At 69.4% G+C, this 55,826-nt stretch carries 47 protein-coding genes, 1 other RNA gene and 1 pseudogene; 25 read left to right on the top strand and 24 right to left on the bottom strand.

What is annotated here, in order from left to right; genetic code table 11:
* The first annotated feature begins 182 nt into the window (after positions 1–182).
* Positions 183–713 (top strand): sensor histidine kinase, encoded by a 531-nt coding sequence (locus tag EV671_RS21300; protein ID WP_132575547.1) that lies wholly within the window; start codon positions 183–185, stop codon positions 711–713.
* 477 nt (positions 714–1,190) lie between these two features.
* Positions 1,191–2,030, top strand: a pseudogene (locus EV671_RS21295) (PA0069 family radical SAM protein); the annotation flags it as partial.
* Positions 2,031–2,087: 57 nt separating this feature from the next.
* Here the strand turns inward: EV671_RS21295 and EV671_RS21290 are convergent.
* From EV671_RS21290 to argA, 13 genes are all read right to left on the bottom strand, one after another.
* Positions 2,088–3,728: a response regulator gene (locus tag EV671_RS21290; protein WP_132575543.1), complete on the bottom strand. Its 1,641-nt coding sequence runs from the start codon at positions 3,726–3,728 to the stop codon at positions 2,088–2,090.
* A gap of 253 nt (positions 3,729–3,981) precedes the next feature.
* A complete protein-coding gene (gene dnaJ, locus EV671_RS21285; protein WP_132575541.1) occupies positions 3,982–5,133 on the bottom strand; it encodes a molecular chaperone DnaJ in 1,152 nt (383 codons plus the stop codon).
* Between the two features lie 65 nt (positions 5,134–5,198).
* A complete protein-coding gene (gene dnaK, locus EV671_RS21280; RefSeq protein WP_277592466.1) occupies positions 5,199–7,172 on the bottom strand; it encodes a molecular chaperone DnaK in 1,974 nt (657 codons plus the stop codon).
* A 113-nt stretch (positions 7,173–7,285) separates the two neighbouring features.
* Entirely contained in the window at positions 7,286–7,801 is a 516-nt protein-coding gene (gene grpE, locus EV671_RS21275) for a nucleotide exchange factor GrpE (protein ID WP_132575537.1), read from the bottom strand.
* Positions 7,802–7,872: 71 nt separating this feature from the next.
* Positions 7,873–8,298, bottom strand: coding sequence for an RNA-binding S4 domain-containing protein (locus tag EV671_RS21270; protein ID WP_132575535.1), 426 nt, complete (start codon positions 8,296–8,298; stop codon positions 7,873–7,875).
* Entirely contained in the window at positions 8,295–9,401 is a 1,107-nt protein-coding gene (gene hemH, locus EV671_RS21265) for a ferrochelatase (protein WP_132575533.1), read from the bottom strand. The genes EV671_RS21270 and hemH overlap by 4 nt, the downstream gene beginning before the upstream one ends.
* Positions 9,402–9,419: 18 nt before the next feature.
* Entirely contained in the window at positions 9,420–10,385 is a 966-nt protein-coding gene (locus EV671_RS21260) for an adenylate/guanylate cyclase domain-containing protein (protein WP_132575531.1), read from the bottom strand.
* A 154-nt stretch (positions 10,386–10,539) separates the two neighbouring features.
* Positions 10,540–12,783, bottom strand: a complete 2,244-nt coding sequence (rpoD, locus tag EV671_RS21255) for an RNA polymerase sigma factor RpoD (RefSeq protein WP_132575529.1) — start codon at positions 12,781–12,783, stop codon at positions 10,540–10,542.
* Between the two features lie 334 nt (positions 12,784–13,117).
* The gene (locus EV671_RS21250; RefSeq protein WP_132575527.1) at positions 13,118–15,091 is read right to left on the bottom strand and encodes a DNA primase; all 1,974 of its coding nucleotides are present in this window, start codon (positions 15,089–15,091) and stop codon (positions 13,118–13,120) included.
* Between the two features lie 9 nt (positions 15,092–15,100).
* On the bottom strand, positions 15,101–18,271 hold the full coding sequence (locus EV671_RS21245) for a putative bifunctional diguanylate cyclase/phosphodiesterase (protein WP_132575525.1): 3,171 nt from the start codon (positions 18,269–18,271) through the stop codon (positions 15,101–15,103).
* Positions 18,272–18,531: 260 nt separating this feature from the next.
* Positions 18,532–18,828, bottom strand: a complete 297-nt coding sequence (locus EV671_RS21240) for an H-NS histone family protein (RefSeq protein WP_132575523.1) — start codon at positions 18,826–18,828, stop codon at positions 18,532–18,534.
* A gap of 394 nt (positions 18,829–19,222) precedes the next feature.
* Positions 19,223–19,501 (bottom strand): oxidative damage protection protein, encoded by a 279-nt coding sequence (locus EV671_RS21235; RefSeq protein ID WP_132575521.1) that lies wholly within the window; start codon positions 19,499–19,501, stop codon positions 19,223–19,225.
* A 77-nt stretch (positions 19,502–19,578) separates the two neighbouring features.
* Positions 19,579–20,922 (bottom strand): amino-acid N-acetyltransferase, encoded by a 1,344-nt coding sequence (gene argA / locus EV671_RS21230; protein WP_132575519.1) that lies wholly within the window; start codon positions 20,920–20,922, stop codon positions 19,579–19,581.
* A gap of 88 nt (positions 20,923–21,010) precedes the next feature.
* Here argA and EV671_RS21225 point away from each other — a divergent pair, with 88 nt between their 5' ends.
* The 4 genes from EV671_RS21225 to EV671_RS21210 all read left to right on the top strand — a co-directional run bounded on the left by EV671_RS21225 (position 21,011) and on the right by EV671_RS21210 (position 29,713).
* Positions 21,011–21,403: a VOC family protein gene (locus tag EV671_RS21225; RefSeq protein ID WP_132575517.1), complete on the top strand. Its 393-nt coding sequence runs from the start codon at positions 21,011–21,013 to the stop codon at positions 21,401–21,403.
* A gap of 25 nt (positions 21,404–21,428) precedes the next feature.
* Positions 21,429–25,271 (top strand): ATP-dependent RNA helicase HrpA, encoded by a 3,843-nt coding sequence (hrpA, locus tag EV671_RS21220; RefSeq protein ID WP_132575515.1) that lies wholly within the window; start codon positions 21,429–21,431, stop codon positions 25,269–25,271.
* Positions 25,272–25,520: 249 nt separating this feature from the next.
* Positions 25,521–27,305, top strand: a complete 1,785-nt coding sequence (locus EV671_RS21215) for an HDOD domain-containing protein (RefSeq protein WP_132575513.1) — start codon at positions 25,521–25,523, stop codon at positions 27,303–27,305.
* Positions 27,305–29,713 carry a serine/threonine protein kinase gene (locus EV671_RS21210; RefSeq protein ID WP_132575511.1) on the top strand — a complete coding sequence of 803 codons (2,409 nt, stop codon included), beginning with the start codon at positions 27,305–27,307 and terminating at the stop codon, positions 29,711–29,713. The genes EV671_RS21215 and EV671_RS21210 overlap by 1 nt, the downstream gene beginning before the upstream one ends.
* A gap of 150 nt (positions 29,714–29,863) precedes the next feature.
* On the opposite strand, the gene EV671_RS21205 is transcribed toward EV671_RS21210, so the two are convergent.
* The 4 genes from EV671_RS21205 to EV671_RS21190 all read right to left on the bottom strand — a co-directional run bounded on the left by EV671_RS21205 (position 29,864) and on the right by EV671_RS21190 (position 32,508).
* Positions 29,864–30,661, bottom strand: a complete 798-nt coding sequence (locus EV671_RS21205) for a hypothetical protein (RefSeq protein WP_132575509.1) — start codon at positions 30,659–30,661, stop codon at positions 29,864–29,866.
* Positions 30,662–30,890: 229 nt separating this feature from the next.
* An RNA gene (ffs, locus tag EV671_RS21200) (signal recognition particle sRNA small type) lies at positions 30,891–30,987 on the bottom strand.
* A gap of 10 nt (positions 30,988–30,997) precedes the next feature.
* On the bottom strand, positions 30,998–31,384 hold the full coding sequence (locus EV671_RS21195) for a SirB2 family protein (protein WP_132575507.1): 387 nt from the start codon (positions 31,382–31,384) through the stop codon (positions 30,998–31,000).
* Positions 31,385–31,398: 14 nt separating this feature from the next.
* Positions 31,399–32,508, bottom strand: coding sequence for an AIR synthase related protein (locus EV671_RS21190; protein WP_132575505.1), 1,110 nt, complete (start codon positions 32,506–32,508; stop codon positions 31,399–31,401).
* 45 nt (positions 32,509–32,553) lie between these two features.
* Here EV671_RS21190 and dnaX point away from each other — a divergent pair, with 45 nt between their 5' ends.
* Genes dnaX through EV671_RS21170 form a run of 4 tightly spaced genes read left to right on the top strand, consistent with a single transcriptional unit; the run spans position 32,554 to position 35,758 of the window.
* A complete protein-coding gene (gene dnaX / locus EV671_RS21185; RefSeq protein ID WP_132575503.1) occupies positions 32,554–34,425 on the top strand; it encodes a DNA polymerase III subunit gamma/tau in 1,872 nt (623 codons plus the stop codon).
* 13 nt (positions 34,426–34,438) lie between these two features.
* Complete coding sequence (locus EV671_RS21180; RefSeq protein ID WP_132575501.1) at positions 34,439–34,765, top strand: YbaB/EbfC family nucleoid-associated protein; 327 nt, start codon at positions 34,439–34,441, stop codon at positions 34,763–34,765.
* A gap of 7 nt (positions 34,766–34,772) precedes the next feature.
* On the top strand, positions 34,773–35,354 hold the full coding sequence (gene recR / locus EV671_RS21175; RefSeq protein ID WP_132575499.1) for a recombination mediator RecR: 582 nt from the start codon (positions 34,773–34,775) through the stop codon (positions 35,352–35,354).
* A gap of 11 nt (positions 35,355–35,365) precedes the next feature.
* Entirely contained in the window at positions 35,366–35,758 is a 393-nt protein-coding gene (locus tag EV671_RS21170) for an MAPEG family protein (protein ID WP_132575497.1), read from the top strand.
* 1 nt (position 35,759) lies between these two features.
* On the opposite strand, the gene EV671_RS21165 is transcribed toward EV671_RS21170, so the two are convergent.
* Together EV671_RS21165 and gloB are read right to left on the bottom strand one after the other, a co-directional pair.
* Positions 35,760–37,307, bottom strand: a complete 1,548-nt coding sequence (locus EV671_RS21165) for a transglycosylase SLT domain-containing protein (protein WP_132575495.1) — start codon at positions 37,305–37,307, stop codon at positions 35,760–35,762.
* A complete protein-coding gene (gloB, locus tag EV671_RS21160) occupies positions 37,304–38,089 on the bottom strand; it encodes a hydroxyacylglutathione hydrolase (protein ID WP_132575553.1) in 786 nt (261 codons plus the stop codon). Before gloB ends, EV671_RS21165 begins: the two co-directional genes overlap by 4 nt.
* A gap of 307 nt (positions 38,090–38,396) precedes the next feature.
* Here gloB and EV671_RS21155 point away from each other — a divergent pair, with 307 nt between their 5' ends.
* From EV671_RS21155 to dcd, 5 genes are read left to right on the top strand one after another with little or no spacing between them, the layout of a single operon-like run.
* Complete coding sequence (locus EV671_RS21155; protein WP_415840551.1) at positions 38,397–39,113, top strand: class I SAM-dependent methyltransferase; 717 nt, start codon at positions 38,397–38,399, stop codon at positions 39,111–39,113.
* Positions 39,106–39,591, top strand: coding sequence for a ribonuclease HI (rnhA, locus tag EV671_RS21150; RefSeq protein ID WP_132575491.1), 486 nt, complete (start codon positions 39,106–39,108; stop codon positions 39,589–39,591). Before EV671_RS21155 ends, rnhA begins: the two co-directional genes overlap by 8 nt.
* Before the next feature lie 19 nt (positions 39,592–39,610).
* Positions 39,611–41,635 (top strand): amidohydrolase family protein, encoded by a 2,025-nt coding sequence (locus tag EV671_RS21145; RefSeq protein WP_165917667.1) that lies wholly within the window; start codon positions 39,611–39,613, stop codon positions 41,633–41,635.
* Entirely contained in the window at positions 41,632–43,206 is a 1,575-nt protein-coding gene (locus tag EV671_RS21140) for an ABC transporter substrate-binding protein (protein ID WP_132575487.1), read from the top strand. The genes EV671_RS21145 and EV671_RS21140 overlap by 4 nt, the downstream gene beginning before the upstream one ends.
* Positions 43,207–43,220: 14 nt before the next feature.
* Complete coding sequence (gene dcd / locus EV671_RS21135; RefSeq protein ID WP_132575485.1) at positions 43,221–43,787, top strand: dCTP deaminase; 567 nt, start codon at positions 43,221–43,223, stop codon at positions 43,785–43,787.
* A 120-nt stretch (positions 43,788–43,907) separates the two neighbouring features.
* On the opposite strand, the gene EV671_RS21130 is transcribed toward dcd, so the two are convergent.
* The 3 genes from EV671_RS21130 to EV671_RS21120 all read right to left on the bottom strand — a co-directional run bounded on the left by EV671_RS21130 (position 43,908) and on the right by EV671_RS21120 (position 45,152).
* On the bottom strand, positions 43,908–44,183 hold the full coding sequence (locus EV671_RS21130; protein ID WP_132575483.1) for a hypothetical protein: 276 nt from the start codon (positions 44,181–44,183) through the stop codon (positions 43,908–43,910).
* 51 nt (positions 44,184–44,234) lie between these two features.
* Positions 44,235–44,483: an Imm32 family immunity protein gene (locus EV671_RS21125; protein ID WP_132575481.1), complete on the bottom strand. Its 249-nt coding sequence runs from the start codon at positions 44,481–44,483 to the stop codon at positions 44,235–44,237.
* 183 nt (positions 44,484–44,666) lie between these two features.
* Positions 44,667–45,152, bottom strand: a complete 486-nt coding sequence (locus EV671_RS21120; protein ID WP_132575479.1) for an SRPBCC family protein — start codon at positions 45,150–45,152, stop codon at positions 44,667–44,669.
* Positions 45,153–45,236: 84 nt separating this feature from the next.
* On the opposite strand from EV671_RS21120, the gene EV671_RS21115 reads away from it, so the two are divergent.
* From EV671_RS21115 to EV671_RS21095, 5 genes are all read left to right on the top strand, one after another.
* Entirely contained in the window at positions 45,237–45,644 is a 408-nt protein-coding gene (locus EV671_RS21115) for a cupin domain-containing protein (protein WP_132575477.1), read from the top strand.
* A 170-nt stretch (positions 45,645–45,814) separates the two neighbouring features.
* The gene (locus EV671_RS21110; protein ID WP_132575475.1) at positions 45,815–46,522 is read left to right on the top strand and encodes a sigma-70 family RNA polymerase sigma factor; all 708 of its coding nucleotides are present in this window, start codon (positions 45,815–45,817) and stop codon (positions 46,520–46,522) included.
* 49 nt (positions 46,523–46,571) lie between these two features.
* Positions 46,572–47,339 (top strand): cupin domain-containing protein, encoded by a 768-nt coding sequence (locus tag EV671_RS21105; protein ID WP_132575473.1) that lies wholly within the window; start codon positions 46,572–46,574, stop codon positions 47,337–47,339.
* Between the two features lie 107 nt (positions 47,340–47,446).
* Complete coding sequence (locus EV671_RS21100; RefSeq protein WP_132575471.1) at positions 47,447–47,824, top strand: hypothetical protein; 378 nt, start codon at positions 47,447–47,449, stop codon at positions 47,822–47,824.
* 130 nt (positions 47,825–47,954) lie between these two features.
* Entirely contained in the window at positions 47,955–50,135 is a 2,181-nt protein-coding gene (locus EV671_RS21095) for a S46 family peptidase (protein ID WP_207911217.1), read from the top strand.
* A 64-nt stretch (positions 50,136–50,199) separates the two neighbouring features.
* On the opposite strand, the gene EV671_RS21090 is transcribed toward EV671_RS21095, so the two are convergent.
* Complete coding sequence (locus EV671_RS21090; protein ID WP_132575469.1) at positions 50,200–50,598, bottom strand: YXWGXW repeat-containing protein; 399 nt, start codon at positions 50,596–50,598, stop codon at positions 50,200–50,202.
* 337 nt (positions 50,599–50,935) lie between these two features.
* Positions 50,936–51,505: a YceI family protein gene (locus tag EV671_RS21085; RefSeq protein WP_132575467.1), complete on the bottom strand. Its 570-nt coding sequence runs from the start codon at positions 51,503–51,505 to the stop codon at positions 50,936–50,938.
* A gap of 99 nt (positions 51,506–51,604) precedes the next feature.
* Between EV671_RS21085 and EV671_RS21080 the strand changes: the two genes are divergently transcribed.
* From EV671_RS21080 to EV671_RS21060, 5 genes are all read left to right on the top strand, one after another.
* On the top strand, positions 51,605–52,936 hold the full coding sequence (locus EV671_RS21080) for a hypothetical protein (protein WP_132575465.1): 1,332 nt from the start codon (positions 51,605–51,607) through the stop codon (positions 52,934–52,936).
* An 82-nt stretch (positions 52,937–53,018) separates the two neighbouring features.
* Complete coding sequence (locus EV671_RS21075) at positions 53,019–53,663, top strand: DUF1326 domain-containing protein (RefSeq protein WP_132575463.1); 645 nt, start codon at positions 53,019–53,021, stop codon at positions 53,661–53,663.
* Positions 53,660–54,451 carry a DUF2182 domain-containing protein gene (locus EV671_RS21070; RefSeq protein ID WP_132575549.1) on the top strand — a complete coding sequence of 264 codons (792 nt, stop codon included), beginning with the start codon at positions 53,660–53,662 and terminating at the stop codon, positions 54,449–54,451. The genes EV671_RS21075 and EV671_RS21070 overlap by 4 nt, the downstream gene beginning before the upstream one ends.
* 10 nt (positions 54,452–54,461) lie before the next feature.
* Positions 54,462–54,983, top strand: coding sequence for a GNAT family N-acetyltransferase (locus EV671_RS21065; RefSeq protein WP_132575461.1), 522 nt, complete (start codon positions 54,462–54,464; stop codon positions 54,981–54,983).
* Between the two features lie 14 nt (positions 54,984–54,997).
* Positions 54,998–55,558, top strand: a complete 561-nt coding sequence (locus EV671_RS21060) for an Lcl domain-containing protein (protein WP_132575459.1) — start codon at positions 54,998–55,000, stop codon at positions 55,556–55,558.
* Positions 55,559–55,826: the final 268 nt, after the last annotated feature.

The following is a 55,826-nucleotide window of genomic DNA, read 5'->3' as shown; positions in this document are numbered from 1 at the left end:
TGCCCTCAAGCGCCGTGCCGCTGCCCTGGGCTACCAGATCAATCCGATGGAGGCAGTCGCATGAACGACCGTCCTCAGTTCTGTTTCTTGTGAGTAGGCAGGAAAGATTGGCGGCCATAGGCCATGAAATCACGTCGCCACTTGCTACGCTACTTGCTCGAACGAAGGGCGGTGACGAGACGGTGCAGTACAACCTGCGCCGCATGCACAACGCGATCGAGGGCATGCTGGATGCAGCTTCGGTTGAAGACGGAATTCAGAATCAGCAAATAGTCTGCGAGCCCATTGACCTTGCGGACTTCTTGCGTCGCTTGGTGGAGAACTCAAAGGACTTGATGGCTGGCGTTGAGTATGACGGCCCTCCGTCGGGGGTGGTGTGCTCGATCGATGAGTTCTACTTTGAGACCGTGGTTCACCATCTGCTCAACAATGCGGTTCGCTACCGTACTGAGGGTACTTCGATTACCATTCGACTTAGTGTCGATGAAGTAAAGCGGGACGCGCTAGTTGAGGTCTGCAATGACGGTCCGGTGATTCCCGCTGATCGATTGAAGTCAATATTTCAGTACAGGACCAGTGACAGTCAGGACCCACGTAGTCGCGGCCTGGGCCTCTATGCGGCGCGGTCCTATTTAATTGCAATGAGATCGACAATCGCCGCAGAGAATCGAGATAATGGAGTGGCCTTTGTCATGCTGATGCCGCTAGCGTAAATTTGATTGCCTGAGCCCCTATGGAAGTGACGGCGATCGCTAGACTCATACTGGATTTGGATGACTTGCTAGGAGCGCTCGTTCTGCAAGTGCAGCCTGTTGGTGCGGCTGGGCGGGCCTTGAGGTCGAGTATCGATACCGCCTGCGGACAGATGCAGATCCTGAGAATGCTGATCTCTATGGATCATTCGGTTCCAGAACAGCTTGCAGCTGCCCGGGATTTGGCGGCCACCCTCAAGCTGGGTGATGCCGTTGCGAGTCGGTCCAGGATCGCGGGAGAGCAGCGTCAAGCGATTCAACTGGCTGCGGCCGTTGCAGGAAGAATTTCGCGAGGCCTAGCCGACACGGCCTAAGCGGAGGTAGAGGTGGGGACCTGTCCATCTCCATCCGCGTCCGGCAGCCGGGCGCTGGCTTCGCTACTCGAGCGTCCCCCGATGACACACGCTCTTGTGCAGGTGCGTGTCCTAGATAAGGTGGGGCTGCATCTACTGCTTCGCGCGACCCACGCACAGCTATCTGAACCTGTCGCCGGGCCTGGACTTCGAGACCCGCATCATCGCCAAGGTCAATGCGGCCGAGCGGCTGCGCGAGACGCTGGCCAGTTCGCGCTACGAGCCGCGCTCGCTGGTGCTAGGCACGGCCACCGATGCCTACCAGCCCGTCGAGCGCAGGCTCGGCATCACGCGCCGCATCGTCGAGGTGCTGGCCGAGACCGGCCATCCTTTCTCCGTCGTCACCAAGTCGGCCGGCATCGAGCGCGAGCTGGACCTGATCGCGCCGATGGCCGCGCAGGGCCTGGTGTCGGTCTACCTGTCGGTGACGACGCTGGACAACGAGCTGGCCCGCATCCTGGAGCCGCGCGCGGCTGCGCCGGCGCGGCGGCTGCGGGCCATTCGCGCGCTGGCCGAGGCCGGCGTGCCGGTGGGCGTCAGCGTGTCGCCCATCATCCCCTTCATCAACGAGCCCGAACTGGAGCGCATCGTCGAGGCCGCCGTGGCGGCCGGCGCGAGTAGCGCCTTCAGCATCCCGCTGCGCCTGCCCTGGGAGGTGAATCCGCTGTTCCAGGACTGGCTGCAGCGCCACTTCCCAGACCGCGCCGAGCGTGTGATGGCCCGCCTGCGCGACATGCGCGGCGGCCAGGACAACGACGCCCGCTTCGGCACGCGTATGACGGGCGAGGGCGTCTGGGCCGAGCTGCTGCGCGCGCGCCTGCACCGCGTCGCGCGCAAGCACGGGCTTCGCACCGAGAGGCGGCCGGTGGAGCTGGCGCTGTTCCAGCGGCCGAGCAAGCCCTCAGCGCAGGGCAGCTTGTTCTGAGAGCCTGTTCGCGGCCTCCTCATGGCCGCTGCGGGGGGCAACCATGTGGCGGGCGGCTCAGGCGGGGGCGGTCGCGGCTGTGCGCAGCGCGACGCCGCCGGTCGCGCGTCCGGCCTTGGCAGGACTGCCGGCCATGGGCTTCACATAGCGGCTGTGCAGCACCTCGATGCGCTGGCTCAGCTCGGCCGCATCGTCGATCTTGTCGGCGTGGCGCTTCAGCACCAGGCCCGCCATGTCGATGAGCTTGGCGTTGCGCGTGATCTCGCCCTGATGGATCAGCAGTTCGACGGCGGCCTTGGCGCCACCGCGCAGGGAATAGCGCATCGCCGTCTCGGCGACGTTGAAGACCTGCTGGTGGCAGTCGCGGAACTGCTCGGCGGCGCCCTGGTGGTTCTCGGCCATCGCGACGAGGATCTCGGTGCCGGCCTTGGTGGCGCAGTGCCGCATGCCCAGTTCGCGCAGGATGGGCATCATCTCCTCCAGCTCCACCTCCTGGCTGGACAGGCGTATCCACAGCGCCGTCAGCAGCGAGGCGGCCTCGAGGTCGAAGTCGCCGGCGTCGGCATGCTCGGTGAACTCGCGCGCGACGACGAGGGCCTGGCCCACGCGGCGCTCCATCAGGAAGGCCAGGCCGCGGAAGACGAGGTCGAAGCGCCGCAGCCGGGAGGAGCGCGGCGCACGCTCCAGCGCTGCGATCAGCGAGTCGTGGGCGTACTTGAAGCCCTTGAAGTCCTTGGCGTCGAAGCGCATCAGCCCGATCAGCACCAGGCTGAGCACGTCGAAGAGCTTGGAGCGCAGGCCCTGGGACATCGCGCGTTCCAGCAGCTTCAGCGCCTCGGCGCGCTGGCCGGCGTAGAAGCCGAGCGAGCCGCAGCGCTGCAGCCGCAGCAGGCAGCCGGGCGTCAGCGTCACGGCGGTCTGGTAGGTCTTGAGGGCGTTAGGCAGGTCGCCCTGCTCCATCTGCACATGGCCCATCAGGTCGTGGGAGTCGGCGTAGTCGGGCAGCTCGCCGATCAGGTTCTCCAGCGTGCGCCGTGCGGCCTGCAGGTTGCCGCTGGCCACCTCGGTGCGCGCCACGCCCAGCCGCGCCCAGGGCAGGGTCTTGGCGGTGATGATGGCCTCGTAGAGGGTGCGCGCGTCGTCGTAGCGCTTCAGGCGCAGCAGCAGCTCGGCGCCGATGCGCGCCGCGTACAGCCAGTAGCGGCCCTTGGCCTCGAAGCGCACCAGGCAGAGGTTGGCGGCGGTCTCGAAGTCCTGGTTCTCGACGGCCTCGAAGATGTCCTTCAGGATGCGCTTGCGCTGGCGCGCACTGGCCAGTCGCTCGGCCAGGTTGGCGCTGGTGTAGGGTTTGATGAGGTAGGCGTCGAGCGCGGCCTCGGCCGCCTCGGCCACCTTGGCGTAGGTGGCCTCGCTGGTCACCATGACGAAGACGGTGGAGTAGGGCAGCAGGCCTTCGCGGCGCAGTTCGTCGAGCAGATCCTGGCCCGAGGTGTCGCCGGCGTCGAAGTGGTAGTCGCACAGCACGATGTCGAAGGTCTGGTGCTCCAGCATCACGCGCGCGTCCTTCACGCGCGGCGTCTGCCGTACGGTGCCCACGCCGAGGTCGCGCAGCTGGGCCGACATCAGGCTGCGCGAGTTGGCGTTGCTGTCGATGATCAGCGCCGACGCGGCCTGGATGGTGTCGTCCATCAGGAACATGCCGACTCCTTCCGCGGCACGGTGCCGCGGACTCTGCGCACAAGAGTCGGGAAGTCGATCACTTATGAGTCATCGGAGTGACAGTCGATGAACTTTAGGGTTTATGGGCTCCGTCGGGTGAGAAGGTTTACGCGCAGCATCGGTGCGGGGCGTGACTTAAGGCGCAGGCCGGCTTCGCGCGGCGCGCAGGGTGGCCAAGAAAAAAGCCGCGGCGCCTTCGCAGGCACCGCGGCTTCGTCGGGTTCCGGCCGTTCTACTTGAACAGGTCCTTGACCCGATCTGTCCAGCTCTTCGCATTCGGCGAATGGCGCTCGCCACCCTTCTTCAGCGACTCGTCCAGCTCCTTGAGCAGCTTCTTCTGGTGCTCGGTGAGCTTGACCGGCGTCTCCACGGCGATGTGGCAGTAGAGGTCGCCCGGATAGCTGGAGCGCACGCCCTTGATGCCCTTGCCGCGCAGGCGGAAGGTCTTGCCATGCTGGGTGCCCTCGGGCAGTTCGATCTCGGCCTTGCCGCCGAGCGTGGGCACCTCGATGTTGCCGCCCAGCGCCGCGGTGATCATCGAGACGGGCATCGTGCAGTGCAAGTCGTCGCCGTCGCGCTCGAAGATGTCATGCTGCTTGATGCGGATCTCGATGTAGAGGTCGCCGCTCGGGCCGCCGTTGACGCCGGGCTCGCCATTGCCCGCCGAGCGGATGCGCATGCCCTCGTTGATGCCGGCCGGGATCTTGACCTCCAGCGTCTTCTGCTTCTTGACCTTGCCCTGGCCGTTGCAGGCCATGCAGGGGTCGGGAATGATCTTGCCGCTGCCGTGGCAGTGCGGGCAGGTCTGCTGGATGCTGAAGAAGCCCTGGCGCATGTGCACCGTGCCCGAGCCGCCGCAGCTGCCGCAGGTCTTGGCGCTGGTGCCGGGCTTGGCGCCCGTGCCGCCGCAGGTCTCGCAGCCTTCCCAGCTCGGGATGCGGATCTGCGTCTCCTTGCCGCGGGCGGCCTCCTCCAGCGTGATCTCCATCGCATAGCTGAGGTCGCTGCCGCGGTAGACCTGCTGGCCACCACCACGCCGGCCGCCACCCTGGCCGCCGAAGATGTCGCCGAAGATGTCGCCGAAGGCCTCGGCGAAGCCGCCGAAGCCCTCCGCACCCGGGCCGCCGCGGCCCGCACCCATATTGGGGTCGACGCCGGCATGGCCGTACTGGTCGTAGGCCGCGCGCTTTTGCGCATCCGTGAGCATCTCGTAGGCCTCCTTGGCCTCCTTGAACTTCTCCTCGGCGGCCTTGGCCCCGTCACCCTGGTTGCGGTCGGGGTGGAACTTCATGGCCAGCTTGCGGTAGGCCTTCTTGATGTCCTCCTCGGTCGCGTTCTTGGCGACGCCGAGGACTTCGTAGTAATCGCGCTTCGTGGAAGCCATGCTTCTCTTTCAAGGGAAAAAGGCCCGGGGCGCGAGGGCGCTCCCGGGCCGTGAAGTCCGAAGGATTACTTGCCGTCCTTGACTTCCTTGAACTCGGCGTCCACGACGTTGTCGTCGGCCGGGCGCTTGGCTTCGCCTTGCTGCGGCGCGGCCTGGGGCTGCTCCGCACCGGCACCGGCGGCGGCCGCCGCCTGCGCGCCCTGCTGGTCGGCGTAGATCTTCTCGCCCAGCTTCTGGCTGGCGGTCATCAAGGCCTCGGTCTTGGCCTCGATGTCGGCCTTGTCATCGCCCTTGATGGCTTCTTCCAGCTCCTTGGCGGCGGCCTCGATCTTGTCCTTTTCGCCGGCGTCCAGCTTGTCGCCATGCTCGCTCAGCGACTTGCGCACGCTGTGCACCATGCCGTCGGCCTGGTTGCGGGCCTGCACGAGCTCGACCTTCTTCTTGTCCTCGGCCGCATTGGCCTCGGCGTCCTTCACCATCTTCTCGATCTCGGCCTCGCTCAGGCCCGAGTTCGCCTTGATGGTGATCTTGTTTTCCTTGCCGGTGCCCTTGTCCTTGGCACCGACGTGCAGGATGCCGTTGGCGTCGATGTCGAAGCTGACCTCGATCTGCGGCGTGCCGCGCGGTGCCGGCGGGATGCCCTCGAGGTTGAACTCGCCCAGCGACTTGTTGGCCTGGGCCAGCTCGCGCTCACCCTGGTAGACCTTGATGGTCACGGCCGGCTGGTTGTCGTCGGCGGTGGAGAAGGTCTGGCTGAACTTGGTCGGGATGGTCGTGTTCTTCTTGATCATCTTCGTCATCACGCCGCCCAGGGTCTCGATGCCCAGGCTCAGCGGGGTGACGTCCAGCAGCAGCACGTCCTTGCGCTCGCCGCCCAGGACCTGGCCCTGGATGGCGGCGCCGACGGCCACGGCCTCGTCGGGGTTCACGTCACGGCGCGGTTCCTTGCCGAAGAACTCCTTGACCTTGTCCTGCACCTTGGGCATGCGGGTCATGCCGCCGACCAGGATGACGTCGTCGATGTCGGCCAGCGACACGCCGGCATCCTTCACCGCGGTGCGGCAGGGGGCGATGGTGCGCTCGATCAGCTCGTCCACCAGCGACTCCAGCTTGGCGCGGGTCAGCTTGACGTTCAGGTGCTTGGGGCCGGTCGCGTCGGCCGTGATGTAGGGCAGGTTGACGTCGGTCTGCGACGAGTTGGACAGCTCGATCTTGGCCTTCTCGGCGGCTTCCTTCAGGCGCTGCAGGGCCAGCACGTCCTTGGTCAGGTCGACGCCCTGGTCCTTTTTGAACTCGGCAATGATGTAGTCGATGATGCGCTGGTCGAAGTCCTCGCCACCGAGGAAGGTGTCGCCGTTGGTCGACAGCACTTCGAACTGCATCTCGCCGTCCACGTCGGCGATCTCGATGATGGAGATGTCGAAGGTGCCGCCGCCGAGGTCATAGACGGCGATCTTGCGGTCGCCCTTGCCGTGCTTGTCCAGGCCGAAGGCCAGGGCCGCGGCGGTGGGCTCGTTGATGATGCGCTTGACGTCCAGGCCGGCGATGCGGCCGGCGTCCTTGGTGGCCTGGCGCTGGGCGTCGTTGAAGTAGGCCGGCACCGTGATGACGGCCTCGGTCACTTCCTCGCCGAGGTAGTCCTCGGCGGTCTTCTTCATCTTGCGCAGCACCTCGGCGCTGACCTGGGGCGGCGCGTACTTCTTGCCGCGCACTTCCACCCAGGCGTCGCCGTTGTCGGCGGCCGCGATGGTGAAGGGCATCAGGTCGATGTCCTTCTGCACTTCCTTCTCGGAGAACTTGCGGCCGATCAGGCGCTTGACGGCGTAGAGCGTGTTCTTCGGGTTGGTCACCGACTGGCGCTTGGCCGAGGCACCGACGAGGATCTCGCCGTCTTCCTGGTAAGCAATGATGGACGGCGTCGTGCGCGCGCCCTCGGCGTTCTCGATCACGCGGGTCGTGTTGCCCTCCATGACCGCGACGCACGAGTTCGTGGTGCCGAGGTCAATGCCGATGATCTTTCCCATGTTCTTGCTCCTGATGAATGCTTGGATGTTCTGGATTTGTGGATAACTCAGCCGCCTTCAAGGGCAGCAGGCTGTGAATTAGTGAGGACAGAGCATGTCGCTTCGCGCCAAGGTCTGTCCCCAGGCCATTACCTTGGCGCCGCAACCGTCACGAGGGCCGGGCGCAGCACGCGGTCGGCGATCAGGAAGCCCTTCTGCAGCACGGTCACGACGGTGTTGGCCTCCTGGTCGGCCGGCACCATGGAGATGGCCTGGTGCTGGTGCGGGTCGAACTTCGTGCCGGCGGCCGGGTTGATCTCGACGACCTTGTTGCGCTCCAGGGCGCTGGCCAGCTGGCGGCGCGTGGCGTGCACGCCTTCCAGCACCGTCTCGACGGCGGCGCCGGGCGTGGCGATGGCGGCCTCCAGGCTGTCCATCACCGGCAGCATGGCCTCGGCGAAGCTTTCGACGGCGAACTTGCGGGCCTTGGCGACATCCTCGTCGGCACGGCGGCGCACGTTCTCGACCTCGGCCTTGGCGCGCAGATAGGCGTCGCTCATCTCGGCCAGCCGGCCTTCCAGCTCGGCGATCTTGATCTCGGGGTTCAGCTCGGCGGCCGTGGGCTCGCCGGCAGCGTCTTCGGGCAGGGGGGTGTCGGTCGTCATGGCGTCAAAAAAGGCAATCGCGCCTAACTGGGGCGCGATATCCGGATTTCAAGAGGGGGGATTATTGCGGGTCAACCCTGGTCGTCGAGATCGTCCGCCGAGGCCGACCAGCGGTCCCAGTCGGCCAGCCGCCGGCGGTCCTGCTTGGTCGGCCTGCCCTGGACGATGGTGGCCGCGGGCTCCGGCGCCAGGCGGCGGGCCTCGGCGGCGGCCTCGCGGGTGGTGATGCTGGCCTGGGTCTCGGCGTAGAGCAGTTGGGCCTGCGGCGCCGGGCCGCGCTGGTTGGACAGGCCCAGCACCTCGACTTCGCGCGTCACGGTGCCGGTGCGGACGCTGAGCAGGTCGCCCGGCCTCACGTCCCGCGCCGGCTTGACCGGCTGGCCGCCCACGCGCACGCGGCCGAGGTTGATCTCGTCCACGGCCAGGGCCCGGGTCTTGTAGAAGCGCGCGGCCCAGAGCCATTTGTCCAGCCGCATGCTGGCCGGGGCTTCGCTCATTCCCGCGCTCCGGCAGCCAGTGCCCGCTGGCGCTGCAGGGCCAGCGTGTCGGGGTGGGGCGCGGCCGTCGGCCAGCCCTGCAGGTGGCGCTCGGCCAGGCCGGCCAGAGCCCGCATGCCGGCCGGATGGTCGTTCAGGCAGGGGATGTAGCCGAAGCGCTGGCCACCGGCCGCCAGGAAGGCGGCGCGTGCCTCCTGGGCGATCTCCTCCAGCGTCTCCAGGCAGTCGGCGGCGAAGCCGGGGCAGATCACGTCGACGGCCTTCACGCCGCCCTTGGCGAGCTTGACGAGGCTGGGCTCGGTGTAGGGCTGCAGCCACCTGGCCTTGCCGAAGCGGCTCTGGAAGCTCACCAGCCACTCGCCGTCCTTCAGGCCCAGGGCCTCGGCGAGCAGGCGGCCGGTCTTCAGGCATTCGCAGTGGTAGGGGTCGCCCAGGTGCAGGGTGCGCTCGGGCATGCCGTGGAAGCTCATGACCAGCTTCTCGCCGCGGCCCTCGTGCTGCCAGTGCTCGCGCACGCTCTGGGCCAGGGCGGCGATGTGGGCGGGGTCGTCGTGGTAGCGGTTGACGAAGCGCAGCTCGGGCAGGTGGCGGGTGCGCAGCGCCCAGCGTGCGACGTCGTCGATGACGCTGGCCGTCGTCGCGCCCGAGTACTGCGGATAGGCCGGCAGCACGAGCACGCGGCGCACGCCTTCGCGCTTGAGCGCGTCCAGCTGGGCGGCGATGGCGGGGCTGCCGTAGCGCATTGCCGGCGCCACGCGCACGCGCAGGCCGCGCTCGCCGAGCAGGCCCTGCAGCAGCTTGGCCTGCTTGTCGGTCCAGACCTTCAGCGGCGAGCCTTCGGGCGTCCAGACGGTGGCGTACTTGGCGGCCGACCTGGCGGGGCGCACGCGCAGGATGATGCCGTGCAGGATCAGGGCCCAGGCCAGCCTCGGGATCTCGACGACGCGCGGGTCGGCGAGAAACTGGGCCAGGTAGCGGCGCAGCGCGGGCGCGGTCGGTGCATCGGGCGTGCCGAGGTTGCACAGCAGCACGGCGACTTCGGTGCCCAGCGGGCCGGCGGGGGCGAGGCCATGGCGCTGCGGCGGTTCGGGGCGGAATCGCATGTCGGTCGGAAGACAGGCTCAGCGCCTGCGGCTGTGGCCGAAGGCCTGGGGTTCGGTGTCGGCGAAGTGCAGCACCTCGAAGCGCACGACGGGCGACTGTGCGTCGTCCGGCAGCCCACCGAGGCCGATGACGCCATGGCCGTGCAGCGTGCAGCTGCCGCGCTTGAGGCTGAGGATCTCGCCGGAGTCGCCGAAGCGGACGTAGGTGCCGTTGTAGGAGAGGTCGGTCAGCTCGAAGCTGCTGCCCTGCCAGTCGATGCGGGCATGCGAGCGCGAGACCCGCGCGTCGGTGATGCAGTAGGTGGCCTGCACGCTGCGGCCCAGCACCACGGGCATGCTGAGGATGTCGAAGACGCGGTCGAGGTCGCCCCAGACCAGGCGCATGCCGTCGGGCTCGCTGGAGCGCATCGGCTCGCCGAACTGCGTCGCAGCGGCGTCGGCGCCGGGCAACGGTGCGGCATCCATCCGGTAGACGTGCACGGGCTCGATGCGACCGCGCACCGAGATGCGGTCCAGGCTGCGAAACCGCCCCTTGGACGCGTGGTGCAGCCCGGCCAGCACCTCGGCGGTGATGAGGATCTCGCCGTCGCCGGCGTGGTCGATCAGGCGGGCGGCCACGTTGACCGCGTCGCCGAAGCAGTCGCCATTGAGCTCCACGACCTCGCCGCGGGCCAGCGCGACCTGCAGGCGCAGCGCCAGCATGGCCGGGTTGTTGAGGCGGCGTGCGCGCTGCACGGTGCGCTCCAGCATCTCCTGCATGCGCTGGGCCGCGCGCACACCGTCGCGCGGTGCCTCGAAGGCGGCCATCAGGCCGTCGCCCAGCGTCTTGATCAACTGGCCACCGCTTTCCAGCACGGCCTCGCTGATCTGACTGACCGTCTGCGTGACCAGGCCGCTGGCCTCGGCGTTGCCGAGGGACTCATAGAGCCCGGTGCTGCCACGCAGGTCGGCGAAGAGGACGGTGCGCTCGCGGATCGCGGTCATGGAGGAAGTTTAGGGCGCAAAAAAGGCCGGGCGGGCCGGCCTTCGGGATTGAGCGCAGCTTGTGCCCCGCCTTGCTACGCAAGTCGGGGCGCAAACTCCGTGCGGTCTGCTGTACAGCCCGCACCGCCTGCGGCGGCTGCGTCCCCGGCCAAACTTACAGGTTGTCCAGGTACGTACGGAGTTTGTCCGAACGACTGGGATGCTTCAGTTTGCGGATTGCCTTGGCCTCGATCTGGCGGATGCGTTCGCGGGTCACGTCGAACTGCTTGCCGACTTCCTCCAGCGTGTGGTCGCTCTGCATCTCGATGCCGAAGCGCATGCGCAGCACCTTGGCCTCGCGCGGCGTCAGCGAGTCGAGGATGTCCTTCACCACGTCGCGCAGGCCGGCCTGCATCGCGGCCTCGATGGGCGCCGTGTTGTTGGTGTCCTCGATGAAGTCGCCCAGGTGGCTGTCGTCGTCGTCGCCGATCGGCGTCTCCATGGAGATCGGCTCCTTGGCGATCTTCATGATCTTGCGGATCTTGTCCTCGGGGATCTCCATCTTCTCGGCCAGCGTCGGGGCGTCCGGCTCGTAGCCGAACTCCTGCAGGTGCTGGCGCGAGATGCGGTTCATCTTGTTGATCGTCTCGATCATGTGAACCGGGATGCGGATCGTGCGGGCCTGGTCGGCGATGGAGCGCGTGATGGCCTGGCGGATCCACCACGTGGCATAGGTCGAGAACTTGTAGCCGCGGCGGTATTCGAACTTGTCCACCGCCTTCATCAGGCCGATATTGCCTTCCTGGATCAGGTCGAGGAACTGCAGGCCGCGGTTGGTGTACTTCTTCGCGATGGAGATCACGAGGCGCAGGTTGGCCTCGATCATTTCCTTCTTCGCGTCACGAGAGGCCTTCTCGCCCTCGTTCATCTTCTTGTTGATGTCCTTCAGGTCGTCCAGCGGCACGACGGCCTTGGCCTGGATGTCGATCAGCTTCTGCTGCAGCTCCTGCACCGGCGGCAGGTTGCGGCTCAGGATGGTGCTGTAGTTCTTGCCGGCGGCGACTTCCTTCTCGGCCCACTTCAGGTTCAGCGCGTTGGGCGGGAAGGTCTTGATGAAGTGTTCCTGCGGCATGCCGCACTTGTCGACGACGATCTTGCGCAGCTCGCGCTCGTAGCGGCGCACGTCGTCCACCTGGCTGCGCAGGATGTCGCACAGCTTCTCGATCGTCTTGACCGTGAAGCGGATGGTCATCAGCTCGGCGCTGATGGCCTGCTGGGCCTTGTTGTACGAGAGCGACTTGTAGCCTTCCTTTTCGAAGGCCTTGCGCATCTTGTCGAAGGCGGTGGACATCGAATCCAGCTTGACCAGCGCGGCGTTCTTCAGCTCCTCGAGCTTCTTGGTCAGGGCCTTGGAGCCGCCGTTGCCGTCGTCGTCGTCTTCCTCGTCGAACTCGTCGAAGTCTTCCTCGGCCACATAGTCGTCGGCCTCGTCCTCGGCCACGAAGCCGTCGACGACGTCGGAGATCTGCATCTCGCCGGCGCGGATCTTGGTGGCGTATTCGAGGATGTGGGCGATGGTGGTCGGCGAGGCCGAGATGGCCAGCATCATGGCCTGCAGGCCGCCTTCGATGCGCTTGGCGATCTCGATTTCGCCTTCACGGGTCAGCAGTTCGACCGTGCCCATCTCGCGCATATACATGCGCACCGGGTCGGTCGTGCGGCCGAACTCGGAGTCGACGGTGGACAGCGCGGCCTCAGCCGCTTCCTCGGCCTCTTCCTCGGTCGACGTGGCCGTCGTGTTGCCCTGGATCAGCAGCGTGGCCGCGTCGGGCGCCTGCTCGTAGACCGCGATGCCCATGTCGTTGAGCATGGAGATGATGGCCTCGAGGATTTCCTCGCTGACCAGCTTCTCGGGCAGGTGGTCGTTGATTTCCTGGTGGGTCAGGAAGCCGCGCGTCTTGCCCATCTTGATGAGGGTCTTCAGCTCGGTGCGGCGCTTGAGGGCTTCCTCTTCGGTCAGCGCGGTCTCCTCCAGGCCGAACTCGCGCATCAGCGCGCGCTCCTTGGCGCGGCTGACCTTCATGCGCAGCGGCTTGGCCTTGACCGTTTCCTCTTCGACGACGGCCGGCTCTTCCGCCTCGGCCTCTTCGCCTTCGATCTCGGCGTCGATGTCGGAGAAGTCTTCTTCCTCTTCGGCTTCCTTCTTGCCGCCGGCCTTCTTGGACGTGGTTTCCGCCTTGGGCTTGCGGCCGCGCTTGGGCTTGTCCTCGTCACCTGCCTTGGCCGCCTTGGCGGCAGGCTTGGCCGCAGCCGCCTTCTTGGCGGGGGCCTCGGCAGCGGCCGTCTTGGCGGCCGGCTTCTTCTTGAGCTCTTCGGCGGGAGCGGGGCTGGCCTTGGTCGCGGGCTTCTTGGCGGTCATGCAGGTCCTTCGAGGGTTTGCGCGGTCAATTCAGAAATGCAGCAGCCACCGCGGCCAGCCCGGGCTCGGCGTCAAGCCGGCGGGGCATGGGGGCGGTGGCTTTCGTCGCCGGGTATCAACCGGATATCGGTCGAGGGACCCAGGCGTGGCGCGAACAAGCTGGCGTGATCGTTTGGAGTGCAGAGGTGGCGGATGTGGTGGCCTTCAAAACTCGCAGGTGCCTTGTTTCGCAAGGTGGCCGGGCCCGGCATCTCTCTGCCGTCACTCTTGTTGACGCGCGCGGAAAACATTGCATTATCGGCCAATTTCATGGCCGAGTCAAAATCTATTCGGGTTAGCCCGAGGAAATGCCGTGCCGGGCGCGTAATTGCGCCATCAGCTCCAGCGCCCGTCGGCGGTCGTCGTCCGTGACGCCGCTGCTGGCTGGCAGGGCACGCAGCTGCTGGCGCTGCAGGCGCAACGCGTCTACGGCGATGCCGAGGTCGCTGGCGGGGCTTTGTTCTTCCACGCCCAGTTCCTGGGCCGGGCGGGACAGCTTCGCGGCGGCAGCGGCCAGGCCGTCGGCCTGCAACGCAGCCTCGATGACGGCCCAGGGGCTGGCGCCATGGTTCACGAGGTAGCGCTCCAGCCACTGGACCAGTTCACCGTGCACGCCAGGCAGGTCGTGCAGCAGGGCGCGGTCCTCGTCGCCCAGCGTGTCCCACAGCTCGCTGTGCAGCAGCAGCAGGCGGGCGGCGCTGTCGGCATGGGTGGCGGGCGTGGCGCGAGGGCCCGCGGGACGCTGCTCGGCGTCGCGGCGGGATTTCCAGTCGCCCTTGCCCTTCCACTCGCCCTTGGGTTTCCACTCGCCTTTGGGCTGCCAGCGCGGCTTCTCCGGCGGCGGACCACCGGCATCGGGCGGTTGCGTTGCGACGCCTGGACCGGGCGCAGACTCGCCCATCCACAGTGCCTGCAGTTCGGTTTCGGGCAGCTGGCCCTGGCGGGCGAACTCGCCCAGCAGCTGGCGGCGCAGCAGGCCGTCCGGCAACAGGTTCCACAGCGGCCTGGCCTGGGCCAGCATGCGGGCACGGCCTTCAGGCGTGGCGAGGTCGCAGCCCTCCGCGGCCACGGTGACGAGCTGGCGCGACAGCGGCACGGCGCCCTCAACGGCGCGTTCGAAGGCCTCGGCGCCGAGTTCGCGCACATAGGAGTCCGGATCGTGCTCGGTCGGCAGGAACAGGAACTTGACGGTGTGGGTCTCGGACGCGTGGGGCAGGGCGGCCTCCAGCGCGCGCACGGCGGCGCGGCGGCCGGCGGCGTCGCCGTCGAAGCTGAAGACCACCGAGTCGGTGTGGCGGAAGAGCTTGTGCACATGGTCGGCCGTGCAGGCCGTGCCCAGCGTCGCGACGGCGTTGGCGATGCCGTACTGGGCCAGCGCGACGACGTCCATATAGCCCTCGACGACCAGGGCATAGCCACGCTGGCGCATGGCCTGGCGGCCCTCGAACAGGCCGTAGAGCTCGCGGCCCTTGACGAAGACCGGTGTCTCGGGCGAGTTCAGGTATTTGGGTTCGCCCTTGTCCAGCACGCGGCCACCGAAGCCGATGACCTCGCCCTGCACATTGCGGATCGGGAACATCACGCGGTCGCGGAAGCGGTCGTAGCGCCGGGATGAAGCCCCACGCCCGCCGGGTACGTCGGACGATCCCCGGAGGGGATGCGGGCCGGCTTGGGGCGGCCCGCCTGCCCCCTCGTCATCCGCCTGCTTTTCGATCACCAGGCCGGATTCGACGAGCTGCGGGTCGTCGTAGGACGGGAAGCCGCTGGCCAGCGAGCGCCAGCCTTCGGGCGCATAGCCGAGGCCGAAGCGGGCGGCGATCTGGCCGGTCAGGCCGCGACCCTTCAGGTAGGCCACGGCGCGCGGCGCCTTGCGCAGCTGGTCCTTGTAGAAGCCCGCCGCGCGGGCCAGCACCTCGGTCAGGCTGTGCTGGCGGGCCTTCTCGGCCTTGGCGCGCTCGCGCTGCTCGGGGCTGCGCTCGTCCTGCGGCACCACCATGCCGACCTGCTGGGCCAGGTCTTCCACGGCCTCGACGAAGCTGGCGCCGGTGTGTTCCATCAGGAAGCCGATGGCATTGCCGTGCACGCCGCAGCCGAAGCAGTGGTAGGTCTGGCGGACGGAATTGACGTTGAAGCTGGGCGACTTCTCGCCATGGAACGGGCACAGGCCCTTGTGGTTGCTGCCGGCCTTTTTCAGCTCGACATGGCGGCCGACCACCTCGACGATGTCGACGCGGGCCAGCAGGTCCTGGATGAAGCCTTGGGGAATCACCCCGGGAGTTTAAAGAGGCGCCTGCGTCGGGGCTTTCAGTTGCCCGGCCCAGTCACTGTTGGCGAAGGCCTCCATCCAGCCCGGTAGGGCCGAGGCGTGCATGGCCGCGGCGATGCCATTGCCCTGGCCGAGGCGACAGCCCAGGCGCAGCAGCTCGCGCGCATGGGCGCGGCTCTCGACGCCCTTGGCCAGCACCGCGCAGCCGATGTTGCGCCCCAGACCGATGACGCTTTCCACCAGCGACAGGTCCTGGGCGTCGCCCAGCATGCCCTGCACATAGCTGCGGTCGAGTTTCAGCGTATCGACCGTCAGGCGCTTGAGCGACGACAGGCGCGAGTAACCGGCGCCGAAGTCGTCCAGCGCGATGCCCACGCCCAGGCTCAGGCAGCGCTGGATGAGGGCCTGGGTGGCGACCGTCTCGACCAGCGCGTCGGACTCGAGCACGTCCAGGTGCAGCAGATGGGCGACTGCCGGCGGCTGGCGCCGGATCAGCTCCTGCAGGCGCTGCGGGAAGTCGTGCCGGCCGAGCTGGCGGGCGCCGACGTTGACGCTGACCGGCAGGCCGCGGCCGCCGTTGACGCCGGCGTCCAGCCAGGTCGCCGCCTGCGCGAGAGCCTGCTCGATGACCCAGTCGCCGATCTGCACCGACAGGCCGGTGGCCGCGACCAGCGGCAGGAAATGCGCCGGCGCAAGCAGGCCGCGGTCCGGGTGCTGCCAGCGCAGCAGGGCCTCGACGCCCATCACCTGGCCGGTGCGCAGATCGATCTGGGGCTGGTAGTACAGCAGCAACTCGTTGCTGTCGAGCGCGCGCTGCAGGCGGGCCACGGCGATCAGGCCAGCCTCGTCGCGCTCGCTCAGCGTGGGGTCGTGGAATTGCACGCTGCCGCGGCCGAGCTGCTTGGCGCGATAAAGGGCGTGGCCGGCATGGCGCAGCAGGGTCTCGGGGTCGGCCTCGTCCAGCGGGTAGAGGGTGGCGCCCATGCTGGCGCCGACCTCCAGGGCCAGGCCATCGCCGACGCGGCTCTCGCGGATGGAAACCGGCGTGGACAGCAGGCCCAGCAGCCGGTCGATGGCGCGTTGGCCCTCGTCGGCCGTCTGCACCCGCATCAGCACGGCGAACTCGTCGCCATGCAGCCGGGCGAGCTGGTCGGCCGTGTCGGCGGCGGCGCCGCCGCGGGCGCGGCGCAGCGTGGCCTGCAGCCGGCCGCTGAGCTGAAGCAGCACGGCGTCGGCGACGAGCTGGCCCTGCTCCACATTGACGCGGCCGAAGTCGTCCAGGTCGATGACGCAGATCACGAGCTTGAAACCGTCGCGGTTGGCCGCCAGCAGCGCTTGCTGCAGCAGGCTCATGAATTCGTCGCGGTTGGGCAGGCCGGTGGCGATGTCGTAGCGCAGGCTGCGGCGCAGCAGCTCCTGCTGGCGCAGGCTCTCGCCCAGGTCGGTCAGGCTCAGCAGGCGCCAGCGCGGGCTGATGCCGTCGGGCTCGGGCACCGGGCTGAGCCGGGTCGAGAAGACATGGCGGCCGCCGTCGTCCAGCTCGGCCTGGATCTGGCCGCTCCAGGTCTGGCCCGCCTTCAGCCGGGCCTGCACTTCGACCGCCTCATGGCCGCTACGCCGCAGATTGGCCACGCTCAGCGGCGCCGCCAGGCGGCCGACCAGGGCCTCGCGCGACGCATGCAGGATGTCGCAATAGGCGGGGTTGACCTCGACGATGCGCCACTGCGCGTCGACGACGGCCAGGCCCTCGCCGGACTGCTGGAAGATCGTGGCCGACATGCGCTCGCGCTCCTCGGCCGTGTGGCGCCAGCTGACGTCGGCCAGCGTCGCGATCAGGCTGCGCGCCTGGCCCTTGCGGTCGCGTTGCGGCACATGGGCCTGGAGTTCGTGCCAGCGCCAGTCGCCGCCGTCGGCTGCGATGCGCAGCGACAGGCCGAGCTGGTCGCGCCCGGCATGCGCCAGCAACTCGCGCAGGGCCCGCCGCACCGGCTCGCGGTCGCGCGGGTGGGCAACGCGCACCCAGTCCAGCGGCGTGCTGCCGGGTCGGGAGGTCGGGTCGACGGGCGTCGTCAGCGCCAGCCAGCGGGCCGAGGCATGCCGCCGGCCTTCGGGCAGGCGCCATTCGGCGAGGGCCAGGCCCTGGGCGTCGAGGGCGCTGCGCCAGCCGTCGTGTTCGCGCACCCGGTGCTGGCTCAGCGCAAGGACGGCCAGCGGCAGCAGGGCCAGCAGCGCCGCGGCCGCCCAGGCCGGCGGCGTGGCCGGCGTGGTCAGCGCCCACAGCGCGAGCAGGCCCAGGCCGAGGCCGGCGTTGTGGCGCGGTGTGGCCTGCTGCGCATGCAGGCTCAGCAGCAGCTGGGGCACGAGCAGCAGGGCGCCGGCATCGGGCAGCCAGGCCAGGCCCAGTTGGGTGAGGGCGGCGGCGGCGGCCAGCACCCGGGCCGGCCAGCGCCCGCTGCGCCGTGGCTGCTGCGAGCTGGTCTGCAGCGCGGTACCGGCGCTCAGCAGGGCCAGGGCCCAGGCGCCGGCCAGCGTCAGCGCGCCGCGGGCGGCGCCCTCCGGCGTCAACCCGGCGGCCAACAGCGCGGCCAGTGCGAGCAGGCCGGCCAGCAGGGGCGCGGCCAGCCCCGCCAGCAGCCCGAAGCGGGCGATCTCGCGCCGGCTCGCCAGCCGGCCGGTCAGGCCGAGGCGGCGCAGCAGCGTGCGGTTCAGCACCGCGGCAAACAGGGGCAGCGCCAGGGCGCTCAGCAGTGGCGCCGACGCGAGCAGGCCGAGCGGGTCGGCCTGTGGCTCCAGCAGCAGGGGCAGGCCGCAGCCCAGCAGCAGGCCGGCCACGACCAGGGGCAGCACCCAGGTGCCGAGCCGCCACAGCGCGGTCAGGCCCAGTGCGGCCAGCAGCATCGGGATGAAGAGAGCGGTCGCTGGCGCGGCGGCGGCGGGCTGGGGCAGGCGCAGCAGCGGGGGCAGCACCTCGGTGGCCACGGCCCAGGCCACGATGAGCCCGCCGCCCAGGCCGGCCAGTGCAGCGAGGCCGACCCGGCGCAGGCGACGCAGGCCGCGGCGGTCGTGGATGCGGCGCGGGCCGGGCGGCAGCGTGGTCGAGGGCGGCAGGTCGGTGGACAGGCCACTGCTTACGCCGCCGCCGTGGGTTTCGGGCGCTTCGCTGCTGCCGGAATGCCGGGCCATGGCTCAGCCCTCCGCCCGGGCCGGGTGGGGGCGGTGCAGCAGGCAGGGCCTGGAGCGGCGGAACATGGCCGGAATCTCCCCGCCCGTGCACATGGCCATGCCTAGGTGAAACCCTGGGCGGAACCGGCCGGACAGCGTGACGAAAGGCATGCGCCGGAGTTTAGGCCGGCAACCTTGCCGCAAAAGAAAAGGGCCATCCGGATGGGTGGCCCTGTCTTTGCCGCCGCCTGCGGCGAGGGGTAATCCTGCGCGAGGCGCGCTTAAACGGCGAAATCGGTCAGCTTGGCGCCGCCGGAAATGGCGGCCTTCAGCCATTTGGGCTGCAGGCCACGGCCGCTCCAGGTTTCACCGGTGGCCTGGTTGCGATACTTGGCGGCAACCTTGGAGACCTTGGCCGGCTTGGGGGTGCGCATGGCGAGGTCGGCCATCGTCAGGCCATATTCGCTCATCAGGGATTTGACCTTGGCCACCGCCTCGCCGCGCTCACGCTCCTTGGTTTGATTGATCTGCTCATCAAGCGCGGCACGTTGGGCCAGGAGTTCCTTGAGATTGGACATGCTCTATTCCTCTTGCGATTTGACCGGTGAGGCGCTGATGCGGGGCATCCGGGCCTCGGAGAGCGCCGTGGCGGGTGCCGGGCGAGTATCTCCGCGAGCGAATTAAATCGCGGCCGGTGAATTCAGGCAAGGGTTTTCGTTGGCGGCCGGCTACGGGTTTCCATTTGAACCCTTCCATTTGCCTTCAGCGGTTTTTGCCGGCGCCCGGCCCGGCGATCCCGCCAGGCCCGCAGGGGCTCGGTATATGGGGCTTGGCCGCGATCGGGCTAATCAGGCAGTGGGAGGCACATAGCCCGCCACTGTTTCGGCACCCGTGCCGAAGAAAAATGTTGTGAGCGCATCACCTGCGCTGCGCGCAGATGAGCGCTCCCCCAGTTTTTCCACCGAGCTGCGCTCAGTTCGTCGGCGGGACATAGCCCGCCACGGTTTCGGCACCCGTGCCGAAGAAAAACTGATCGGCCTGGCGCATCAGGTATTGGCGGGCGCGCTGGTCGGCGAGGTTGAGGCGGTTTTCATTGACGAGCATGGTCTGGTGCTTCATCCAGGCCGCCCAGGCTTCCTTGCTGACGTTTTCCCACACCTTCTTGCCGAGTTCGGTATGGACGGGGTAGGGCGGGAAGTCCAGCCCTTCGGCTTCCTTCTTCAGATAGGCGCATTGAACGACGCGGGGCATGACGGACTCCTGAAACACGAGAAAGAAAACGGCCGGCACTTTAGCGCGCCGGCCCGGCACTGCGGGCGCCGCGGGGCTTAGTTGAATTTCTTGACCAGTACCAGCGAGCGGCGGTCCCAGTTGTATTTGCGCTTGCGCTCCTCCGGCAGCCATTCGGGGTCGACCTGCTGGAAACCGCGTTTGATGAACCAGTGCATCGTGCGCGTCGTCAGCACGAAGATGCTGTCCAGGCCCATGGCCTTGGCGCGCTGCTCGATTCTTTTCAGCAGCCGGTCGCCGTCGCCCTGGCCCTGCACTTCGGCGGATACCGTCAGCGCGGCCATTTCGGCGGTGCGGGCTTCAACATAGGGATAAAGCGCCGCGCAGCCGAAGATGACGCCGTCGTGCTCGATGACCGTGTACATCTCGGCGTCGCGCTCGATTTCCGTGCGGCTGCGCTTGACCAATGTGCCGTCGCGCTCGAAGGGCTCGATGAGCTTGATGATGCCGGCCACGTCGTCGGAACTGGCCTCGCGCAGGCTTTCGAGCTTTTCGTCGACCACCATGGTGCCGATGCCATCGTGGGTGTAGACCTCCTGCAGCAGCGCCCCGTCCACCGCGAAGGGGATGATGTGCGAGCGCTCGACGCCGGCGCGGCAGGCCTCGGCGCAGTGGCGCAGATAGAAGGCGGCGTCGGTCGGATCGGGGTGGGGGGCAGCCTTGGCCAGCATGCGCTCGGCGTCGGCCAGGGCCAGCTCGGTGTCGATGGCGCTGTCGGGGTCGTTCGGGTCCTCGGGCACGCCGGCGGATTCGCAGACGAAGAGCAGCTTGTCGGCCTGCAGAGCGATGGCGGTGGAGGTGGCCACGTCCTCCATGCTCAGGTTGAAGGCCTCGCCCGTGGGCGAGAAGCCGAAGGGCGACAGCAGCACGATGGCGCCGATGTCGATGGCGCGCTGGATGGCGGCACCGTCGACCTTGCGCACCAGGCCGGAATGCTGGAAGTCCACGCCATCGACGATGCCGACCGGCCGCGCGGTCAGGAAGTTGCCGGAGACGACGCGCACGGTGGCATTGGCCATCGGCGTGTTGGGCAGGCCCTGGCTGAAGGCCGCCTCGATCTCGAAGCGCAGCTGGCCGGCGGCTTCCTGGGCGCAGTCCAGGGCCACGGCGTCGGTGATGCGCCGGCCGTGGCTGAAGCGCGGCACCTGGCCCTTGGCGGCCAGTTGCTCGTTGACCTGCGGCCGGAAACCGTGCACCAGCACGATCTTGATGCCCATCGCGTGCAGGATGGCCAGGTCCTGCACGAAGGCGTTGAGCTTGCCGGCGGCGATCAGCTCGCCCGGCATGCCGACGACGAAGGTCTCGCCCCGGTAGGCGTGGATATAGGGCGCCACGGCGCGGAACCAGGGCACGAAGGTGTGGGGAAAGACAAGGCCGGTCATGGGACGGAATTGTGCGGCCTGACGAAGCGGACTTGACGCTGTCATCCGCGCTGCCGACGATCCGAGTCCCCCCAAACCGGAGACTGCGATGAAGGACTATCAAGACGTCTACATGACCCCCGGCGCCTTCAGCTGGAACGAGCTGTCCAGCCCCGACCCCAAGAAGGCCAGCGAGTTCTACGGCACGCTGTTCGGCTGGGGCTTCGACACGATGAACCTCGGCCAGGGCGACTACCACGTCATCAAGGTGGGCGAGGTCGCGGTCGGCGGCGTCATGCAGCAGCAGCAACCCGGGCCGGCCATGTGGGGCGCCTATGTCACGGTGGCGTCCTGCGACGCGACCGTGGAGAAGGCCAAGGGCCTGGGCGCCACGGTCTGCGCCGGCCCCTTCGACATCCCGACCGTCGGCCGCATGGCCGTGTTGCAGGACCCGCAGGGCGCGGTGATCCAGGTCATCAGCTACTTCCCGCGCGAGGCGTGAGCAGCTGCGGGACAATCCCGCTGCAATGAATTCTGAACGTCAAGAGAGCCGGCCAGTTCAGCCGGCTCTTTCCATTTCCTTCCCCGAAAGCCTGCCCGTCTCGTTGCGCCGCGACGAGATCATGGCCGCGCTCGCGGAGCACCAGGTCGTCATCGTCTGCGGCGAGACCGGCTCCGGCAAGACCACCCAGCTGCCCAAGATCGCGCTGGCGATGGGCCGCGGGCGTGTCAACGGCGGCGGCCTGATCGGCCACACCCAGCCGCGCCGCATCGCCGCCAGCAGCGTGGCCAAGCGCATCGCCGAGGAGCTGAACACGCCGCTGGGCGACGTGGTGGGCTACAAAGTGCGCTTCCAGGACCGGCTCACCAAGGGCGCCTCGGTCAAGCTGATGACCGACGGCATCCTGCTGGCCGAGACGCAGAGCGACCCGCTGCTGAAGGCCTATGACACGCTGATCATCGACGAGGCCCACGAGCGCAGCCTCAACATCGACTTCCTGCTCGGCTATCTGCGCGAGCTGCTGCCGCGCCGGCCCGACCTGAAGATCGTCGTCACCTCGGCCACCATCGACGCCGAGCGCTTCGCGAAGCACTTCGAGTCCAGCAGGGGCCCCGCGCCGGTGCTGATGGTCAGCGGCCGGCTATTCCCCGTCGAGCAGCGCTATCGCCCCTTCGAGGAAAGCCGCGAGTACGACCTCAACAGTGCCATCTGCGACGCGGTGGACGAGCTGTGGAGAGAGGGCGGCGGCGACGTGCTGGTCTTCCTGCCCGGCGAGCGCGAGATCCGCGAGGCGGCCGAGGCGTTGCGCAAGCACCACCCGCCGGGCGTGGACATCCTGCCGCTGTTCTCGCGCCTGTCGGAGGCCGAGCAGAACAAGGTCTTCGAGCCGCATGGCGCGCGCCGCATCGTGCTGGCCACCAACGTGGCCGAGACGTCCCTCACGGTGCCGGGCATCCGCTACGTCATCGACCCGGGCCTGGCGCGGGTCAAGCGCTACAGCTACCGCAACAAGGTCGAGCAGCTGCTGATCGAGAACATCAGCCAGGCTGCGGCCAACCAGCGCGCCGGCCGCTGCGGCCGTGTCAGCAACGGCATCTGCGTGCGGCTGTACAGCGAGAAGGAGTTCAACGAGCGCCCGCGCTTCACCGACCCCGAGATCCTGCGCTCCAGCCTCGCCGGCGTCATCCTGCGCATGAAGTCGCTGCACCTGGGCGAGGTGGAACGCTTCCCCTTCATCGAGGCGCCAAGACCGAAGGCGATCGCCGATGGCTACCAGCTGCTCAACGAGCTGGGTGCCACCGACGACGCGAACGAGCTGACGCCGCTCGGCAAGGAGCTGTCGCGCCTGCCGCTGGACCCGCGCGTGGGCCGCATGATCCTGGAGGCGCGCACGCGTGACGCGCTGACCGAGGTGCTGGTCATCGCGTCGGCGCTGTCCGGCCAGGACGTGCGCGACCGCCCGCAGGAAGCGGCCCAGGCCGCCGACGAGAAGCACAAGAAGTTCGACGACGAGAAGTCGGAGTTCATGGGCTATCTGAAGCTGTGGAAATGGCTGGGTGACAGCCGTGGCGGCGAGGGCGAGCACAAGCTGTCGCACCGCAAGCACGAGGCCCTGCTGCGCGAGAGCTTCGTCAGCCCGCGCCGCGTGCGCGAGTGGCGCGACGTGCACTCGCAGCTGCAGACCGTCGTCGCCGAGCACGGCTGGCGGCTGAACCAGAGCGCGGCCACCTACGAGCAGGTGCACCTGTCCATGCTGGCCGGCCTGCTGGGCAATATCGGCCAGAAGAGCGACGACGAGGACTGGTACCTCGGCGCGCGCGGCATCAAGTTCTACCGTCACCCGGGTGCCCACCTCAGCAAGAAGCCGGGCCGCTGGATCGTCGCGGCCGAGTTGGTGGACACCTCGCGGCTCTATGGCCGGGGCCTCGCCAACATCGAGCCGCAGTGGCTGCCGCCCATCGCCGGCCACCTCATCAAGACGCAGCTGCTGGAGCCGCACTGGGAGAAGAAGGCCGCCGAGGTCGTGGCGCTCGAACGGGCGACGCTCTACGGCATCGTGCTGTACAGCGGCAAACGCGTGAACTTCGGCCGCGTGGATGCCAAGGCCGCGCGCGAGATCTTCATCCGCGAGGGCCTGGTCAACGACGATCTGCCCGAGGACCTCGTGCGCCAGCTGCCCTTCATCGCCCACAACCGCCGCCAGATCAGCAAGGTGGAGGCGCTGGAGCACAAGTCGCGCCGCCAGGACGTACTGGTGGACGACGAGCTGATCTACGCCTTCTACGACGACAAGCTGCCGGCGCAGGTGTTCTCCGGCGCCACGCTGCTGAAATGGTGGCGCGAGGCCAGCAAGGGCGATGACAAGCTGCTGCAGCTCAGCCAGGACGAGCTGATGCGCCACGAGGCCGCGGGCGTCACCAGCGAGGCCTTCCCCAAGGTCATCCGCCTGGGTGGCGTGGACTGCGCGGCCAACTACCTGCACCAGCCCGGCGATGCACGCGACGGCCTGACGGTGACCGTGCCCATCTTTGCGCTGAACCAGGTCAGCGAGGAGCGCGCCGAGTGGCTGGTGCCCGGCATGCTGGCCGCCAAGGTCATGGCGCTGTTGAAGAGCCTGCACCAGAAGCCGCGCGCGCGGCTCACGCCGCTGCCGGATTTCGTCGCCGAATTCGTCGAGCTGCAGCCCTTCTGCCACGGCGGTCTGGTGGACACGCTGCTGCGGGCCGTGAAGGACCGTACCCAGCTCGCCGTGCAGCGCAACGACTTCAAGCTGGAACAGCTGGCGCCGCATCTGTTCATGAACTTCCGCGTCGTCGACGAGCATGGCCGCCAGCTCGGCCAGGGCCGCCAGCTCGCCGCGTTGAAGGCGGAGCTGGGCGGGCAGGCGCGCTCGGCATTCCAGGCGCTGGCGGCGCTGAAGCTGCCGGCCGCCGAGGCACCCAAGCCGGTGCCGGCACCCGTGGCAGGGAAGGGCGTGCGCGCCGAGGTCGTCAACAAGCCCGAGCCGGCGCGCGACGCCGGCCAGGCCTACACGGACTGGAGCTTCGGCGAGCTGCCCGAGCTGCTGGAGGTGCGCAAGGGCGGCCAGACGCTGATCGGCTTCCCGGCGCTGATCGACAGGGGCGGCCATGTGGAGATCGAGGTTTTCGACGAGCCCGAGGTGGCCGCCGCGAAGCACCGCGCCGGCCTGCGCCGCCTGATCGCGCTGCAGCTCAAGGAGCCGCTGAAGTTCCTGGAGAAGAACATTCCCGACCTGCAGCGCATGTCCGTTCTCTTCATGGGCCTCGGTACTGCGGAGGAACTGCGCGACCAGATCATCGGCGTCGCGCTGGACCGCGCCTTCCTGGGCGATCCGCTGCCCACCGATCAGCTCGCGTTCAAGAAGCGCATCGAGGAGGGCCGCAGCCGCCTCAACCTGATCGCCCAGGAAGTGGCCCGCGCCGTGCACGCCGTGCTGCAGGAGCTGGCCAATGCCAGCCGCAAGCTCAAGGACTCGCGCCCGGCCAAGGACGTGTCCGACGACATCACGGCCCAGCTGCAGCGCCTGGCGCCCAAGCGCTTCGCGCTCGACACGCCCTGGGCCCAACTGCAGCATCTGCCGCGCTACCTGAAGGCCGTCACGGGCCGGCTGGACAAGCTGCGCGCCGACCCGGCTCGCGACGCTCGGCTGATGAGCGAGGTCAGGCCGCTGGAGCAGCGCTACACGCGCCGCCTGGCCGAACTCAAGGGCGTGAAGGACGGGCGGCTGGACGACTTCCGCTGGCAGCTGGAGGAACTGCGCGTCAGCCTGTTCGCCCAGGAACTGCGCACGCCCCAACCCGTCAGCGTGAAGCGGCTGGACAAAGTATGGGCTCAGCTGACAAGCTGAGGCCCGCTTTGCGGCGTTGGCTCACTTGCCCCTTTGGCGCAAGTTATGCCGGAACCACAAAGTAGGGGCTCAGCTCAGCAGTTGAGGCCGGCCGCGCCGCGGAGACCGAGAGCTGATGCACGCAAGCCGTCGATTGCGGGATGAACCGGAGGAAATCCGTTGCATTTCGACGCTTGGCTGCAAGCTCGACCCTGCCGGCCTGGAGTCCAATGCAGGGACACCAACTGTTACCGTCCCGCCCACGTCGCCGTGTCTGAAACCAGCCCCGCCGCCCCGCCGCTGAGGAGCTTCGGCCGCTTCGAGCTGCGCGCCTTGCTCTCGAAAAGCGCACGCAGCCTGATCTGGCGCGTCTTCGATGCCCGCCACAGCCAGGAGCTGATGCTGTGCATGCCGCGCGACAAGCCCAATAGTGCGCCGGCCCTGGAGCACTGGCTGCGCATGGCGCAGGGGGCGGAGCGCGTGCAGCATCCCAACCTGGCGCAGCCCTTCGAGATCGGCCATGTCGAGAACTGGCCCTATGTCGCCTATGACCGCGCCCTGGGCGAGACGCTGGACGAGCGCCTCGCGCGCCAGAACGCGCCGCTGCCCATCGACGCCGCCGGCTGGGTGGCTCAGCTGCTGGAGGGCCTGGCCTTCGCCCATGAGGCCGGCCACGCCCACCGTGACATCCAGACGGCCTGCCTCGTCATCGACGCCGCCGACAGGGTGAGGCTGATCGGCCTCGAGGTGGCCCAGGAGGTCTTCCCCGCCACCGTGGACTTCAACGCCGTCACGCGCCGCGCAGTGCGCGAATCGGCCGAGGAGGATGTGCTCTGCGTTGGCCTGCTGCTCAACCGCATCCTCAGCGGCCGGCCCGTGCTGGAGGAGAACGATCTGCAGCATGTCGTGCAGCAGATGCAGCCCATCGGCAGGGAAATGGTGCGCCTGGGCTGGGAGACGCCCCACCCGATTCCCGACCCGCTGCGCGCGATCTGCAACCGCGCGACCGACCGCCAGCTGCGCCAGCGCTACCACCTGGCGCGCAGCTTCTGGCGCGCGCTGGATGGCTGGCGCCAGGCCGCGGCCTACGACACCGGCGGCCCCGTCGTGCTGCTGCTGGACAAGCTGCAGCGCATCGGCCACCTGCCGACGACGACGACCGGCCTGCACCGCTTCACGGCCGGTTCGGGCCTGGAGGCCAAGCACGCCAGCGCGCTGTCGGAACTGGCGCTCAAGGACATGGCCCTGAGCCTGGAGCTGGTGCGCCGCGTCAACAACGCGCTCAGGCAGGCCGGCCACCAGGGCGAGACGGTGCTGAACATGCAGCGTGCCATCCAGATGCTGGGCCTGGACGGCCTGCAGCTCGCGGCCAATGCCCTCAAGCCCTGGCCGGGGCCGCTGGCGCCGGTGGCGGCCGAGATGCTGCGCCAGCTGATGGCCCGGGTCGGCAAGGCCGCCCAGGTCGCGCAGGCCCTGCGCCCGGCGGGCTATGACGGCGAGGTCGTGCACCTGATCACGGTCATGCAGAACCTCGGCCGCCTGCTGCTGCAGTATCACTTCCCCGACGATGCCCAGCAGATTCGCCAGCTGATGGTGCCGCCCGAGCCGACCGAGGAGCAGCCCAACCCGCCGGGCATGAGCGAGCAGGCGGCGGCCTATGCCGTGCTGGGCTGCGACCTGGATTCCCTCGGCATCGCCGTGGCCCGCCACTGGGGCCTGGGCGACGAGCTGCAGCAGATGATCCGGCGCCAGCCGCTGGACGCGGCTGTGCACCCGCCGCGCAGCGATGCCGACACGCTGCGCCTGACCTGCAGCTTCGCCAACGAGCTGGTCGATGCCCTCGGCCTGCCCGAGCCCAAGCGCCGCCCCGGCATCGAGGCCGCGACGCGGCGCTATGCCAAGGCCCTGGGCCTGGGCCTGCGCGAGGTGATGGAAGCCCTCAACCCCGGCGCCCCGCGCGCCGGCCAACCACAGGACACGCCCGCGCCGCCGGCCCCGGCTCCGGCGGCCTCGCCGCTGCGCGAGCGCCTTGCCAGCCGCGGCAGTGGCCGCTGATGACCGCCTACCGAATGGCCGACGACGACCTGCCCCCCCAACTCGGCCGCTTCCGGCTGCTGCAGCGCCTGGGCGAGGGCGCACAGGCCACCGTCTGGCTGGCGCACGACCCGCTGCTGGATCGCGAGGTGGCCGTCAAGCTGCTCAAGCCCCCGAGCGCCGATGCCGGTGACGCCGGAACCGTCGACGAGTGGCTGCACGAGGCCCGCGCCGTCAGCCGGCTGACCCACCCCAATATCGTGCCGGTCTTCGAGGCCGACACCCAGGGCGGGCGCTCTTATCTCGTCTTCGAGTACGTCAGCGGCGGCACGCTCAGCCAGCGCCTGCGCGCCGGCCCGCGCCCGACGGCGGCCGAGGCCGTCACGCTGATGCTGGGCGTGCTGGACGGCCTGACCGCTGCCCATGCCGCCGGCCTGGTCCACCGCGACCTCAAGCCCAGCAACATCCTGCTGGACGCGCGCGGCCGGGCGCGGGTGATGGACTTCGGCATCGCGGCCCGCGTCTCGCCCGGCAGCAACACGCCGAACCGCGTCGTCGGCACGCCCGGCTACATCTCTCCCGAGGCCGCGCGCGGCGCGGCGCCGCATCCGCAGATGGACGTGTTCGCGGCGTCGGTCATGCTGGCCGAGATGCTGAGCGGCCAGCGCCTGAACCATGACCCCGACCCCTGGCGCGCCATCCAGCGCGTGCAGACGACCGACCTCGTGCTGCCCTCGGGCCTGCCGGCCGACGTGGACGATGCGCTGCGCGCCATCGTGCAGCGCGGCCTGGCGCGCGAGCCCGCGGCGCGCTGGCCGAGCGCGGCGCTGATGCGCGACGCGCTGGCGGCCTGGCTGCGCCCGGTGGCCGAGCCGCCCGCCGACGCGGGGGACGCGCCGGTGCTGGACTTCCTGCTGCGCCGCATGCGCCACAAGAGCGACTTCCCGGCGCTGTCCGACGCCATCAGCCGCATCCAGCGCCTAACGCAGTCCGAGGACGAGAGCCTGTCCAGCCTGTCCAACGAGATCCTGAAGGACGTGGCGCTGACGCAGAAGCTGCTGCGCCTGGTCAACACGGCGGCCTACCGGCATGCGGGCGGCGGCGGCATCAGCACCGTGTCGCGCGCCGTGGCGCTGATCGGCTTCGCCGGCATCCGCAATCTGGCCCTCAGCCTGGTGCTGCTGGAGCGCATGGAGAACAAGGGCCATGCGCAGCGGCTGCGCGAGGACTTCCTGCGCTCGCTGATGGCCGCCTCGCTGGCGCGCGAGCTGTGCGCCAATGCGCGTGACGCCGAGGAGGCCTTCCTCGGCGCGATGCTGCACCATCTCGGCCGCACGCTGACGGAGTTCTATTTCCCCGAGGAGGCCGGCGCCGTGCGCCGCCTCGTCAGCCCCCTCGACGACGGCCAGCCCCCGATCAGCGAGGCCGCCGCGTCGGCCCAGGTGCTGGGCATGAGCTACGAGGCCCTGGGCCTGGGCGTGGCGCGCCAGTGGGGCCTGCCCGAGAGCCTGCAGCGCGCGATGCGCCGGCCCACCGGCGAGGCACCGCCCAAGCTGATCGAGGACGGCGCCGAGCGCCAGCGCTGGCTGGCCCGCGCGTCCAACGACATGGCCGACCTCATCATGCAGACGCCGCCCGAGCAGGCCCACGCCAAGCTGCGCGCGCTGGCCCAGCGGCATGCGCGCGCGCTGGGGCTGAGCGCCGAGAGCTTCGAGCATGCGGCCGACACCGCGCGCCAGCGCCTGGCACAGATGACCGAGGCCCTGGACCTGCGCCTGCCGCGCGATTCGCGTGCGCAGCGCCTGCTGGCGCCGCTGGCGCCTTCGGTCGGCGACTCGCTGACGGCCCACGAGCTGGCGGCCACCCAGGTGCTGGAGCGCACCGAGGCCGGCGCGCCGCCAAGCCCCGTGCAGCCCAGCGAGCTGCTGGCCGCCGGCATCCAGGAGATCACCGACGCGATGGTCAACAGCTTCCAGCTCAATGCCGTGCTGCGCATGATCCTGGAGACCATCTACCGCGCCCTGGGCCTGCGCCGCGTCATCTTCTGCCTGCGCGATGCGCGCGGCCAGACGCTGACCGGGCGCCTGGGCGTGGGGGCGGACGTCGAGCGCCTGGCGCCGCTGCTGCGCGTGGACCTGACCGGCCAGCCGCCCGACCTGCTCGCCGCCGTCTGCCTGAAGGGGGCGGACACGCTGATCCAGGACGCCCGCGCGGCCAATATCTCGGCCCGGCTGCCGGCCTGGTTCAAGGCCGAGATGGATGCGCGCAGCTTCCTGCTGCTGCCGCTGATGCTCAAGGGCGCGCCGCTGGGCCTGATCTACGCCGACCATGCCGAGGCCGGCGTCGTGCAGCTGGGTGACAAGGAACTCTCGCTGCTTCGCACCCTGCGCAATCAGGCCGTGATGGCCTTCCGGCAGGCCAGTTCCTGATCCACCGCCACCCGCGAACGCCCGCGATCATGATGGTGGGGCCGTGGATATTGCCGCCGATCAGGCTGGGCATGACCGAGGTGCCCACGCCGCGCAGCGAGGGGCAGCTCCATCGGAGTTCCATTCGCGGCTGCGTGAGGCGGGGAGGAATCACCGTCGCGAGGCGGCTCTTCGCGCCAGGCCCGCAATGCCCAGCGCCATCGCCACCAGCATCGTCGAACGAGGCTCGGGGACCGTATTGCCGGACGCCGCTGGCTCCAGGGCCAGGCTCGACAGGCTGATGTCCGCGGTCGTGCCCGTCGTGTGCCAGCTGATATTGCCGGGAATCGGTTGAGAGTCCGGGTTGGTGATGGTGTCCTGGAAGACCAGGTGGTTGTAGGCCGTGTGCGTCGCGTCACCCGGTGCGAGTCCGACGTCGGTCGCGAAGTCGAACCCATTCAGCCATGACAAGGTCGTGTGCCGGTCCAATGTTGTCCGTGACACCTGCACATACTGCCCGGAACTGACGGGCTTCACGAGTTTCGACTGGAACTGGGTAAACAGCTCATCCAGTCCAGACCCCGCGTAGTCGTCCCTGACCACGGCCTCGTTGTCAAATTCGGTTTCGCCGACGATATGGGCTGCATGCGGCAGCGAGTGCCAAGTCCCGCCGCTGAGGTACTGGATGTCGAAGCTGGGGGCCACCCACCCGGTCAAGGCCAAAGCCTGGTTCAGTGCGGTCGGGCTCGGCTGGTCCGCCGGATTTACGTCCAGCGTCACCGTGCCCTTGAAGTGGACACCGGGCGTGTCGATGAACCCACCATCGACGGATAGAGCGCCGATTCCCGTGAAGTCATAGACGACAGTTGTCGGACCGGCGTGCGCCGCAGCCATGGCGGCCAGCAGCGTCGTCAGCGCACCGAGCCGCAACCTTGCAAGCCGCACGACCTGGAATTTGTATGCAGACACACAACCTCCTCCAGTGACGAAACCAGCAAACCGCGCCGCGAAGAAGCGAGGGCTGGAACAAAGCGTGACAACGCTGGGGCGAGAGGTCATCCGTGCGCCGATTCAAGCCCCGTGATTGGGGGGGCGAACCGCCGCTGTTCGCGCGGCGCGGCGACCGATTCAGGCCAGGGAGGGCGGCCCGGCAGGCGTTTCGGCCTGGCTGTCTTGAGCAAGACATGGGGCAAGTAGGGGTGACGAGCCTGACCCCGGCACTGGTTGCAACGCTTAGGGCTGCTTGGTTCCCCACCTGACCCGGTTGGGCGCGCTTCCATGCGGGGAGGCCCGTCGCTGACTATTCTAACCGGGCAGGAACTGCCGGTTGATCGAAAGGTCCATCGCGAGGGCCAGCAGCGCCAGCGCGGTCAGGTAGCCCAGCAGGTGCAGCTTGTCCTGGCTCATCGCCCAATGGCCGCAGGCCATGTAGCCGACCAGCGCGACGAGCTTCACGCCCAGCCACCAGTCCTGCAGCGGGTTGTAGCCAATGGAGCCCCACAGGCTCAGGCCGGTGACGACGAGGCAGGCGTTCACGCCGAACACCACCACCATCAGGCGGGCGTCCTTCGCGATCTCCTGCAGCGCCGGCGTGCCGAACTGGAACATCAGGCCGCGCGTGAAGAAGATGGCCACGCTGCACCAGGCCAGCAGCACATGCCACTGGACCATCTGCGAGTAGAACCAGTCCATCGCCGGGCGCCTGATCAGCGCAGGTGCAGGTCGTCTTCGCTGAAACGGATGTTCAGAGGCTCGATCAGCAGTTGCTTCTCGCCCGCCTCGACCGTGCCGGCCACCCAGGCCTGGATGCCGCAGTCGCGCGCGACCTGGGCGGTGCGCTCGGCGTCCCCGGCCTTGACGAAGATCGCGAAGCCGGCGCCCATGTTCAGCGTGGAGTAGGCCTCGCGGTCGTCCTGGCCGGCCTGCTTCTGGATGAAGTCCAGCACCGCCGTCTTGGGCGGCACGGTGCGGATGCGGTAGGTCAGGCTGCTGGGATGGCGCAGCAGCTTGCGCCAGCCGTGGCCGGTGATGTTGGCGCAATAGTGCGGCGCGATGCCGGCCTTCCACAGTGCCTCGGTCACGGGCGAGTACAGGGCGGTGGGCGCCAGCAGCGCCTCGCCGTAGCTCAGGCCGGGCTCGATCTCGGTCAGATAGCCGTTCGGCAGGCGCTCGGCCAGCTTGCGCGCCAGGCTCAGGCCGTTGGCGTGGATGCCGCTGGAGGCCAGCAGCACGATGGCGTCGCCGGCGCCCAGCTTGTCGCCGACCGACAGGCGCTCCTTGGGGTTGATGAGGCCGGTGCAGGAGGCGGCCAGGTCGATGCGGCCGTCCTCGACGATGCCGGCCAGGGCCGGCGTCTCGCCGCCGCCCCAGGCGACCTGGCAGGTGTCGCAGGCGGCCTTCCAGCCGGCCACGAGCGCCTGGGCGCGCTGGGCGTCGCCGAACCAGTCGCTGCCGCCGGCGGCCCAGTAGGCCTGCACGACCAGCGGCGTGGCACCGACGGTGATCAGGTCGTTGACCGCCATCGCGATGGTGTCCTGGGCTATTGAACCGAAGAAGCTCCTGCCGGTCAGCCGGGCCATCTCGTCGGCCACCAGCGTCTTGGTGCCCAGGCATTCGACGATGGAGGCGATGTAGAACGGCCCCACGTCCACGACATAGGCCGATTCGCCACGCGACGCCTTGACCTCGCTGAAGCCGTGGCCGGCGAGGTGGGAGGCGGTGGCTGCAGCGGCGCGCTGGGCGGTGATCTTGAGCGGATCGATCAGGTCGTAGTTGACGCCGGCCTGGTCGTAGGTGAGGGGGGCTTGCGAAGTCATGGGACGGGATTATCCGCGGTGACCCCGCCCATAGAATCCTCGCCCATGAGTTACCAGGTCCTGGCCCGCAAATACCGTCCGCAGAGTTTCGAGCAGCTCGTCGGCCAGGAGCATGTCGTGCAGGCGCTGGCCAATGCGCTGACGCAGGGCCGGCTGCACCACGCCTATCTGTTCACCGGCACGCGCGGCGTCGGCAAGACCACCGTCTCGCGCATCCTCGCCAAGAGCCTGAACTGCACCGGGGCCGACGGCAGCGGCGGCATCACGGCCCAGCCCTGCGGCGTCTGCCCGGCCTGCCGCGACATCGACGCCGGCCGCTTCGTCGACTATGTGGAGCTGGACGCGGCCTCCAACCGCGGCGTCGAAGAGATCTCGCAGCTGCTGGACCAGGCGGTCTACAAGCCCGTCGTCGGCCGCTTCAAGGTCTACATGATCGACGAAGTGCACATGCTCTCCAACACCGCCTTCAACGCGATGCTGAAGACGCTGGAGGAGCCGCCCGACTACCTGAAGTTCGTGCTCGCGACGACCGACCCGCAGAAGGTACCGGTCACCGTGCTGTCGCGCTGCCTGCAGTTCAACCTGCGCCCCATGGCCGCGGCCGATGTGCAGATGCACCTGGGCAATGTGCTGGGCGCCGAGAGCGTGCCGGCCGAGCCCGGCGCGCTGCGCCTGCTGTCGCGCGCGGCGCGGGGCTCGATGCGCGATGCGCTGTCGCTGACCGACCAGGCCATCGCCTTCGGTGCCGGTTCGCTGAGCGAGGCCGGCGTGCGCCAGATGCTGGGCAGCGTGGACCGTGGCCATGTCGTGGCCATCGTCGACGCGCTGGCGGCGGCGAGCGGCGAGGCCGTCGTGGCCCAGGCCGATGCGCTGCGCGGCGCGGGCCTGTCGGCCGCCGGCACGCTGGAAGACCTGGCCACGCTGTTCCAGCAGATGGCCCTGGCCCAGGCCGCGCCCACGGCGCTGGACGACGCCGACAACGAGACTGTCGAGATCCGCCGACTGGCCGCAGCCCTGCCGGCCGACGAGGTGCAGCTGATGTACAGCATGGCCCTGCATGGCCGCGCCGAGCTGCATCTGGCGCCGGACGAATACGCCGGCCTGTTGATGGTGCTGCTGCGCATGCTGGCCTTCCGGCCCGCGGGCACGCAGCCCAAACCGGTGAAGGCCGCCGCGCTGGTGCGCCCGCCCGCGGTGGCCAAGGCCGTCGTCGCCGTGCCGCTGCCCAAGGTGGCGGCGCCGGCCCCCGTGGTGGAGCGGACTCCCGAGCGGGCCGTGGAACGCGTGGCCGCTCCGGTCCCGGCGCCCGTGGCTGCCGCGCCCAAGGTGGCGGAGCCGGCTGCGCCCAGCTTCAGCGACAGGCTGCGCCCGCGCCCGGTCGAGCCGACGGCCGCCGATGAAGACGACATGGCCTTCGGCGACGGCCCGCCGCCCGACGATGCGCCGCCGCCGTGGATGGAGGCCGACGACGCCCCCGCCACGCCAGCCGTGCGGGAGCCCGAGGCGCCGCGCCGTGCCGAGCTGCGCGAGACGCCCGAAGGCGCGCAGTGGGCCGAACGCATCGCGGCGCTGAACATCGTCGGCATGACCGGCGAGCTGGCCCGCCAGGCCCAGGCCCTGGGCTGCAGCACGGCCGATGGCCGCGAGGTCTGGCGCCTGCGCGTGGAGCGCGAATCGCTGCGCGCGCCGGCCCTCGTCGCCAAGCTCGAAGCCGCGCTGGGCGCGAGGCTGGACATCGAAGCCGGCGTGGCCGAGGACTCCATCGCGCTGCGCACCGTCGCGCGCGTCGAGGCCGAACAGCGCGCCGCCGAAGACCTCGCTGCGTCGCATCCGATGACGCGCACCCTGCTTTCCCAATTCCCGTCGGCACGCATCCTGCCGGGCTCCGTGCAGCCCCTGCCGACTCCCTCGAACTGACAAGGACACGACCATGATGAAAGGCCAACTCGCCGGCTTGATGAAGCAAGCCCAGGCGATGCAGGACAACCTGAAGAAGGCGCAGGAAGAGCTCGCCAACATCGAGGTCGAGGGCCAGAGCGGCGCCGGCCTCGTGAAGGTCGTCATGACCTGCAAGAACGAGGTCCGCCGCGTGACCATCGACCCCTCGCTGCTGGATGACGACAAGGACATGCTGGAAGACCTCGTCGCCGCCGCCTTCAACGACGCGGCCCGCCGCGCCGAGGCCACCAGCGCCGAGAAGATGGGCAAGCTCACGGCCGGCATGCCGCTGCCCCCGGGTATGAAGTTCCCCTTCTGATCTCGACTTGACCGCGCTCGAGACCCTGATCGAGGCGCTCAAGCGCCTGCCCGGCGTGGGCCAGAAATCGGCCCAGCGCATGGCCTACCACCTGCTGCAGCACGACCGGGCGGCCATGCCGCGCCTGGCCGAGGCGCTGATGGCTGCGGGCGAGCACATCAGGCACTGCGAGCGCTGCCACACCTTCAGCGAGACGCCGATCTGCGCCGTCTGCGCCGACCCCGAGCGCGATGCGCGGCTGCTCTGCGTCGTCGAGACACCGGCCGACCAGGCCGCGCTCGAGCGCACCGGCTCCTACCGCGGCTACTACTTCGTGCTGCTCGGGCGGCTGTCGCCTCTCGACGGCATCGGCACAGGCCGGATCGGCGCGGCCGAACTGCTGGCGCGCGCTGCCGAGGACGGCGTGGAGGAGGTCATCCTCGCCACCAGCTTCACGGCCGAGGGCGAGGCCACGGCCCATGTGCTGGCCGAGGCGCTGCGCGTGCGCGGCGTCAAGTCCACGCGGCTGGCGCGCGGCGTGCCGGTGGGCAGCGAACTCGAATACGTGGACCTGGGCACCATCGCCCATGCCCTCTCCGACCGACGCTGAAGGATCTCTCGATGACCATTGCCCAGATCTGCCTGCTCGCAGCCTGCCTGCTGCCCCTCGGCTGCGCGTCCATCGCCAAGTCCAGGGGCTTCGGCAAGCGCCGCCGCGAGGGCGGCTTCGACAACAACCGACCGCGCGAGTGGCTGGCCCGGCAGGAGGGCTGGCAGGCGCGCGCGAACGCGGCCCAGGCCAACAGCTGGGAGGCGCTGCCGGTCTTCATCGCGGGCCTGTTCGTCGCCAGCCAGCACCAGGCCGCGCAGGCCACGGTGGACATGCTGGCGCTGGGCTTCGTCGCCGCGCGCCTGGCCTATATCGGCCTGTACGTGGCGGACCGGGCCTCGCTGCGCTCGCTGCTGTGGGCCGCCGGCACGGCGGCCAGCGTCGCGCTGTTCTTCGTGCGCTGAATCAGGGGTTGGCCGCGGCCACCACGGTGCGGCCCCGGCCGCCCTTGGCGGCCTTGGGTGCGGCCTTGGCGGTGGCCAGCCTGGCCTGTTTCGTCGCGGCGGGAGCCGCGGTCGCCGTGTAGACGACGATGGCATGGCCGGGCTTGAAGCGGGCGCTGCTCGCCACCTTGTTCCACTGCGCCACCTGCTCGGCCTTGACCCTGTAGCGCGCGGCGACGCTGGCGACGGTGTCGGCCTTGCCGGCTCTGAAGCTCACGCGGCGCAGCGGCGGCGCGTCGGGCGCGAGGTTGAGCGCGGCCGTGTCGGCGAGGCGCTCGGACACGTCGGCCACGACATGCTCGCCGCGCGGCACCAGCAGCGTGGAGCCCGCCTTCACCAGCATCTTGGGCGGGATGCGGTTGACATCGCGCAGCGTGGCCTCGGCCATGCCGCTGCGCCTGGCGGCCTCGGCCGGGCTCATGGTCTTGGGCACGACCCAGGCCGTCCAGCTCGCCATCGGGCCCTCGTGGCGCTCCAGGTTCCCGGCGAAGGCGCTGGCCTGGTCGTAGGGCAGCAGCACCTGCGGCGTGGCGGCGGCCAGGATGACCGGCTTGTTCATCTGCGGATTGAACTGCTGGAAGGTCTCCAGCGAGATGCCCGCCAGGCGCGCGGCGAGCTCGACGTCGATGTCGCGGTCGATCTTCACGCTCAGGAAGTAGGGGTGGTTGGACACCGGCGGCAGCCCGAGCGCATAGCGGTCGGGGTTGAGGACGATGTTCTTCACGGCCTGCAGCTTGGGCACGTAGTAGCGCGTCTCGTCGGGGATTCGCAGGCTCTCGTAGTCGGTCGGCAGGCCCAGGCGCTGGTTGCGTGCGACCGCCTTCTGCACATTGCCGGGGCCCCAGTTGTAGGCGGCCAGCGCCAGGTGCCAGTCGCCGAACATCTTGTAGAGGCGGCCGAGGTAGTCGAGCGCGGCGCGCGTGGACGCGAGCACGTCGCGGCGGTCGTCGCGGAAGATGTTCTGCTTGAGGTCGAAGTCGCGGCCCGTGGCGGGCATGAACTGCCACATGCCGGTGGCCTTGGCGCTGGACACGGCATGCGTGACGAAGGCGCTTTCGATGAAGGGCAGCAGCGCGAGTTCGCTCGGCATGCCGCGCTTCTCGACCTCCTCGAGGATGTGGAAGAGGTAGCGGCTGCCGCGCGTCGTCATGCGCTCGACGTAGTCGGGCCGCGCGCTGTACCAGGCCTCGGCCTTGTGCACCCAGTCGTCGTCCAGGTCCTGCAGCTGGAAGCCCTGGCGCAGGCGCACCCAGAGGTCCTCGTTGGCGTCGGCGGCGTCGAGGTCGACCTTCTCGCCCGGGCGCAGGTTGTCCTCCAGCAGCGTGGCCGCGGCCTCGCGGCTGGGGGCGGCTGCGGTGGGCGTTGCGGGTGCCGGGCCGGGCGCGGCGATGGCGGTGGGAGGGGGGGGCGGTTCGGCGGGGGCAGGTGCCTCGGCGGGGGGCCGGGTGGTGGCGCAGGCGGCGAGCAGCAGGGCCGAGGCCAGCGGCGTGAGGCGGGCGATCAGTGTCATCGGAATCCGTTCTTCCATTCGCGCAGCGTGGCGAACACATCGACCGGGCTTGGCTCGGCCGGGAGTTTCAAGGGGGCGTGGCGCCGGGCGGCGTCGCGCAGAGCGGCTTCGGTACAACGCAGGAAAGGGTTGATGCGCAGCTCCGTGCCGATGCGGCCCGGCAGCGTCGGCCGGCCCGCGGCGCGCTCGGCCTCGCACCAGGCGGCGTAGGCGGCGAGGGCGGGGTTGCCCGGGTCCACCTCGCGGGCGAAGCGCAGGTTGGACAGCGTGTACTCGTGGGCGCAGCAGATGCGCGTGTCGGGCGGCAGCGCGGCCAGCGACTGCAGCGCGGCATGCAGTTGCGCCGGCGTGCCCTCGAACAGGCGGCCGCAGCCGGCGCTGAACAGGGTGTCGCCGCAGAACAGCAGCGGGCCGTCGCCGCCGGCATCGCGCGCGAAGTAGGCGATATGGCCCGCCGTGTGGCCGGGCACGTCCAGCACCGCAAAGCGCAGGCCCAGCAGTTCGACGTGGTCGCCGCCCTGCACGCGCTGCACCGGCTCGGGCATGCGCTCGTGAGCCGGCGCGTAGATGGGGCCGCGCAGGCGCGGGCGCAGGGCCTCGACACCGCCGACATGATCGCCGTGGTGGTGGGTCAATAGAATGCCCGCCAGCGTCAGACCTCGGGCGTCGAGAGCCGCGGCCACCGGGGCGGCATCGCCGGGGTCGACGACCAGGGCCTCGCGGCCGTTGTCCAGCAGCCAGAGGTAGTTGTCGTCGAAAGCGGGAATCGGCGTAAGCGTCAAAGGCGCATCACCCATGAGAGGGTCTATTGGTATATGCATCGTCCCCGCGTGAGGTCCCGTTCAGGGCCAAATCTAGGCGCAAGGCGGAGCCGGGTTGGACACCCGGCGAGCACTTGCAACGACGAGTTGGCCCTGAACGGGACCTCACCCTTCGGGCTGGGGCAGCCGAGGGCGTAGCGCGTTGTTGCAGCCCTTGCCCAGGCAAAAAGCCTGGGCTGCGTACTGCGCCTAGCTCTACGCCCTTGGCTGCCCCAGCGCGGGGACGATTCATATGCCAATAGACCCTGGTAAAGCGCCGAGTATAGATTTGGCTGCCTGGCTGCAGACCCCGCCCGGCCGCTACCTGCTGGCCTGGGAGCAGGCCCAGGTCGACGCGGCCGTGGTCGACCTGTTCGGCTTCCATGCGCTGCAGCTTGGCCTGCCGGGGCTGGGCGGGCTGCAGGCCAACCGCATGCCGCACCGCTGGGTGGTCGGCCGTGACCTGCACAGCGAGTTTGAGGCCCTGCCTTTCGAGAGCGCCAGCCTGGACCTCGTGCTGCTGCCCCATGCGCTGGAGCTGGCCTGCGACGCGCATGCGCTGCTGCGCGAGGTGGAGCGCGTGCTGCGGCCCGAAGGGCGGCTCATCGTCTTCGGGCTGAACCCGGCGAGCCTGTGGGGCCTGCGCCAGAAGCTGGGCCGGCTGAAGCGCCGCGGCGAGCCCTTCCTGCCCAATTTCAGGCCGGGCGGCGACTTCATCGGCTACTGGCGACTGCGCGACTGGCTGAAACTGCTGTCCTTCGAGGTCGAGGCGGCGCGCTTCGGCGTCTACCGCCCGCCGCTGCGCACCGAGGCCTGGCTGCAGCGCTGGCAGTGGGCCGAGGGCGTGGGCTCGCGCTGGTGGCCGGTGCTGGGCGCCGTCTACTTCATCCAGGCGGTCAAGCGCGTGCAGGGCATGCGCATGATCGGCCTCTCCAAGAACAAGCGCATGGCGGCCAAGAATGCCCCCGCTGTCGCTTTGAACAACCATCACAAGAACAATGACTGAAACCACCAAGCCTGCCGTCGCCATCAAGCGCCCCCAGGTCACGATCTACACCGACGGCGCCTGCAAGGGCAACCCCGGCCCCGGCGGCTGGGGGGCCTGGCTGCACAGCGCGGGCCACGACAAGGAACTCTTCGGCGGCGAGCAGGGCACGACCAACAACCGCATGGAGCTGACCGCGCCCATCGAGGCGCTGGCCTCGCTCAAGCGCAGCTGCGATGTCGTCATCTACCTGGACAGCGAGTACGTGCGCAAGGGCATCACCGAGTGGATCGTCAACTGGCAGCGCCGCGGCTGGAAGACGGCCGACGGCAAGCCGGTGAAGAACGACGATCTCTGGAAGCGCCTGGACGCGCTGCGCAAGCTGCATGCGGTGGAGTGGCGCTGGGTCAAGGGTCATGCCGGCGACCCCGGCAACGAGCGCGCCGATGCGCTGGCGAACAAGGGCGTGGCCTCCCTCAGTAAAGTCCGCGCCAGCTGAACGCCGAGGGAGCCCACCCATGAAGCTGTTGCCCACCCTGCTCGCCGCACTGCTGGCCGCGAGTGCCGCCCAGGCCCAGACCTACACCGTGCTGTGCAGCAAGGTGGCCTGCGGCCAGCTCAAGCTGGCCGAGTCGCCGGGGCGGCTGGAGGTGGACTACAGCTACCGCAACAACGGCCGCGGGCCCGACCAGAAGGAGGCGATGACGTTTGCTCCCGACGGCGCCTGGCTGAGCTACCGCACCGAGGGCGTGTCCACCTACGGCGCGCGCATCGCCGAGAGCTTCGAGCGCCAGGCCGACGGCCGGGCGGTGTGGCGGTCGCCGGTGGACAGCGGCGAGCGGCCCGGTGCCGCCCGCGAGGCCGTCTACCTGCCGGTGCAGGCCAGCCCGGCCTGGCTCGCGCGCGTGGCGCAGAGCCTGCTGGCCGACAAGGCCACGCGCATCGAGGCTCTGCCGGTCGGGCGCCTGTCCATCGAGCGCGTGCAGCAGCTGAGCCTGCCCGGCCAGCCCTACCAGATCGGCCTCTACGCCGTTGACGGCCTGGATCTGGAGCCCAGCTACCTCTGGCTGCGCGAGGACAACCACGCGCTGTTCGCCCAGGTCTACCCCGGCTGGGGCGGCACGCTGCTGCAGGGCTTCGAGGGCGAGGCGGATCGGCTGTCCGACGTGCAGAAGCGGGCCCAGCTCGCGCGCCTGCAGCGGCTTGCCAGGGAGCTGCCCCAGCCGCTGCCCGGGCTGACCCTCATCGAGGGCGTGCGCTGGTTCGACGCCCAGGCCGGCGTGCTGCGCGGTCCGTCCGACGTCTATCTGTACCAAGGCCGCATCTCGGCCATTGCCAAGCCCGGCAGCTTCGCGAATGCCGCGCCGGCCCAGCGCATCGCTGGCCGGGGCCGCACGCTGCTGCCCGGCCTGGTGGACATGCACGCCCACCTGGGCGCCGGTGAACTGCTGCTCAACCTGGCCGCGGGTGTTACCGCCGTGCGCGATGTGGGCAACAGCAATGCCGAGCTGGCCGAGCTGCGCGGGCGCGTCGAGCGCGGCGAGGTGCTGGGCCCGAACATCGCGGCCAACGGCTTCATCGAGGGCAAGAGCCCGTTCTCGTCGCAGGCCGACTTCGTGGCCGACAGCCTGCCCGAGGCCCTCGCGGCCATCGACTGGTATGCCGCCCATGGCTACCGTCAGCTCAAGCTCTACAACTCCATCCGGCCGGAGTGGGTCAAGCCCATGGTGGCGCATGCGCGCGAGCTGGGCCTGCGCACCGGCGGCCATGTGCCGGCCTTCATGACGGCGCGCCAGGCGGTGGAGGCGGGCTTCGACGAAGTCCATCACATCAACCAGATCACGCTGAACTTCCTCGTCAGCAAGACCGACGACACGCGCACGCTGCTGCGCTTCAACCTGGTGGGAGACAAGGCGGCCGACCTCAAGCTCAACGATGCGCGCACCCGCGACTTCATCGCACTGCTGAAGAAGCATGGCACCGTCGTCGACCCGACGATGACCGCCTTCGAGGCCCAGTACACCCAGCGCCAGGGCCAGCCCGACCCGAGCTATGCGATGGTGGCGGCCAATCTGCCGGCCGTCGTGCAGCGCGGCTTCCTGTCCGCCGAGGTGGACATGGACGACGCCAAGGCCAGGCGCTGGGGCGCGAGCTGGAAGGTCATGATGGACCTGCTACGCCGCATGCACGCCGCCGGCGTCCCGCTGGTGTCCGGCACCGACGCCACTGCCGGCTTCGCGCTGCAGCGCGAGCTGGAGCTCTATGTGCAGGCCGGCATCCCGGCTGCGCAGGCGCTGAAGATCGCGACCTGGAACGGCGCGAAGTACAGCGACAGGCTGGGCGACATCGGCAGCATCGAGCGCGGCAAGCGCGCCGACCTGCTGCTGGTGGACGGTGACCCGGTGGCCGACATCCGCGCCATCCGCCGCGTGGCCCTGGTCTTCCAGGGGCGCAACGGCCAGACCCAGGCGCTGTCGCCCGCGGTGCTCTACCAGTCCATGGGCATCCTGCCCTTCGTGCCGGCCGCGGAGATCGTGAAGTGAGGCGCCTGGCTGCGCTGCTGCTGCTGGTCCTGCCGCTGCTGGCCGGCGCGGACACGACCTTGCGCTTCTGTGCCGCCGGCAGCCCCAAGACCTTCGACCCGGCAATGACCGACAGCGGCGTCGACCACATCACCCACCTGCCCATCTTCGGCACGCTGATCGAGACCCAGCGTGGCACCGACCAGCTCATCCCCGGCCTTGCGACGAGCTGGAGCCTCAGCCCCGACGGCCTGGCCTACACCTTCGAGCTGCGCCGCGGCGTGGCCTGGCAAACGACGGACGAGTTCAAGCCGACGCGCGAGTTCAACGCCGACGACGTGCTCTTCACCTTCGGCCGGCTGCTCAACCGCCCGGACGGTCCGGGTGGCGCCTTCGCTAAGGCCCTGCCCGGTGTATCGCCCTATGTCGTGTCCTTCGGCTGGGAGAAGCTCGTCCGCAAGGTCGAGAAGCTGGGCGGGCAGCAGGTCCGCATCACGCTGGCCGAGCGCGATGCGAGTTTCCTGTCTGCACTGACCTTCGTTTTCGCGGCCATCCAGTCGGCAGAGCAGGGCGCCCAGTTGCTGAAGGCCGGCAGGCCGCAGCGCATCGCCCAGCAGCCCGTCGGCACCGGGCCCTTCCAGCTGAAGAGCTTCCGCCAGGACGCCGTCATCCGCTATGTGAAGCATCCGGGCTGGTGGCGCAGGGACGAGAGGCCGCGCGCCGACCAGCTCGTCTTCGCGATCACGCCCGATGCCAACGTGCGCGCCCAGCGCCTGAAGCGCGACGAATGCGACATCGCCGCACCCGTCGGCCCGGCCGAGCTGGCCGAGCTGAAGAAGGCCCCCGCCATCAAGCTCGTGACCGCGCCGGGCATGAACGTCGGCATCCTGGCCTACAACACCAGGCGCCCGGCGCTCGCCAGGCCCGAGGTGCGCCAGGCGCTGGACATGGCCATCGACAAGGCGGCCATCCTGCGCACCGTCTACGGCGATGCCGGCGTCATCGCCAGCAGCCCCATCCCGGCCGCGAACTGGGCCCACGACGAAACGCTCAGGCCCACGCCGCACGACCCGGCCAGGGCCCGCGCGCTGCTCGAGAAGGCCGGGGTGCTGCCCCTGAACCTCACGCTCTGGGCCATGCCCGTCGTGCGCGCCTACAACCCCAACGGCCAGCTGATGGCGCAGATGATCCAGGCCGACTGGGCCAAGGTCGGCGTGACGGCGCGCATCGTCACCTACGAGTGGGGCGAGTACCTGCGCCGCATCGACGCCGGCGAGCACGACGCGGCGCTGTCGGGCTGGTACGGCGACCCCGAGCCCGCCAACACGGCCGGCCAGCTCGCCTGCGGGGCCTTCAGCGGCACGTCATGGTGCAACCCCGTCTACGACAAGCTGCTGGCCGAGGCGCGCCAGGCGCTCAAGCGCGAAGACCGCAAGCCGCTCTACGCCAGGGCCCAGCGCCTGGCCATGCAGGAGCTGCCCTGGTCGCCCATCGCCTACGGGCAACTGGCCGTGCCCGAGCGCGCGACCGTCAGGAACTTCGTGCTGGAACTGGACGGCAGCATGTATTTCGACGGGGTTCTCCCCCGCTAAACAAGGAAGACGAGATGAGCATCAAGAGCGACAAATGGATCCGCCGCATGGCCGAGCAGCACGGCATGATCGAGCCCTTCGAGCCGGGCCAGGTGCGCGAGCGCGACGGCCGCAAGATCGTCAGCTACGGCACCAGCAGCTACGGCTACGACATCCGCTGCGCGCCCGAGTTCAAGGTCTTCACCAATATCCACAGCACCGTGGTGGACCCGAAGAACTTCGACGAGAACAGCTTCGTCGACATCAACAAGGACGTCTGCATCATCCCGCCCAACAGCTTCGCGCTGGCGCGCACGATGGAGTACTTCCGCATCCCGCGCAATGTGCTGACGGTCTGCCTGGGCAAGAGCACCTATGCCCGCTGCGGCATCATCGTCAACGTGACGCCCTTCGAGCCCGAGTGGGAAGGCTATGTGACGCTGGAGTTCAGCAACACCACGCCGCTGCCGGCCAAGATCTACGCGGGCGAGGGCTGCGCCCAGGTGCTGTTCTTCGAGAGCGACGAGGTCTGCGAGACCAGCTACAAGGACCGCGGCGGCAAGTACCAGGGGCAGGTGGGCGTGACGTTGCCGAAGACTTGAGGCGTACCGGGGAGTCGGAGACTCGGCGAATGAGTTCAGCGACTGGCGTAGCCAGTCCGCTGGAATGACAGGTTGGACATGGCTACTGCTTGACCAGCCGATCCAACATAGCCCCGCCCACTACCTACGCAGCCACTGCACCGTCTTGGCCAGAAGCGACGCGATTGCCGCCAGAGCAACGGGCAACCAAAGAAGGCTGTACCACTTGACTGCGGTAAACCGCCAATCAGAATCATTGAGCCCGACGTATTGGGCGAGCATGCTGACGCAGCCCTTCTCGCCGGTCACAGAGTCCACCATAAGCGCAAGGCCTGAGTGAGCGTACAGCCAGATCGAGCTGACAAACAAAAGCACACTTGCCCCAGTGATGGCGCGTAGACGAGCGGTATTGGTCATTTCCAACGATTGCGTTCAGCTGCGCAGTCAGGCGTCGGCTGCAACAGCGGGTTAGGACTCATTTGTCACCTCACCGCAGATGACCAGATCGGGCCAATGATCTTTCCAGGATTCGATTTCGTCCTGCGCATGTAAGTGACCGAATCGGTTGCCCATGGATTCCATCTTGTCGGCTGCGGCCAGCATGAATTTGGCCAAGACTCGAATGGTCTCCGGGTTTGCAGAGACGGAGAACTCGACCAGTTCAAGCAAGCCATGCTCGTTGATTTGGCCGCCCTTTGGATAGGCAAATGCGCGCATGAGGTCAACGTGTTCTCGAGAGACCGCCGCCGCCACCCATCACGGCGCACCCTTCGGCAAGTCCCTGTCAGTGTTCGACTATGCCAATAAAACATCGGCAAAAGCGGCAACCGGCTATACACCGAGGAGCAGGCGTCGAGCGGCATGAAGCGTTGATCATCACGATCCTGCGGCCTCGGCCTTTCACCCACGAGTCCGCGCCAGATAGCCCATCAACCCGATCCGCCCGGCCCGCATCACCCTTTTGTGGTTCCACCGGAACAGCGGTGCCAGCAGCGGCGCCGCCCAGCGCAGCGGCCCCGGCGGCAGCATGACGCGCCACACGAACGTCACGTCGGTATGCCCGCCCGCCTCGGGCAAGGCCTGGTGCAGCAGCCAGATGCCTTCGCCCGCCAGCGTGCCGGCCGCACGGGCGCGCAGGCGTTCTTCGCGCTTCACTTCGGTCACTTCCAGCTCCAGCCGCAGCCGGTAGCCCAGGCCGGTGCGGAACGTGAGCCGCTGCACGCGGCCGACGCCGGCCTCGTCGCCGTTCCTCAGCCGCTGCACCTCAACGACGCCCGGCCACCAGCGCGGCCAGTGCTCGGTTTCGGTGATGGCCCGCCAGACTTGGGGCGCCGGCGCGTCCAGGCGCCAGTGGCTGACGAGGTCGAAGTAAGCGTTCTGAGGCATGCGAAGGGGATACGCCGGGCTGGTCAGGGCGGATGTCGGGAACTACGCTGCATCCGGATTTGAATCCATTGCGTAAGCTTGCTCATGACCTCGCCCTCCGCCACACCCGCCCAGGCCCGCGCCATCCGCCGCCGCCTGCTGGAGCGGGTGGCCGACTCCGACCGCAGCCACCTGACCGTGCCCGCGGGCGCGGCCGGCTGGCAGCCCTTCGGCGAGGGCGTGCAGATCAAGATCCTGCATGAGAGCGAAGGCATTCTGAGCTACCTGCTCAGGTTCGCGCCCGGTGCCCGCCTCGATGCCCACCGCCATCCGGCGGACGAGGAATGCCTGGTGCTGGAAGGGGTGCTGAAGGTCGGCAGCCGCATCGAGGTCGGCCCCGGCGGCTACCACCTGGCGCGGGCCGGCAGCCTGCACGCCGGCATCGGCACCGAGACGGGCGCGACCATCTTCCTGCGCGGTGCCGAGCCGCAGGTCGACCAACTCCTGGCCTGAGAGCTTGTGAGTCTTTCACCCATGCCCGCCCTGCACGCCGAAACGCCCCCGCTCCGCGTTGCAAATGCTCGCCATAGCCCGAGCTATGGCTGTGCTTTGCGCCTTGATCGGGGGCGTTTTGGCGCGCCTTTCGGTCACGGTCGAAACACTCACAAGCTCTGAGGTTTGCCATGACCCTCCCGCACCCGACCGAGGCCGATGACGAGGCGCCCGCGCATGCGCTGCTGTTCGACGACGCGGTGGAGCCGCATGACGGCGAGCCTGTCGATGCCGGAGTGGGCGGGGCCCGGCCCGGCTGCATGTCTCCGGACGACGTCCAGCTCGAGGCCTGGATCGCCGCCATCGTCGACCACGACGAGCGCGCGCTGATGGCGCTCTACGAGGCCACGTTGTCGCGCGTCTACGGCCTGGCGCTGCGCCTGGTGCGCCGGCCCCAGCTGGCCGAGGAGGTGGCCGAGGAGGTCTATTTCCAGGTCTGGCGCCAGGCGCCGCGCTTCGATGCCGCGCGCGGCCGGCCGCTGACCTGGCTGCTGGGCATGGCGCGTTCACGGGCCATCGACGCGATCCGCCGCGAGGCCCGCTTCCAGCATGAGGAGCTGGACGATGAGGCGGCGCCGCCGCAGGCGCCCGCGGCCGAGTCCGGCGACGAGCTGCTGGCCGTGGCCCAGGGCCATGCCGAGCTGCATCGGGCGCTGCTGCTGCTCAAGCCCCAGCCGCGCCAACTGGTGGCGCTGGCCTTCTTCAGCGGCCTGTCGCACGAGGAGATCGCGAGCCAGACCCGGCTGCCGCTGGGCACGGTCAAGTCGCAGATCCGCCGCGCCCTCGTCACGCTGCGCGAGGCGCTGGGCGACACTGGTGCGCATGCGCTGCCGGCCTGAGGGGGATGCCATGACGACGATGCCGACAACTCCAGAATCCGACGACGACATGAGCCCCTTGCTCAGTGAGCCCTTCGCACGCGCCTGGGCCGCGCCCGCGCCGGGAGGCCAGTCCGCCCTGGGCGAACGCCTGAGCGGCCGGCTGCGGCAGTCGCTCGCGGCCGAGCGTGGCATGGTGACCGTGCGCCGCCGCAAGGCCAGCCCCGAGCCGCTCACCGAGGGTGTGCAGCAGCGCTGGCTCTACCGCGCGCCCGCCGACCGCCCGCTGCGCCCGGGCGAGCCGCTGGCCGCACGCGTCGTGGAGCTGGCCGCGGGCGCCAGCCTGCAGCTGCCGGCGATGGCGGGCGCGCGCGAACTGCTGGTCGTGCGCGGCCGGGTCGACGTCGATGGCGAAACCCTGGGCCTGTGCGATTTCCTGGTGCTGCCGCAGGGCAGTGCGGCGCGCCTGGCCAGCCGCGAGGGCGCCCATGTCTTCGTGCGCGAGGCCCAGCAGCCCGTCGAAGGCCGCACGCTGGTGCGCGACGCCGAGGCCGGCTGGCCCGAGTTCGCGCCCGGCATCCGCCGCCGCGTGCTGTGGAGCGGCGGCGGCCAGGCCGCGCTGCTCTACCGCGCCGAACCCGGCGCCGGCGTGCCCGGCCATGGCCACGGCCACGACGAGGAATGCCTGATGGTGCAGGGCGAGCTCTTCCTGGACGACCTGCTGCTGCAGCAGGGCGACTACCAGCTCGCGCCTGCCGGCACCGGCCACCGCGTCACCGAGACCGACACCGGCGTCATCATCTACGCCCACGGCGACCTGGACCTGCAGTTCACTTGAGCCGGATCAGCCGGAGTCAGGCCGGCCTTTTCGGCCTTTATCCGGCCTTCGCGCGACCGATGCCCCGGCAGCATGGGAACCCCGAGCGAAGTACGCCGAGGCCCGCCATGTTGATCCCGCTGCACCTGATCCCCGTTCCTGCCGACGAACCCCGCGGCCTCGGCGACCCGGGCCATGCCTGGCAGCGCGACAGCGGCCTGAAGATCGCCGCCGGCATGCACCTGGGCGACATCCGCGCGCTGGGCCTGGCGGTGGCGGGTGCCACCAACGGCCCGGTCAGCACGGGCGACCTGCTGCGCTTCGGCCAGCTGATGAACGACGCCGGGCTGGCCATCAACCCCACGCGCATGCTCCACGACCGCCAATACGCCTACGACCGCCTCGCGGAGGGCCATGGCAGCGAGCATCCGGGCCTGCGCGAGCTGGCGCTGGACCTGTTCGAGGCCTACCAGTCGGCCGGCGAATGGATCGGCCTGGCGCATTGAGGCCCCCGGCTCAGCGGGTAGGCTGAGCCACCTCGGGCTTTCCCCAGGGCCGAAACCTGCCTTTCCTCACTCCGGCCTCGTGGCCGAGTGCCACTACCCTCGCGGGTTCGTTTTCAAACCGACCCGCTCCATGATCCGTCACTCCCTCACGCTGCTGGCCGCGGCCACGCTGGCCGTCACTGCCGCCCATGCCGACGAAGGCATGTGGATGCCCAAGCAACTGCCGCAGATCGCCAAGGCACTGAAGGCCGACGGCCTCGCGCTGGACGCCAACGCGCTGAAGGACCTGACCGCCTTCCCGATGGGCGCCGTCGTGTCGCTGGGCGGCTGCACGGCCAGCTTCGTGTCGCCGCAGGGCCTGGTCGTCACCAACCACCACTGCGCCTACGGCAGCCTGCAGTTCAACTCCACGCCCCAGCGCGACCTGCTGAAGAACGGCTTCTACGCCGCCACGCTGGCCGACGAGCTGCCCGCCGCGCCCGGCAGCCGCGTGTTCGTCACGGTCGACATGAAGGACGTCAGCGCCGAGATCCTGAACGACAAGACGCGTGCGCTGACAGGCAAGGCCCTCACCGACGCCATCGAGGCCAGCGAGAAGCAGCTCGTCGCCGCCTGCGAGGCCGACAAGGGCCACCGCTGCAATGTCTATCCCTTCTTCGGCGGCCTGCAGTTCCAGCTCATCAAGCAGCTCGAGATCCGCGACGTGCGCCTGGTGCATGCGCCGGCCGGCGGCGTGGGCGTGTTCGGCGGCGATGCCGACAACTGGATGTGGCCGCGCCACACTGGCGACTACAGCTTCTACCGCGCCTACGTCGGCCCGGACGGCAAGCCCGCCGATTTCAGCAAGGACAACAAGCCCTACCAGCCCAGGCTCCACCTGAAGATGGCCACGAGCCCGCTGAACGAGGGCGACTTCGTCATGGTCACCGGCTACCCGGGCCGCACCAGCCGCCATAAGCTGCCGCGCGAGGTCGAGTTCACCTTCGGCTGGGAGCAGGGCGCCATCGTGAAGGCGATGGGCGAGTCCATCGACATCATCAAGGCCGAGACCGCCGGCCGCCGCGACGCCGAGATCAAGATGGCCGCGCGCATGCAGGGCCTGCAGAACTACTACAAGAACCGCAACGGCCAGCAGGCCAGCTACGACGGCAGCGACATCCTCGCGCGCAAGACAGCCGCCTTCGACCAGCTCAAGGGATGGGCTAACGGAACACCCGAACGCAAGGCCAAATACGGCGCCGACATCGCCGCGACCGACGCGCTGCTGGCCGAGCGCGAGGCCATCGCCCGCGCCGAATACCTGCTCGGCTTCGCCTCACCTTCCATGCTCGGCTCGGCCCGCCAGCTCTACCAACTGGCCCAGGAGCGCGCCAAGCCCGACGCCGAACGCAAGCCCGGCTACCAGGACCGCGACCTGCCGCGCCTGCGCGCCGGCCTGCAGCAGCTCGAGCGCCGCTACGACGAAGCCACCGACAAGCGCCTGGTCGCGCACTTCCTGGCCCGCTACCTGGCCCAGTCGGCGGACAGCCTGAATGCCGCGCTGCTGGGCGCCTGGGGGCTGAAGGCCGGCCAGGACGAGGCCGCCATCCGTGCCCGCCTGGATGGGGTCTACGCCGCCAGCAAGCTCGCCGACACGCCGACCCGCCTGGGCTGGATGGACAAGGACGCGGCCGCCTTCAAGGCCAGCGACGACGCCTTCATCCAGATGGCCGTGGCCCTGTACGACGACGACCAGAAGCGCGAGAGCCGCGACAGGGAACTGGCCGGCAAGCTGCAGAAGGCCTATGCCGGCACGCAGCGGGCCATGATCGATTTCCACGCCAGCCGCGGCGAGGCCGTCTACCCCGATGCCAACAGCACGCTGCGCATCGGCTTCGGCAAGGTGCAGGGGCGTGACGTCGGCCGCGACGGCGAGACCTGGACCGCCTTCACGACGCTGCGCGGCATCGTCGCCAAGCACAGGGGCCCGGACGAGGCGGGCGGCGAGTTCAACGCGCCGGCCAACGAACTGGCCGCCATCAAGGCCAGGCAGTTCGGCAACTACTACGTGAAGAGCCTGGACTCGGTGCCGGTGAACTTCCTGGCCACGCTGGATACGACCGGCGGCAACTCCGGCTCGCCGGTGCTGAACAGGAAGGGCGAGCTCGTCGGCCTGCTGTTCGACGGCACGCTGGACGCCGTCATCTCCGACTGGGACTTCAACCCCAAGGCCGTGCGCAGCATCTGCCTGGATGCGCGCTACATGCTGTGGCAGATGAGCGTCGTCGACAAGGCCAGCCGCATGCTGGACGAAATGGGCGTCAAGCCTTGAAACGACGGCGGCGGCCGAAGCCGCCGCCTTGAACGACGGGTGCCCCTTGGGGCGCCCGTTGCCGTTATTGGTGCCAGCTGCCCTTGACCCAGAACCAGCCGCCCGAGTCCAGTTGCCACACCCAGTGGCCCGGCACCCAGAAGTGCATCGGCGAGGGCGCCACGGTGATCTGCTCGATGATCACCGCCGGCACCGGCGGAACCGCCTGATGCACCCAGCGGCCGTGCGCCCAGGCCCAGTCGCGGCCTTCCCATTTCCAGTGGCCCGGCACCCAGTGCCAGTCCGGCCCCGGCATCGTGCCGCGGTCCTCGGCGATCGGCGCCGGCATATGCCGCACGACGGGGGCGGCAGGCCTCACGACGACCTGCTCCTTGACGACGCAACCTGAGAGGCCCAGGCCAGTGGCGGCGGCCAGGCCGCCCAACACGGCGGCGGACAGGACATGGCGAATTCGAAGCTTCATGGGGCGAGGGCGGCCAGGCCGCCGCGTTGGTTGAAAGTGGCGCGAGTATGGTCAGGCAGCCTGTCGGCAGACCGTCGCGCGGCTGACCCGTCAGCCCTTGATCCTAGATCCGGCAGTTGACCGCTCCATACTCATCGAAAGGCTCTGTACATCAACGTCTTGGCGGCGTGTTGCTGTTCACCACTTCGGTGGGCAGCGCTGCACGCCCGCTGGCCTGGCGCTTCGGCCCGCTGGCTGCGTTGCTTCTCCTCGTGGGCGGGAGCCCACTTCGTCGGCGCGCCTTGCCACCAGGCCGCCCCGCCAAGCCCTCGGGCGTGCCCAACTGCCGGATCTAGGATCATTCCTTGGCGATGGCCTCGACCTGGATGCGCAGCTGCACGTCCATGTCGAAGCCCCAGTCCTTGCCGGCCGTGAGGCCGAAGTCCTCGCGGTTGAAATGGCCCGACGCATCCGCGCCGCAGAGTTCGCGCTTGTAGAGCGGGTGCGGGATGCACTTGAGTCGGTGGATGGCCAGCGTCACCGGCCGGGTCTGGCCGTTCAACGTCAGCTCGCCGACGAGCCGGGCCGGCATGCCGCCGCTGTCACCGGCGAAGCGGCCCTTGAAGCTCGCCGTCGGGTTCTTGTCGACGTTGAGGAACTCCTTGCCTCGGGCCCAGTCGTTCATCGCGGCGAGGCCGAAGTCGATGGCAGCCAGGTTCATCTGCACATCCACGCTGCCGCTGCCGTCGGCCTTGTCGAAGACGATGCTGCCGGTGTTCTTCGTCAGCTTGCCGCGCCAGAAGGACAGGCCCATGTGGTCGGCCTCGAAGCTTGGATAGGTGTGCATGGGGTCGATCTGGTAGCTCACCGGCGCGGCCTGGGCCAGGGCGGCGGCGAGGAGGGCGGGGATCGGTGTCAGTCGTTTCATGGCTTGTCCTTGGCGGTTCAGAGGGGGGCCGGGCACGATGCCTGACACTACGACGAACCGGGCGCAGCGATTTCGACAGGCGCCGATCATCTCCCCGCCATGACGCTTCTCCGCCGCACGCTGCTCGTCTTGTTGACCTTTGTCCTCGCCGCCTGCGCGCCGCTGCGCCCCCAGCAGCCCGCCGAGAAGCGCTACACGGCCGCCGAGCTGCTCGCGCTGAAGCCCGCCGACCTGGCCTGGCCGGCCACGTCCACCGACGGCGAGCGGGCGCTGCGCGAGGCGGCGCTGGCCGGCATCCGCGCCCGCCTGGCCCTGCCGCCCGGCCCCGAGCGCGACGCGGCGCTGCCGGCGCTTTTCGACGCCATCGCCCAGTACAACGCCGAGGCCGATGCGGCCCGCCCGCTGCTGCTGGAGGCCCTGCCCACGCTGGCCACGCGCGACGCCGACACCCAGCGCGCGTTGCTGACCGCCGCCCACACCCTCTACCCGGCCGAAGCCGCGCCGCTGCTGTGGCCGCTGCTGCCTCAGCTGACCGCCAGCAAACCCTTCGCCATCGCCGCCTACACGCTGCTGCAGGCCGATCCCGGCGCCGCGCCGCGCCTGCTGGCCCTGCTGCCCCAGCAATTCCCGGCCTGGGCCGACGACCCGCGCCTGACCGCGCTGATGCAGCGCCTGCAGCCCGCCGTCGCCGCCCCGCCGCCGCTCGCCGAGCTGCTGGCCGCGCCACTGCGCCCGGGCTACCCCGTCATCGTCAGCCTGCAGCGCCTGGGGCGCCAGCAGATGGGCCTGGCCCTGGTGCGCGCGGCCGACGGCCGCTTCGTGCGCGACGCCGCGGGCCAGCTCTTCGCGTCGCCCCAGCTCGCACTCGCGCGCAGCGGCCTGGCCGGCACCATCACCAATGGCAACACGCCGCAGGGCCTGTTCACCATCGTCGGCTCGGGTACGGCCACCAACCCCAACATCGGCCCCACGCCCTATCTGCACAGTAAGCTGCCCGTCGAGGCCACGCCGGCCGAGTTCGAGCATGTCGACGCCACCGGCGCGGCCGATTGGAGCGAGGCGCTGTACGAGAGCTATCTGCCCGAGAGCTGGCGCGCCTGGGCGCCGATCAAGGAGGCCTGGCTGGCCGGCCGCGCCGGGCGCGACGAACTGCTCATCCACGGCACGACCCTCAACCCGGCCTATTACGCCGGTAGCGCCTACTTTCCCGGCACGCCGCAGCAGGGCTGCCTGATCTCCAACGAGGACTGGGATGCGGCCACAGGCCGCCTGCTCGCCAGCCGCCAGCTGGCGCTGGCCCAGGTCTATGCGGCGGCCAGCCCGCGCGCCGACCTCGCCGGCTATCTCCTCGTCGTCGAGGTCGGCCAGCCGGGCGCCGGCCCGGTCACGCGCGAGGAGGCCCAGGCCCTCGTCGACGCGGCCGGCCGCTGAGTGCTGTCCCCGGATCGGGGGATGCTGGCTTGACAGGGGGCGCAGTACATCTAGCCGTCTTGGTCATCCGAGGAGATCCGCCATGATTGCTTGGGAAATCCAGGGTAGCGAGCTGATCAACTGCAACTGCGCCTACGGCTGCCCCTGCCAGTTCAACGCGCCGCCATCGAAGGGTGCCTGCGAGGCCATGGGCGCCATCGCCATCGACAAGGGGCATTTCGGCGATGTCAGCCTCGACGGGCTGAGGATCGCCGTCGTCTTCCAATGGCCGGGCGCCATCCACCAGGGCCGGGGCAAGTGCCAGCCCGTCGTCGATGCCAGGGCCAGCGCGGCGCAGCGCGAGGCGCTGCTGAAGATCATGTCGGGTCAGGAGACCGAGCCCTTCGCGACGATGTTCTCTGTGTTCGCGACGACGCTGGAGCAGGTCTTCGAGCCCATCGTGACGACGATCGACTACGAGGTCGATGTCGACGCCCGGCGCGGCAAGGTGAGGGCCGCGGGCGTGTTCGAGCTCGAGGGCCAGCCCATCCGCAACCCGGTCAGCGGCCAGGAGCACCGCGCCCGCATCGACCTGCCGCACGGCTTCGAGTACGAGCTGGCCGAGGTCGGCTCCGGCACCAGCCGCTCGCAGGGCGCCATCGCCCTGGAGCTGAAGGACAGCTATGCGCAGTTCGCGCGCCTGCATCTGAACAACCGCGGGGTGGTCAGGCACCGCGCCGCCGCCTGATCTTGATCGAGGCCGTGCTGAGGCGCGAGCGGGCGGTGACGGCCGCCGCACTCGCCGCCCTCGTGCTGCTGGCCTGGGCCTATGTCGCCCAGGGCGCGGGCATGGGCATGAGCGCCTGGCAGATGACCCGCCTGAGCCTGTTCCCGCACCGCCAGGCCGAGGTGGCCGGCGCGATGGCCGATGCCTGGCCCATCCTGATCGCGATGTGGTGGGTCATGATGATCGGCATGATGACGCCGAGCGCAGCGCCCCTGGTGCTGCTGCATGCGCGCGTGCTGCGCGCCCATGCACCGGTGGGCCGTGGTGTCGGCGCGGCCACGGCGGCGCTGCTGGCCGGCTATCTCTGCGTGTGGCTGGCGTTCTCGGTTGCTGCCGCCGGCCTGCAGAAGGCCTTGCAGGCCCTGGGCCTGCTGTCCGGCATGATGCTGTGGTCGCGCAGCGCCTGGCTGTCGGCAGCCGTGCTCGGCCTGGCGGGCCTGTACCAGCTGACCTCGGCCAAGCGCGCCTGCCTGGCACGCTGCCGCAGCCCGGTCGGCTTCCTGACCCGGCACGGCGGCAGCGGCCCGGGCGCCGGCTTCGTGCTCGGCCTGCGCCACGGCGCCTACTGCGTCGGCTGCTGCGGCCTGCTGATGGCCCTGCTCTTCGTCGGCGGCGTCATGAACCTGGTCTGGATCGCCGCGCTGACCGCCGTCGTGCTGCTGGAGAAACTGCTGCCGGCCGGCGTCGCCTTTGGCCGCTGGCTGGGCGGCCTGCTGCTGCTGTGGGCCCTGGCGACGCTGATCGTCTAGGCTGCGGCCCATGCCGCTTCTGCACCTCATCCCGCCCCGCCTCGACGACGCCGACGAACTGCTGCGCTTCGAGACCGACAACCGCGCTTTTTTCGAGGCTCGCGTCAATGCGCGGCCGGCGGGCTATTACTCCCCCGAGGGCGTGCGCGCCGCGATCGCTCTCGCCGAGCGCGAGGCGGCCGAGGACAAGGGCTACCAGTTCCTCGTGCGCAGCGGGGCCGGCGAGCTGGTGGGCCGCGTCAACCTGGTCGGCCTGCGGCGCAGCCACTTCCATTCGGCCGACCTCGGCTACCGCATGGCCGAGTCCGCCTGCGGCAAGGGCTACGCGAGCGAGGCCGTGCGGTTGGTGCTGCTCAAGGCCTTCGGCGAATTGGGTCTGAAGCGGCTGGAGGCCAATGCGCGCGTCGGCAACGAGGGCTCGATCCGCGTGCTGCTGCGCAATGGCTTCGAGCAGTTCGGCCATTCCAGGCGCAGTTTCGAGCTCGGTGGCGTCTGGCATGACAGGCTGCACTTCGAGCGCCATGCCGATTGAGGCAGGATGGCTGCATGCAAGCCCCACGCAGCCCCGTCGTCCTCGCCGCCGCGAGCCTTGCCATCGCCTGCGGCCTGGCCGGCGCCCAGGCGTTCGCGCCCAGCGCCGATGGCCAGGAGCTGCTGGATGCCGCCGGCCAGCGCGCCTGGGCGCGCTGCGTCGAGGGCATGCGCTGGGACGGGCGCAGCTGCCAGGGCCGGCCGGCCCTCTTCACGCATGCCGAGGCGCTGGCGATGGCGCGTTCGCGCAGTGCGGCCGAGGGGCGGGCCTGGCGTGTGCCGCAGCTGCGGGAACTCAAGCATTTTGGCGAAGGACTGGCGCATGAGCCCCAGGCCGGCACGCTAGCGCCGGCCGCGCCCCAGGGCTGGTACTGGACCGGCACCGTGCGCATCGACAGCGAGTCGGCCAACCCCTACGCCTACCGCAACGTGCAGCGCGGCGCGACCGAGACCCATGTCGACCGGCTCATCGTGCAGACCGGCTGGGCGCTCGACCCGCGCAACGGCGAGACCCGCGGCGACATGCCCCGGCGCGAGCGCCTGCCGGTGCGGCTGGTGCGCAGCGTCGAACCCTGAGATGGAGCCCCCGGCCCAGCGAGTACGCTGGTCCGCCCTCCGAGGGGGCGCCGATGCTTGCGGCGTCGAGCCGCAAGCATCGCCAGCGCGGGCCGGCTTGGGAGCGGCCCGGCGCTCGGCCCGGAAAGCGCACCGCCAAGACGGGTCGGGTGAGCGCGAGACCGGGAACGGCTCTGAGCAACCCAACCCCGCATGCGGGCCAGGTGTCCCTGAAGAAACGACGATGAGCTACAAGGTGGACGGCAGCGCCGAGATGACCGACACGTCA

This window comes from Roseateles saccharophilus, from assembly GCF_004342485.1.
GTDB lineage: Bacteria > Pseudomonadota > Gammaproteobacteria > Burkholderiales > Burkholderiaceae_C > Pelomonas > Pelomonas saccharophila.
The sequence above is the reverse complement of the archived record's forward strand: the minus strand, read 5'-3'. Positions and strand labels throughout refer to the sequence as shown.

Excerpts from the sequence above, each read along its gene's own strand:
- EV671_RS21190 (WP_132575505.1), bottom strand. The coding sequence starts at position 32,508 with ATGACTTCGCAAGCCCCCCTCACCTACGACCAGGCCGGCGTCAACTAC.
- dnaJ (WP_132575541.1), bottom strand. The coding sequence starts at position 5,133 with ATGGCTTCCACGAAGCGCGATTACTACGAAGTCCTCGGCGTCGCCAAG.
- EV671_RS21120 (WP_132575479.1), bottom strand. The coding sequence starts at position 45,152 with ATGCCTCAGAACGCTTACTTCGACCTCGTCAGCCACTGGCGCCTGGAC.
- EV671_RS21240 (WP_132575523.1), bottom strand. The coding sequence starts at position 18,828 with ATGTCCAATCTCAAGGAACTCCTGGCCCAACGTGCCGCGCTTGATGAG.
- EV671_RS21130 (WP_132575483.1), bottom strand. The coding sequence starts at position 44,183 with ATGACCAATACCGCTCGTCTACGCGCCATCACTGGGGCAAGTGTGCTT.
- EV671_RS21075 (WP_132575463.1), top strand. The coding sequence starts at position 53,019 with ATGATTGCTTGGGAAATCCAGGGTAGCGAGCTGATCAACTGCAACTGC.
- EV671_RS21065 (WP_132575461.1), top strand. The coding sequence starts at position 54,462 with ATGCCGCTTCTGCACCTCATCCCGCCCCGCCTCGACGACGCCGACGAA.
- EV671_RS21225 (WP_132575517.1), top strand. The coding sequence starts at position 21,011 with ATGAAGGACTATCAAGACGTCTACATGACCCCCGGCGCCTTCAGCTGG.
- rnhA (WP_132575491.1), top strand. The coding sequence starts at position 39,106 with ATGACTGAAACCACCAAGCCTGCCGTCGCCATCAAGCGCCCCCAGGTC.
- EV671_RS21080 (WP_132575465.1), top strand. The coding sequence starts at position 51,605 with ATGACGCTTCTCCGCCGCACGCTGCTCGTCTTGTTGACCTTTGTCCTC.
- EV671_RS21105 (WP_132575473.1), top strand. The coding sequence starts at position 46,572 with ATGAGCCCCTTGCTCAGTGAGCCCTTCGCACGCGCCTGGGCCGCGCCC.
- EV671_RS21180 (WP_132575501.1), top strand. The coding sequence starts at position 34,439 with ATGATGAAAGGCCAACTCGCCGGCTTGATGAAGCAAGCCCAGGCGATG.
- EV671_RS21245 (WP_132575525.1), bottom strand. The coding sequence starts at position 18,271 with ATGGCCCGGCATTCCGGCAGCAGCGAAGCGCCCGAAACCCACGGCGGC.
- EV671_RS21210 (WP_132575511.1), top strand. The coding sequence starts at position 27,305 with ATGACCGCCTACCGAATGGCCGACGACGACCTGCCCCCCCAACTCGGC.
- EV671_RS21170 (WP_132575497.1), top strand. The coding sequence starts at position 35,366 with ATGACCATTGCCCAGATCTGCCTGCTCGCAGCCTGCCTGCTGCCCCTC.
- argA (WP_132575519.1), bottom strand. The coding sequence starts at position 20,922 with ATGACCGGCCTTGTCTTTCCCCACACCTTCGTGCCCTGGTTCCGCGCC.
- EV671_RS21145 (WP_165917667.1), top strand. The coding sequence starts at position 39,611 with ATGAAGCTGTTGCCCACCCTGCTCGCCGCACTGCTGGCCGCGAGTGCC.
- EV671_RS21195 (WP_132575507.1), bottom strand. The coding sequence starts at position 31,384 with ATGGACTGGTTCTACTCGCAGATGGTCCAGTGGCATGTGCTGCTGGCC.
- EV671_RS21260 (WP_132575531.1), bottom strand. The coding sequence starts at position 10,385 with ATGACCGCGATCCGCGAGCGCACCGTCCTCTTCGCCGACCTGCGTGGC.
- EV671_RS21085 (WP_132575467.1), bottom strand. The coding sequence starts at position 51,505 with ATGAAACGACTGACACCGATCCCCGCCCTCCTCGCCGCCGCCCTGGCC.
- dcd (WP_132575485.1), top strand. The coding sequence starts at position 43,221 with ATGAGCATCAAGAGCGACAAATGGATCCGCCGCATGGCCGAGCAGCAC.
- EV671_RS21235 (WP_132575521.1), bottom strand. The coding sequence starts at position 19,501 with ATGCCCCGCGTCGTTCAATGCGCCTATCTGAAGAAGGAAGCCGAAGGG.
- rpoD (WP_132575529.1), bottom strand. The coding sequence starts at position 12,783 with ATGACCGCCAAGAAGCCCGCGACCAAGGCCAGCCCCGCTCCCGCCGAA.
- EV671_RS21125 (WP_132575481.1), bottom strand. The coding sequence starts at position 44,483 with ATGCGCGCATTTGCCTATCCAAAGGGCGGCCAAATCAACGAGCATGGC.
- EV671_RS21115 (WP_132575477.1), top strand. The coding sequence starts at position 45,237 with ATGACCTCGCCCTCCGCCACACCCGCCCAGGCCCGCGCCATCCGCCGC.
- EV671_RS21165 (WP_132575495.1), bottom strand. The coding sequence starts at position 37,307 with ATGACACTGATCGCCCGCCTCACGCCGCTGGCCTCGGCCCTGCTGCTC.
- EV671_RS21090 (WP_132575469.1), bottom strand. The coding sequence starts at position 50,598 with ATGAAGCTTCGAATTCGCCATGTCCTGTCCGCCGCCGTGTTGGGCGGC.
- EV671_RS21110 (WP_132575475.1), top strand. The coding sequence starts at position 45,815 with ATGACCCTCCCGCACCCGACCGAGGCCGATGACGAGGCGCCCGCGCAT.
- EV671_RS21100 (WP_132575471.1), top strand. The coding sequence starts at position 47,447 with ATGTTGATCCCGCTGCACCTGATCCCCGTTCCTGCCGACGAACCCCGC.
- EV671_RS21095 (WP_207911217.1), top strand. The coding sequence starts at position 47,955 with ATGATCCGTCACTCCCTCACGCTGCTGGCCGCGGCCACGCTGGCCGTC.
- hrpA (WP_132575515.1), top strand. The coding sequence starts at position 21,429 with ATGAATTCTGAACGTCAAGAGAGCCGGCCAGTTCAGCCGGCTCTTTCC.
- grpE (WP_132575537.1), bottom strand. The coding sequence starts at position 7,801 with ATGACGACCGACACCCCCCTGCCCGAAGACGCTGCCGGCGAGCCCACG.
- hemH (WP_132575533.1), bottom strand. The coding sequence starts at position 9,401 with ATGCGATTCCGCCCCGAACCGCCGCAGCGCCATGGCCTCGCCCCCGCC.
- EV671_RS21270 (WP_132575535.1), bottom strand. The coding sequence starts at position 8,298 with ATGAGCGAAGCCCCGGCCAGCATGCGGCTGGACAAATGGCTCTGGGCC.
- EV671_RS21290 (WP_132575543.1), bottom strand. The coding sequence starts at position 3,728 with ATGTTCCTGATGGACGACACCATCCAGGCCGCGTCGGCGCTGATCATC.
- EV671_RS21060 (WP_132575459.1), top strand. The coding sequence starts at position 54,998 with ATGCAAGCCCCACGCAGCCCCGTCGTCCTCGCCGCCGCGAGCCTTGCC.
- dnaX (WP_132575503.1), top strand. The coding sequence starts at position 32,554 with ATGAGTTACCAGGTCCTGGCCCGCAAATACCGTCCGCAGAGTTTCGAG.